At 66.7% G+C, this 56108-nt stretch carries 49 protein-coding genes; 23 read left to right on the top strand and 26 right to left on the bottom strand.

Features of this window, described 5'->3' with window-relative positions:
* The 3 genes from dsbD to JZZ72_RS15125 form a co-directional block, all read right to left on the bottom strand.
* On the bottom strand, positions 1 to 1381 hold a 1381-nt coding region (gene dsbD, locus JZZ72_RS15115), incomplete at its 3' end, for a protein-disulfide reductase DsbD (RefSeq protein WP_210014657.1).
* 165 nt (positions 1382 to 1546) lie between these two features.
* Positions 1547 to 3508 carry a methyl-accepting chemotaxis protein gene (locus JZZ72_RS15120; protein ID WP_054916139.1) on the bottom strand — a complete coding sequence of 654 codons (1962 nt, stop codon included), beginning with the start codon at positions 3506 to 3508 and terminating at the stop codon, positions 1547 to 1549.
* A gap of 163 nt (positions 3509 to 3671) precedes the next feature.
* Positions 3672 to 5288 (bottom strand): response regulator, encoded by a 1617-nt coding sequence (locus JZZ72_RS15125; RefSeq protein WP_043860458.1) that lies wholly within the window; start codon positions 5286 to 5288, stop codon positions 3672 to 3674.
* Between the two features lie 278 nt (positions 5289 to 5566).
* On the opposite strand from JZZ72_RS15125, the gene JZZ72_RS15130 reads away from it, so the two are divergent.
* The 4 genes from JZZ72_RS15130 to speA all read left to right on the top strand — a co-directional run bounded on the left by JZZ72_RS15130 (position 5567) and on the right by speA (position 9805).
* Complete coding sequence (locus JZZ72_RS15130) at positions 5567 to 6640, top strand: DUF2333 family protein (RefSeq protein ID WP_043860457.1); 1074 nt, start codon at positions 5567 to 5569, stop codon at positions 6638 to 6640.
* The gene (locus tag JZZ72_RS15135; protein WP_054916138.1) at positions 6640 to 7176 is read left to right on the top strand and encodes an NUDIX hydrolase; all 537 of its coding nucleotides are present in this window, start codon (positions 6640 to 6642) and stop codon (positions 7174 to 7176) included. The genes JZZ72_RS15130 and JZZ72_RS15135 overlap by 1 nt, the downstream gene beginning before the upstream one ends.
* 194 nt (positions 7177 to 7370) lie before the next feature.
* Positions 7371 to 7742 (top strand): translation initiation factor Sui1, encoded by a 372-nt coding sequence (locus JZZ72_RS15140; protein WP_043860455.1) that lies wholly within the window; start codon positions 7371 to 7373, stop codon positions 7740 to 7742.
* A 149-nt stretch (positions 7743 to 7891) separates the two neighbouring features.
* Positions 7892 to 9805, top strand: a complete 1914-nt coding sequence (gene speA, locus JZZ72_RS15145) for an arginine decarboxylase (RefSeq protein WP_043860454.1) — start codon at positions 7892 to 7894, stop codon at positions 9803 to 9805.
* Between the two features lie 82 nt (positions 9806 to 9887).
* Here speA and JZZ72_RS15150 read toward each other — a convergent pair whose 3' ends face one another.
* A complete protein-coding gene (locus JZZ72_RS15150; protein WP_210014658.1) occupies positions 9888 to 11228 on the bottom strand; it encodes an MATE family efflux transporter in 1341 nt (446 codons plus the stop codon).
* 147 nt (positions 11229 to 11375) lie between these two features.
* On the opposite strand from JZZ72_RS15150, the gene JZZ72_RS15155 reads away from it, so the two are divergent.
* A complete protein-coding gene (locus JZZ72_RS15155) occupies positions 11376 to 16238 on the top strand; it encodes an alpha-2-macroglobulin family protein (RefSeq protein WP_210014659.1) in 4863 nt (1620 codons plus the stop codon).
* An 80-nt stretch (positions 16239 to 16318) separates the two neighbouring features.
* Here the strand turns inward: JZZ72_RS15155 and JZZ72_RS15160 are convergent, their stop codons facing one another.
* Positions 16319 to 16612 carry a hypothetical protein gene (locus JZZ72_RS15160; protein ID WP_043860925.1) on the bottom strand — a complete coding sequence of 98 codons (294 nt, stop codon included), beginning with the start codon at positions 16610 to 16612 and terminating at the stop codon, positions 16319 to 16321.
* A 104-nt stretch (positions 16613 to 16716) separates the two neighbouring features.
* Here JZZ72_RS15160 and pbpC point away from each other — a divergent pair, with 104 nt between their 5' ends.
* From pbpC to JZZ72_RS15175, 3 genes are all read left to right on the top strand, one after another.
* Positions 16717 to 19059 carry a peptidoglycan glycosyltransferase PbpC gene (gene pbpC / locus JZZ72_RS15165; RefSeq protein WP_210014660.1) on the top strand — a complete coding sequence of 781 codons (2343 nt, stop codon included), beginning with the start codon at positions 16717 to 16719 and terminating at the stop codon, positions 19057 to 19059.
* 247 nt (positions 19060 to 19306) lie between these two features.
* Positions 19307 to 20878: a collagen-like triple helix repeat-containing protein gene (locus JZZ72_RS15170; RefSeq protein ID WP_210014661.1), complete on the top strand. Its 1572-nt coding sequence runs from the start codon at positions 19307 to 19309 to the stop codon at positions 20876 to 20878.
* 118 nt (positions 20879 to 20996) lie between these two features.
* The gene (locus JZZ72_RS15175; RefSeq protein ID WP_408004345.1) at positions 20997 to 22661 is read left to right on the top strand and encodes a ShlB/FhaC/HecB family hemolysin secretion/activation protein; all 1665 of its coding nucleotides are present in this window, start codon (positions 20997 to 20999) and stop codon (positions 22659 to 22661) included.
* Positions 22662 to 22753: 92 nt separating this feature from the next.
* Here the strand turns inward: JZZ72_RS15175 and JZZ72_RS15180 are convergent, their stop codons facing one another.
* Positions 22754 to 23161 (bottom strand): response regulator, encoded by a 408-nt coding sequence (locus tag JZZ72_RS15180; protein WP_043860929.1) that lies wholly within the window; start codon positions 23159 to 23161, stop codon positions 22754 to 22756.
* Positions 23162 to 23176: 15 nt separating this feature from the next.
* The gene (locus JZZ72_RS15185) at positions 23177 to 23362 is read right to left on the bottom strand and encodes a Flp family type IVb pilin (RefSeq protein WP_043860930.1); all 186 of its coding nucleotides are present in this window, start codon (positions 23360 to 23362) and stop codon (positions 23177 to 23179) included.
* A gap of 324 nt (positions 23363 to 23686) precedes the next feature.
* Here JZZ72_RS15185 and cpaB point away from each other — a divergent pair, with 324 nt between their 5' ends.
* Genes cpaB through JZZ72_RS15225 form a run of 8 tightly spaced genes read left to right on the top strand, consistent with a single transcriptional unit; the run spans position 23687 to position 31129 of the window.
* The gene (gene cpaB, locus JZZ72_RS15190; RefSeq protein WP_100632882.1) at positions 23687 to 24628 is read left to right on the top strand and encodes a Flp pilus assembly protein CpaB; all 942 of its coding nucleotides are present in this window, start codon (positions 23687 to 23689) and stop codon (positions 24626 to 24628) included.
* A 21-nt stretch (positions 24629 to 24649) separates the two neighbouring features.
* The gene (locus JZZ72_RS15195; RefSeq protein WP_054916708.1) at positions 24650 to 25945 is read left to right on the top strand and encodes a type II and III secretion system protein family protein; all 1296 of its coding nucleotides are present in this window, start codon (positions 24650 to 24652) and stop codon (positions 25943 to 25945) included.
* Positions 25942 to 27132: a pilus assembly protein gene (locus tag JZZ72_RS15200; RefSeq protein ID WP_043860933.1), complete on the top strand. Its 1191-nt coding sequence runs from the start codon at positions 25942 to 25944 to the stop codon at positions 27130 to 27132. The genes JZZ72_RS15195 and JZZ72_RS15200 overlap by 4 nt, the downstream gene beginning before the upstream one ends.
* Positions 27133 to 28407, top strand: coding sequence for a CpaF family protein (locus tag JZZ72_RS15205; protein ID WP_210014663.1), 1275 nt, complete (start codon positions 27133 to 27135; stop codon positions 28405 to 28407).
* 35 nt (positions 28408 to 28442) lie between these two features.
* On the top strand, positions 28443 to 29291 hold the full coding sequence (locus tag JZZ72_RS15210; protein ID WP_210014673.1) for a type II secretion system F family protein: 849 nt from the start codon (positions 28443 to 28445) through the stop codon (positions 29289 to 29291).
* A 1-nt stretch (position 29292) separates the two neighbouring features.
* Positions 29293 to 30177, top strand: a complete 885-nt coding sequence (locus JZZ72_RS15215) for a type II secretion system F family protein (RefSeq protein ID WP_054916706.1) — start codon at positions 29293 to 29295, stop codon at positions 30175 to 30177.
* 14 nt (positions 30178 to 30191) lie between these two features.
* Positions 30192 to 30875: a tetratricopeptide repeat protein gene (locus JZZ72_RS15220; RefSeq protein ID WP_043860936.1), complete on the top strand. Its 684-nt coding sequence runs from the start codon at positions 30192 to 30194 to the stop codon at positions 30873 to 30875.
* A complete protein-coding gene (locus tag JZZ72_RS15225) occupies positions 30872 to 31129 on the top strand; it encodes a DUF3613 domain-containing protein (RefSeq protein ID WP_088514179.1) in 258 nt (85 codons plus the stop codon). The genes JZZ72_RS15220 and JZZ72_RS15225 overlap by 4 nt, the downstream gene beginning before the upstream one ends.
* A gap of 40 nt (positions 31130 to 31169) precedes the next feature.
* Here the strand turns inward: JZZ72_RS15225 and JZZ72_RS28015 are convergent, their stop codons facing one another.
* The 4 genes from JZZ72_RS28015 to JZZ72_RS15240 form a co-directional block, all read right to left on the bottom strand.
* Positions 31170 to 31298, bottom strand: coding sequence for a hypothetical protein (locus tag JZZ72_RS28015; protein WP_256582768.1), 129 nt, complete (start codon positions 31296 to 31298; stop codon positions 31170 to 31172).
* Between the two features lie 38 nt (positions 31299 to 31336).
* The gene (locus JZZ72_RS15230) at positions 31337 to 32503 is read right to left on the bottom strand and encodes a hypothetical protein (protein ID WP_210014664.1); all 1167 of its coding nucleotides are present in this window, start codon (positions 32501 to 32503) and stop codon (positions 31337 to 31339) included.
* A 126-nt stretch (positions 32504 to 32629) separates the two neighbouring features.
* On the bottom strand, positions 32630 to 33409 hold the full coding sequence (locus JZZ72_RS15235) for a response regulator transcription factor (RefSeq protein WP_043860938.1): 780 nt from the start codon (positions 33407 to 33409) through the stop codon (positions 32630 to 32632).
* A 134-nt stretch (positions 33410 to 33543) separates the two neighbouring features.
* Entirely contained in the window at positions 33544 to 34014 is a 471-nt protein-coding gene (locus tag JZZ72_RS15240) for an A24 family peptidase (protein ID WP_043860939.1), read from the bottom strand.
* Positions 34015 to 34089: 75 nt separating this feature from the next.
* Between JZZ72_RS15240 and JZZ72_RS15245 the strand changes: the two genes are divergently transcribed.
* Together JZZ72_RS15245 and JZZ72_RS15250 are read left to right on the top strand one after the other, a co-directional pair.
* Positions 34090 to 34533: a TadE/TadG family type IV pilus assembly protein gene (locus JZZ72_RS15245; RefSeq protein WP_043860940.1), complete on the top strand. Its 444-nt coding sequence runs from the start codon at positions 34090 to 34092 to the stop codon at positions 34531 to 34533.
* Positions 34530 to 37205: a PAS domain-containing sensor histidine kinase gene (locus tag JZZ72_RS15250; RefSeq protein ID WP_210014665.1), complete on the top strand. Its 2676-nt coding sequence runs from the start codon at positions 34530 to 34532 to the stop codon at positions 37203 to 37205. The genes JZZ72_RS15245 and JZZ72_RS15250 overlap by 4 nt, the downstream gene beginning before the upstream one ends.
* Here JZZ72_RS15250 and JZZ72_RS15255 read toward each other — a convergent pair.
* The 9 genes from JZZ72_RS15255 to JZZ72_RS15295 form a co-directional block, all read right to left on the bottom strand.
* Positions 37190 to 39139, bottom strand: coding sequence for a pilus assembly protein TadG-related protein (locus JZZ72_RS15255; protein WP_328825164.1), 1950 nt, complete (start codon positions 39137 to 39139; stop codon positions 37190 to 37192). The two genes, JZZ72_RS15250 and JZZ72_RS15255, sit on opposite strands and share 16 nt — an antisense overlap.
* 105 nt (positions 39140 to 39244) lie before the next feature.
* Entirely contained in the window at positions 39245 to 39814 is a 570-nt protein-coding gene (locus tag JZZ72_RS15260; protein ID WP_054916641.1) for a DUF4136 domain-containing protein, read from the bottom strand.
* A 19-nt stretch (positions 39815 to 39833) separates the two neighbouring features.
* Positions 39834 to 40463, bottom strand: coding sequence for a DUF4136 domain-containing protein (locus JZZ72_RS15265; protein WP_078481562.1), 630 nt, complete (start codon positions 40461 to 40463; stop codon positions 39834 to 39836).
* 30 nt (positions 40464 to 40493) lie between these two features.
* A complete protein-coding gene (locus JZZ72_RS15270) occupies positions 40494 to 41243 on the bottom strand; it encodes a methyltransferase domain-containing protein (protein ID WP_210014666.1) in 750 nt (249 codons plus the stop codon).
* Positions 41240 to 41545, bottom strand: coding sequence for a MazG-like family protein (locus tag JZZ72_RS15275; protein ID WP_043860945.1), 306 nt, complete (start codon positions 41543 to 41545; stop codon positions 41240 to 41242). The genes JZZ72_RS15270 and JZZ72_RS15275 overlap by 4 nt, the downstream gene beginning before the upstream one ends.
* 122 nt (positions 41546 to 41667) lie before the next feature.
* The gene (locus JZZ72_RS15280) at positions 41668 to 42258 is read right to left on the bottom strand and encodes a LysE family translocator (RefSeq protein ID WP_088514182.1); all 591 of its coding nucleotides are present in this window, start codon (positions 42256 to 42258) and stop codon (positions 41668 to 41670) included.
* A 49-nt stretch (positions 42259 to 42307) separates the two neighbouring features.
* On the bottom strand, positions 42308 to 43141 hold the full coding sequence (locus JZZ72_RS15285) for an AraC family transcriptional regulator (protein WP_210014667.1): 834 nt from the start codon (positions 43139 to 43141) through the stop codon (positions 42308 to 42310).
* 40 nt (positions 43142 to 43181) lie between these two features.
* Positions 43182 to 44054, bottom strand: a complete 873-nt coding sequence (locus JZZ72_RS15290; RefSeq protein WP_210014668.1) for a MaoC family dehydratase — start codon at positions 44052 to 44054, stop codon at positions 43182 to 43184.
* A 2-nt stretch (positions 44055 to 44056) separates the two neighbouring features.
* The gene (locus JZZ72_RS15295) at positions 44057 to 45409 is read right to left on the bottom strand and encodes a 3-oxoacyl-ACP reductase (protein ID WP_116052665.1); all 1353 of its coding nucleotides are present in this window, start codon (positions 45407 to 45409) and stop codon (positions 44057 to 44059) included.
* 124 nt (positions 45410 to 45533) lie between these two features.
* On the opposite strand from JZZ72_RS15295, the gene JZZ72_RS15300 reads away from it, so the two are divergent.
* On the top strand, positions 45534 to 46811 hold the full coding sequence (locus JZZ72_RS15300) for an acetyl-CoA C-acetyltransferase (protein ID WP_210014669.1): 1278 nt from the start codon (positions 45534 to 45536) through the stop codon (positions 46809 to 46811).
* Here the strand turns inward: JZZ72_RS15300 and JZZ72_RS15305 are convergent.
* Positions 46798 to 47814: a bile acid:sodium symporter family protein gene (locus JZZ72_RS15305; protein WP_043860951.1), complete on the bottom strand. Its 1017-nt coding sequence runs from the start codon at positions 47812 to 47814 to the stop codon at positions 46798 to 46800. The two genes, JZZ72_RS15300 and JZZ72_RS15305, sit on opposite strands and share 14 nt — an antisense overlap.
* A gap of 85 nt (positions 47815 to 47899) precedes the next feature.
* On the opposite strand from JZZ72_RS15305, the gene JZZ72_RS15310 reads away from it, so the two are divergent.
* Together JZZ72_RS15310 and JZZ72_RS15315 are read left to right on the top strand one after the other, a co-directional pair.
* Positions 47900 to 48691: an AraC family transcriptional regulator gene (locus tag JZZ72_RS15310; protein ID WP_210014670.1), complete on the top strand. Its 792-nt coding sequence runs from the start codon at positions 47900 to 47902 to the stop codon at positions 48689 to 48691.
* Positions 48692 to 48883: 192 nt separating this feature from the next.
* Positions 48884 to 49777: a PA4780 family RIO1-like protein kinase gene (locus tag JZZ72_RS15315; RefSeq protein ID WP_043860953.1), complete on the top strand. Its 894-nt coding sequence runs from the start codon at positions 48884 to 48886 to the stop codon at positions 49775 to 49777.
* A gap of 4 nt (positions 49778 to 49781) precedes the next feature.
* Here JZZ72_RS15315 and cueR read toward each other — a convergent pair whose 3' ends face one another.
* The 3 genes from cueR to JZZ72_RS15330 are packed head-to-tail and all read right to left on the bottom strand — an operon-like array spanning position 49782 to position 53023.
* Positions 49782 to 50183, bottom strand: coding sequence for a Cu(I)-responsive transcriptional regulator (cueR, locus tag JZZ72_RS15320; protein WP_043860954.1), 402 nt, complete (start codon positions 50181 to 50183; stop codon positions 49782 to 49784).
* Positions 50180 to 52582: a heavy metal translocating P-type ATPase gene (locus JZZ72_RS15325; RefSeq protein WP_210014671.1), complete on the bottom strand. Its 2403-nt coding sequence runs from the start codon at positions 52580 to 52582 to the stop codon at positions 50180 to 50182. Before JZZ72_RS15325 ends, cueR begins: the two co-directional genes overlap by 4 nt.
* A gap of 54 nt (positions 52583 to 52636) precedes the next feature.
* Positions 52637 to 53023, bottom strand: coding sequence for a hypothetical protein (locus tag JZZ72_RS15330; RefSeq protein ID WP_054916634.1), 387 nt, complete (start codon positions 53021 to 53023; stop codon positions 52637 to 52639).
* 136 nt (positions 53024 to 53159) lie between these two features.
* On the opposite strand from JZZ72_RS15330, the gene JZZ72_RS15335 reads away from it, so the two are divergent.
* Positions 53160 to 53360, top strand: a complete 201-nt coding sequence (locus JZZ72_RS15335) for a heavy-metal-associated domain-containing protein (protein ID WP_043860957.1) — start codon at positions 53160 to 53162, stop codon at positions 53358 to 53360.
* A gap of 252 nt (positions 53361 to 53612) precedes the next feature.
* On the top strand, positions 53613 to 54794 hold the full coding sequence (locus tag JZZ72_RS15340; protein ID WP_104572950.1) for a multidrug effflux MFS transporter: 1182 nt from the start codon (positions 53613 to 53615) through the stop codon (positions 54792 to 54794).
* Here JZZ72_RS15340 and JZZ72_RS15345 read toward each other — a convergent pair.
* Positions 54778 to 54942 (bottom strand): sensor domain-containing protein, encoded by a 165-nt coding sequence (locus JZZ72_RS15345; protein WP_116052671.1) that lies wholly within the window; start codon positions 54940 to 54942, stop codon positions 54778 to 54780. The genes JZZ72_RS15340 and JZZ72_RS15345 overlap by 17 nt on opposite strands.
* Before the next feature lie 114 nt (positions 54943 to 55056).
* On the bottom strand, positions 55057 to 56070 hold the full coding sequence (locus JZZ72_RS15350) for a zinc-binding alcohol dehydrogenase family protein (RefSeq protein ID WP_043860959.1): 1014 nt from the start codon (positions 56068 to 56070) through the stop codon (positions 55057 to 55059).
* Positions 56071 to 56108: the final 38 nt, after the last annotated feature.

Below are 56108 nucleotides of genomic sequence, written 5' to 3' on the forward strand. Positions count from 1 at the left end.
AGGGGGTGCTGGCGGGGGCGGGGAGTGGCCGCAGCGGGTCGGCCTGGCCACTGAAGGCGCCGTACCAGCAGGCCAGCGCGTAGGCCAGCAGCAACAGGCCGAGCAGCTGCGCCAGGCGCTGGCCGGTGGTCTTCACGCCGAATTCCAGGGCGCCGAGGAACAGCGCCACGCCGGCTGCCAGCAGACCGATCAGCAGCAGGGTGAGCGGGCCGGGCAGCACGCGGCTGAGCAGGCCGATGGCCAGGCCCAGCAGCAGCACGCCGATGGCGTTCTTCACCGTGACCAGCCACGGCCCGCTTTTGGGCAGCCAGGCCGCACCGCCGGTGGCCACCAGCAGCAGCGGCGCGCCCATGCCCAGGCCCAGCGCGAAGAGTTTCAGCGCCCCGCCGATCGCATCGCCGCTGGCGCTTATATAAAGCAGCGCACCGGCCAGTGGCGCCGACACGCAGGGCGAGACCAGCAGGCTGGAAACCACCCCGAGTACGGCGGCGCCCAGCAGCGAGCCGCCCTTGGTCTGCCCGGCCACGCGGTCCAGGCGGCTGCTGATGAACTGCGGCAGCTTCAGTTCGAACAGGCCGAACATGGCCAGGGCGAATACCACGAAGAATGCCGCGAAGGGCACCAGCACCCAGGCCGATTGCAGGCGTGCCTGCAAATTGAGCTGGGCACCGAACAGGCCCATCAGCGCGCCGAGCAGGGCGAAGCAGGCGGCCATCGGCAGCACGTAGGCCAGCGACAGGGCCAGGCCGCGACCGCCGCCGACCTGGCCACGCAGCACCACCCCGGAAAGGATCGGCAGCATCGGCAGCACGCAGGGGGTGAAGGTCAGGCCGACGCCGGCAAGAAAGAACAGCAGCATTTCCTTCCAGCTCCAGGCATTGCTGCTGGCCGGGGCGGCGGCGGTGGATGCGGCGCCGACGCCGTCGATGCTCAGGCGCTCGGTTTCTGGCGGGTAGCACAGGCCCTTGTCGGCGCAGCCCTGATAGCTCACCACCAGGGTGAAGGGGCGCTGGTCGGCAGTGCGTGGCAGGTCGATGTCGAGGATGCCGTGGTACACCTCGACGTCGCCGAAGTACTCGTCGTGCTTGGCCTCGCCGGCAGGTAGCTGCGCGGTGCCCAGGGCGATGTCGGCAGGTTCGGTACGGAACTGGAAGCGGTGACGATAGAGGTAGTAACCCTCGGTGGTGACGAAGCGCAGCTTGATGGCCTGGGCGTCGCCCTGGATCAGGTTGAGCTTGAAGGCTTCGCGCACGGGCAGGAAGTCGGCGCTGTTGTTCAGGCCCGGTGCGCCGAGTGTGGCGCTGGGGCGGTTGTCGAGCAGCCCGGCGCCCATGGCGGGCAGGGCCAGGACCAGAAGCAGGAGGCAAAGCAGGCGACGCATGAGCGGTCTCGCTGGGGGGAACGTGGGGGCAATGATAACGGAGTTTGAGCAGGAGCAATCGAGTTGAACCCATCGCGGGTCAAGCCCGCTCCCACAGACAATGCATCTGGCTCAATCAGGATGCATACCTGTGGGAGCGGGCTTGACCCGCGAGAGTCCCCTGGATCAGACCCGGAACGCCTGTACGGCGGTGTTCAGCTCCCCGCCCAGGCGCAGCAGATGCTCACCCTGCTCGCGCCCCTCGCCAATGCGCTCCAGGTTGTCCGCGCCCAGTTCGTGGATCCGTTCGCTATGGTCGCGAATCTCGCTCACCGCACCGCTCTGCTGCGCGGTCACGTCGGCGATGCGTACGGCGGTCTGCGCAATGGTCTGGATCGCCGCGACAATCTCGTCCAGCGCTCCATCGGCCGACTGCGCCTGCTGGGCAGTGGCCTCGGCGTGCTCCAGTTGCGCGCGCATGCCTTCCACCGATTCGCGTGCCGCCTGCTGCAGGCGCGCGATCAGGGTCTGGATTTCGCCGGTGGCTCCGGTGGTGCGCTGGGCCAGCGAACGCACCTCCTCGGCCACCACGGCAAAGCCGCGGCCCATCTCGCCGGCCCTTGCCGCCTCGATGGCCGCATTCAGGGCCAGCAAGTTGGTCTGTTCGGCAATCGAGCGGATCACCGTGAGCACGCCGCCAATGGTCGCCGACTCCTGGGCCAGGCCCTCGATCATCTGTGCATTGCCCTGCACCTCGTCCACCAGCAGGCGCAGCCCGCTCAGGCTCTGGCCGATCACCGCCTGGCCCTGTTCCACCGCCAGCCCCGCGTGGCGGCTGGCGTCGGCGGCCTGGCTGGCATCGCCGGCCACCTGGGTGATGGTGGCCTCCAGTTCGCCCAGCGCATCGCGGATCTGCGCGGTGTCGCCGGCCTGGCGCTCGGCGCCGTCGTGCAGCGCGCTGCTCATGCCGGCCAGGGCGTGGCTGCTGCCGGCCACCTGCTCGGCGTTGCTGCGGATGGTGCCCACCAGGTCCACCAGGTAGGCACGCAGGCGGTTGAGCGAGTCCTGGATGTCGTGCATTTCGCGGTTGCTGCGCCCCAGCGCAATGGCCTGGCTGAAGTCGCCGCCGGCCCACTGCGAGAGCGCCGGCGCCAGGTTGCCCAGCACCCGCGCCAGGCGCCGCTGCAAGGTGTCGATGAGCAGGGCGATCAGCAGGATCAACCCGATCATCAGGCCCTGGATCACCCGCACTTCGCCCTGGATCTGCCCATGCTGCGCGCGCACCCCCGGTTCCAGGTCGGCGATGGCCTGCTGCACGGCGGCCATGCGCGCCTGGGTGGTGGTGGCCAGTTCGGTACGGCGCTCGATCTGCGCGCGGGTGCGCTGCAGTTCTGCCGGGTAGCGCGCCAGCAAACTGCCCAGCTCGCGCTTGAGGGCCACGCCGACGTCTTCGGCGCTGGTGGTGGCCTCGCTCTGCAGGCCCATCATCGCGGCGAAGTCGTCGGCGCCGGATTCCACCGCCGCGGTCACGCCCAGCAATGGCAGGGCGTCGAGGGCTTTGGCCTGGGTGATGATCAGTTGCAGTTCGCGCTCCACCTCGTCGGCCAGCTCGCTGCGCCCGCTGCTCACCAGCTTGTCACGCGCCAGCGACAGGCGGCCCAGGTGCAGGCTGGCTTCCAGCAGTGCCGATTGGTAATGCGCCGCCTCGGGGTGGCCGCTGTCGTGGGCGTAGCGGGCGAGCTGTTCGAGGTTGGCGCCCAGTTCGCGTTCGGCCTGCAGCAACAGGGCCTGGGGGTCGCCGGCGAGCTTGCCGGCGGCCAGCAGCTCATTGGCGGTGAATGCCTGCAGGGTGTCGAGGCTGGGGCGCAGTTGCGCGGCCAGCTCATCGGGCAGCTGGGCCAGTTCCTGTTGCAGGTCCTGGGTGCTCTGCAGGGCGGTGGCGTGGCGCAGGGCATCGCCACTGTTCAGGTAATCCTGGGTGTTGCGGGCCACCTGGTTCTGGAACTGCTGGGACAGCGCCAGGTAACGCTCCATCAACAGGTAGGGCTGTTCCAGGGCACGTTGCGACCACCACAGGGTCGCCCCCAGGGCCAGGCACACGGTTACCAGCAGCAGGGTGTTCAGATTGGTCAGCAACTTCAGGCGCATGAGCGGGCTCTACCAACGGCGGGATGGCAAGTGCCTGAAGTTATTGCGTTTTTATGACGTGGTTATGACGATGGCAGGGGTGTTGCGAAATAAAGTGGCTATATGGTGGCCCTGTCGCCGGCAACGCCGGCTCTTACAGGGGCCGGGTTGCTGGCGAAAAGGCTCAGGCCTCGACCCGCTGTACGCAGTTGCGCCCCGCACCCTTGGCCAGGTACAGCGCCTCGTCAGCTGCGGTGGCCATGCTCAGCGCATCCAGCCCGTCGCTCAGTTGCACCACCCCGGCACTGAAGGTGCACGACAGGTCACGCGGCTGCGCCGGGTAGTGGATCTCGGCAAAGCGCCGGCGAATCTCGTCCAGCACCTTGTGCGCCGCGTGCAGGTCGGTGTTGGGCATCACGATGGCGAACTCTTCGCCGCCATAACGGCCGATGAAGTCGGTCTTGCGCAGGCGCTGCTTGAGAAACAGCGCCAGGCTCTTGATCACCCGGTCGCCCATGGGGTGGCCGTGGCTGTCGTTGACCTTCTTGAAGTGGTCGATGTCGAGCATGGCAAAGCTCAGCGGGCGGTCTTCGCGCCGCGCCCGGAAGCTGCAGTCTTCGAGCAGTTGCAGGATGTGCGTGTGGTTGTACAGCCCGGTGAGGCTGTCGCGCACCATGCGCGCCTTGAGGTTGCGCGCCCTGGCCGCACGGTTGCGCACGGTGGTGATCAGGTGGCGCGAACGGATCGGCTTGGTGAGGAAGTCGTCGCCACCCTCGCTCATGGCATCGAGCTGCTTGTCCAGGTCGTCCTCGGCCGACAGGTAGATGATCGGCACGCTCACATAGCGGTCGTTGTGGCGGATCACCTTGGCCAGCTCGGTGCCGGTGCAGGCGGGCATGTACATGTCGAGGATGATCAGGTCGGGCTGAAAGTCGGCCAGCTCGGCCATGGTCTGGATCGGATCGGTGAGGGTGCGGGTGACGATGCCGGCATTGTTGAGCAGGCGCTCGGTGTGCAGTGCCTGGGCACGCGAGTCGTCGATCACCAGCACCTTGAACGGTTCGTACTGGGTCACGCTGGTGAGCAGCTCGACCTTTTCCAGCAGGCTGGAGGCCTCCAGGGTACCGGTGAGAAATTCCTGGCCGCCGGCGCGTACCGCGGCAAGCCGGGTGGGGGTGTCGGTTTCGTGCAGGCTGAAGAACAGCAGCGGTACGCGCTGCTCCAGGCCCTGCTGGGCCTGGGCAGCCAGCTGCAGGCCCTGGCCCTGGCCGCCGAAGTCGACATCCATGACGATCGCCGCCGGCAGGCGCTCGGCCATCGAGGCCTGGAACGCCTCGGGGCTGTACAGCGGCTCGACCCCCAGGCCGAAGAACTCCAGCTGCTTGGCCAGGCGCTCGGCGCGCTCGTGGTCCTGCAGCATCACGTAGATGGGCTTGCGCAGCGGCGGCAGCGGGGTGCGCTCGAGCTGGTCGCCCTGGCGCAACCCGGTACGCGACAGGCGCTGCATCAGGCGGTTGAGTTCGTTGATCAGGCTGCTGCTCAGGCGCGCGCTGTTGGCCTCCACCGCCGCCAGGGTCTGGCCGATGGCATCGGCCAGCAGGCTGTGCTCGGGCTGCTCGAAGCGTTCGGCGTAGCGCTGCAGGCGCAGGTTGGCCTCGCCCAGCTCGCTCAGGTCGCAACTGGTCCACTCGCTGCGCTGCAGGCGCTGCCAGATCTCGAGAATTTGCCGGGCCTGGTGAATGACCCGCTGGGCAAAGTGTTGCTTGAGGCGCGCACGATTCGGGTCTTCTGGCTCGGTCATGTCCTGACTACTTGTAAGGGGTGAGGCAATTCGAGTGATGGCTCTATGCTAGCACCACTTTTCCGGCAATCGAGTGTGCTGCATCAATTAACTGGGGTGGCGCTAAATTCCGTTCCTGACCCGTTAGTCACTTATGCGAAGCGGCGCGCTTGATTTATAGTGCAGGCTTGGCTGGCGCCCCGGCCGCGCACGCTGGCACACAATGCTGGCCGGCGTGGGCACGAAGCGGGGGCCGCGCGGTCGAACCCTGGACACGACCTGACAGAAAGGACAACGCCATGCTGGACTGGAAAAACCGTACAGGCAAAGCCGAGGCACGCGAGCGGGTGGACGCCCGTGGCTCGGGCACCCGCAGCTACTTCGGCGGGCTGTTGTTCAGCCGGGCGCTGGGCACCCTGATCGGTCTGTACCTGCTGGTGACCATCGCCCTGGGCTGGTACTGGAGCCAGGAGCCCGACCTGTTCCCGGTGCAGCAGAACGCCCAGGCCGCCGCCGAGCGCAACGGCCAGCAGATGGTCGTCGGCTACACCACTGTCGAAACCCTCAAGACCGTGGTTGCCACCCTGCTCGACAAGCCAGGCGGCTACATCTCCAACGACCGCTTCCCGCCGGGCCTGTGGATGGACAACATGCCCAGCTGGGAATATGGCGTGCTGGTGCAGGTACGTGACCTCAGCCGTGCCCTGCGCAAGGACTTCGCCCGTTCGCAGTCGCAGTCGGCCGAAGACGCCGACCTTGCCAAGGCCGAGCCGCGCTTCAACTTCGACAACAAGAGCTGGATCCTGCCGTCGAGCGAGTCGGAGTACCAGGAAGGCATCAATTCGCTGAACCGCTACCAGAAGCGCCTGGCTTCGCCAGACCAGCAGGGCGCGCTGTTCTACACCCGTGCCGACAACCTCAACAACTGGCTGGGCGACGTGGCCACGCGCCTGGGCTCGCTGTCCCAGCGCCTGTCGGCCAGCGTGGGCCGAGTCAAGCTCAACACCACCCTCAAGACCGAATCGGTGGTGCCGGGCCAGGTGCCGCAGCTGGACGAGGAAGTGGTCGAGACGCCGTGGCTGCAGATCGACAACGTGTTCTATGAAGCCCGTGGCCAGGCCTGGGCGCTGTCGCACCTGCTGCGCGCCATCGAGGTCGACTTCGCCGACGTGCTGGCCAAGAAGAACGCCACCGTCAGCGTGCGCCAGATCATCCGTGAGCTGGAAGCCTCGCAGGAGCCGCTGTGGAGCCCGATGGTACTCAACGGCAGCGGCTTCGGCATGTGGGCCAACCACTCGCTGGTGATGGCCAACTACATTTCCCGCGCCAACGCCGCAGTGATCGACCTGCGCCAGCTGCTGTCCCAGGGCTGATGCTGTTCAGCCAGAGCGAGGCGGCGCACCGCGCCGCCTCGGATGCCGAGCGCATCGCCTGGGTCGACGAGCAGGACAACCTGCTCGGCGCCAGGCCGCGGGCCGAGCTGCGCGAGCAGGGGCTGATCGGGCGGGGCACCTACATCCTGCTGTTCAACAGTGCCGGCGAGCTGTGCGTGCACCAGCGTACCCTGAGCAAGGCGATCTACCCCGGCTACTGGGATGTGGCCGCCGGCGGCATGGTCGACGAGCACGAAAGCTACGAGCGCTGCGCCGCGCGCGAGCTGGCCGAGGAGCTGGGGGTGAGCGGCGTGTCGCTGAGCTTCCACGAGCGCTTCTTCTTCGACCAGCCTGGCAACCGGCTCTGGTGCGCGGTGTTCTCGGCGGTCTGGGACGGGCCTTTGCGCCTGCAGCCCGAGGAAGTCAGCCAGGCCCGCTTCATGCCCTTGCAGGCAGCCCTGGACGACAGCCTGAGCACTCCCTACTGCCCCGACTCGCTGGCGGCGCTGAACCGTTTCGTGGCGCGGCGCGGCTGACGTCGCGAAAGCCAAGCAAAATGGCGCAGTTTTGCACTTAGCATTCGGCGCAATTGTGGTTACACTGCGCGGCCTTTTCACCCTGCCACGGCTTGCCGCGGCAGGTGCGCTGCCCCTGCCAGAGTGGGGCTTCGCGGTCGGTACCTCGCCCCGGGGCATCGACCAGTTTTTGTCCTCAACGCAGAGGATCAAAAGTGGCCAAGAAAGCCGCATCATTCGCCGCCCTCGGTGGCCTGGTGTTCTCCACCGATGCAGGCCGGCATTGCCCGGACTGCAGCAAACCCGTCGATGCCTGCATCTGCAAGCAGACACTCATCCCCGAAGGCGACGGCATTGCCCGTGTGCGTCGTGAAAGCAAAGGCCGTGGCGGCAAGACGGTGACCACCATCAGTGGCGTACCGCTCCCCCTGGATCAACTCAAGGAACTGGCCACCACGCTCAAGCGGCGTTGTGGTACGGGCGGCGCGTTGAAAGACGGCGTCATCGAGATCCAGGGCGACCACGTCGAGTTGTTGCTGGCCGAGCTGATCAAGCAAGGCTTCAAGGCGAAAAAGTCCGGCGGCTGATGGCCGCTGCGAGGTTTTTCCTGCAGCACTTCTAAACTCGTTCCCTGGGCAGGGGTCTATGCCTGAACAGGGAGAATCGTCATCTTCATTTTCTACACTGGCCAGCACGCCCTGGCCGGTGTTCACGACTTTCTTTATAGGGGACTTCGATGTCCGTACGACGCACACGCAAAGACGATGGCAGCCAATGGACCGTGGCCGACAGCCGCAGTGTTTACGGCATTCGCCATTGGGGCGCGGGTTACTTCGCGATCAACGAGGCCGGGCGCGTCGAAGTACGCCCCAACGGGCCGGACAGTGCGCCGATCGACCTGTACGAGCAGGTCGACGAGCTGCGCCAGAGCGGCCTGTCGCTGCCGCTGCTGGTACGTTTCCCCGACATCCTGCAACACCGCGTGCGCCAGCTGACCGGCGCATTCGACGCCAACATCGCGCGCCTGGAGTACCAGAGCCAGTACACCGCGCTGTACCCGATCAAGGTCAACCAGCAGGAAGCGGTGGTGGAGAACATCATCGCCACGCAGAACGTGTCCATCGGCCTTGAGGCCGGCTCCAAGCCCGAGCTGCTGGCGGTGCTGGCGCTGGCGCCCAAGGGCGGCACCATCGTCTGCAACGGCTACAAGGACCGCGAGTTCATCCGCCTGGCGCTGATGGGGCAGAAACTGGGTCACAACGTGTTCATCGTGATCGAGAAAGAATCCGAAGTGGCACTGGTGATCGAGGAAGCCGCCGACCTCAAGGTCAAGCCGCAGGTCGGCCTGCGCGTGCGCCTGTCGTCGCTGGCTTCGAGCAAGTGGGCCGATACCGGCGGCGAGAAGTCCAAGTTCGGCCTGTCGGCTGCGCAGCTGATTTCGGTAGTGCAGCGCTTTCGCGATGCCGGCCTGGACCAGGGCATTCGCCTGCTGCACTTTCACATGGGCTCGCAGATCGCCAACCTGGCGGACTACCAGCACGGCTTCAAGGAAGCCATCCGCTACTACGGCGAGCTGCGTGCGCTGGGCCTGCCAGTGGACCACATCGACGTGGGTGGCGGCCTGGGCGTGGACTACGACGGCACCCACTCGCGCAATGCCAGCTCGATCAACTACGACATGGACGACTACGCCGGCGTGGTGGTGGGCATGCTCAAGGAGTTCTGCGACGCGCAGGGCCTGCCGCACCCGCACATCTTCTCCGAGAGCGGCCGCGCGCTGACCGCGCACCACGCGATGCTGGTGGTGCAGGTAACCGACGTCGAGAAGCACAACGACGAAGTACCCGAGATCGAGGACAAGCAGAGCCTGCCCGAAACCGTGCAGTGGCTGGCCGACCTGCTGGGCCCGACCGACATCGAGATGGTCACCGAGACCTACTGGCGTGCCACCCACTACATGAGCGACGTGGCCGCGCAATACGCCGACGGCAAGATCACCCTCGCGCAGAAGGCCCTGGCCGAGCAGTGCTACTTTGCCGTGTGCCGCCGGTTGCACAACTCGCTCAAGGCACGCCAGCGCTCGCACCGCCAGGTGCTGGACGAACTCAACGACAAGCTGGCCGACAAGTACATCTGCAACTTCTCGGTGTTCCAGAGCCTGCCCGACACCTGGGCCATCGGCCAGGTGTTGCCGATCCTGCCGCTGCATCGCCTGGGCGAAGAGCCGCTGCGCCGTGCGGTGCTGCAGGACCTGACCTGCGACTCGGACGGCAAGATCAACCAGTACGTCGACGAGCAGAGCATCGAGACCAGCCTGCCGGTACACGCCATCAACGAGGGCGAGGACTACCTGTTGGGGATCTTCCTGGTGGGCGCGTACCAGGAAATCCTCGGGGACATGCACAACCTGTTCGGTGACACCGACTCGGTGAACATCTACCAGAACCCCAACGGCAGCGTGTACCACGCCGGCATCGAGACCCACGACACCATCGAGGACATGCTGCGCTACGTGCACCTGTCGCCCGAAGAGCTGATGACCCACTACCGCGACAAATGCGCCAGCGCGAAGATCACGGCGCGTGAGCGTACCCAGTTCCTGGATGCCTTGCGCCTTGGGCTGACCCGCTCGTCCTACCTGTCCTCCTGACCGCTTTCGCCGGCAAGGCCGGCTCCTACAGGTTCATGCAATACCCTGTAGGAGCCGGCCTTGCCGGCGAAGAGGCCGTCATTCACGCCACAAACCACCCATCCCTACGCTGCAACCGCCACCCCATCACCCCCAGCGTCACCGCCCGCAGCCCCATGAACAGCAGAAAGCCCAGCCACAGCCCGTGGTTGCCCAGCCCGCTGGCCGCATAGGCGAACGGCAGTGCTATCGCCACGCTCAGCAGCATGCCGTTGCGCATCTCCCGTGCCCTTGTCGCGCCGATGAACAACCCGTCGAGCAGGTAGCTCCACACCGCCACCAGTGGCAGCAGCGCCAGGTATGGCAGGTACTCGAACGCCGTCTCGCGCACGCTGGGGATATCCGTCTGCAACTGGATGAACCAGTGCCCGCCCAGCAGGAAAACCCCGGCAAACCCCAGGCTGACGATCAACGACCAGCCACACGCCACCGTCATCGAACGGCGCAATGCGCCGCGGTCCCCGGCGCCGATCGCATGCCCGCACAGTGCCTCCACCGCATGCGCCAGGCCGTCCAGTGCATACGCGGTCAGCAGCAGGCCGTTGAGCAGCAGCGCATTGGCCGCCACCGTCGCCTCGCCCAGGCGCGCACCCTGCACGGTGATCAGGAAGAACACCCCCTGCAACGCCAGGCTGCGAATGAAGATGTCGCGGTTCACGCTCAGCAGCGGGCGCCAGCTCTGCCAGCGCCTGAGCAGCGCCCAGGCCACCTGCCCGGGGTAGGCGCGCAGGGCCGGGCGCGTGAGCGCCAGGCCGAGCAGCGTGGCCGACCATTCGGCGATCACCGACGCCCGCGCCGAGCCCAGCACACCCCAGTCCAGCCCCAGCACGAACCACAGGTTGAGCACGATGTTGAGCAGGTTGGTGGTCAGCAGGATCGCCAGCGGGGCACGGGCGTTCTGCGTACCCAGAAACCACCCCACCAGGGCAAAGCTGGCCAGCGCTGCCGGCAGGCCGAGCAAGCGCGTGTGGAAGAACGCCAGGGTGTTTTCCTGCAGTGCGGCACTCGGTTGCATCAGGCCCAGTGCCAGGTGGCTGAAGGGAATCGCCAGTGCCCCCAGCAGCACGGCGAACAGCAACGCCAGCAGCAGCCCCTGCACCAGCACCTGGCGCAGCGCGGCGCCGTCGGCGCGTCCGGCCGCCTGGGCGGCAAAGCCGGTGGAGCCCATGCGCAGGAAGCCCATCAGAAACGCCAGGAAGGTATACAGGCTGGCGCCCACCGCCACGGCGCCGAGCTGGTGCGCGTGGGGCAGGTGGCCGATCACGGCGCTGTCCACCAGCGCCACCATGGGCACGGAAATGTTGGAAAGAATCATCGGCGCGGCCAGCGCCCAGACCCTGTGGTGGGTCGGGCGGTCGCGCCAGTCGCTGAGTAGTCGGGACATGCAGGCTCCTTGAGAACCGGCATTGTAGCCGCCCCCGGCACTAAAACTGGTGAACGCTGTCTCACGCCGGGCGCCTCGATCAGCGATGCCCGCGAGCTTGCTATATAGTGCTCGTCTCAGACCCTGCTACCGGAAGAGTTACCCTCCATGCTCAACAAAGGATTGTGGCTGGCGTGCGCCATGGCGCTGCTCAGTGCTTGCGACTCGTCTACTGATAAACCGGCCCCGGCGGCGACCCCGGCGCCCACCCAGGCGAGCCTGGGCGAGCGCTACGCCGGTCGCGAGCTGACGGTGGTAGACGTTTCCGAAGTGCAGGTCGACGGTGCCAGCGCCTTGTCGGTGACCTTCTCGGTGCCGCTGGACAAGGACCAGAACCTTGCCGAGCGCGTGCACCTGGTGGACACCACCCGGGGCAAGCTCGACGGCGCGTGGGAGCTCAGCGAAAACCAGATGGAGCTGCGCCTGCGCCACCTGGAGCCGCAGCGCAAGCTGGTGCTGACCGTGGATGCCGGCCTGCTCGGGGTGAACGGCAAGAAGCTCCCCAGCGAGTACGTCAGCCGCCTCGAAACCCGCGACATGCAGCCCACCGTGGGCTTCGCCAGCCGCGGCTCGCTGCTGCCCACGCGCCTGGCCGAAGGCCTGCCGGTGATCGCGCTGAACATCGACAAGGTGGACGTCGAGTTCTTCCGCATCAAGCCCGAGTCGATGTCCAGCTTCCTGGCCAGCTGGGGCCGCAACACCTCGCTCGAGTACTACAACTCCGAAGAGCTGTTGAGCAAGGCCGACCTGGTGTATGCCGGCCGCTTCGACCTGAACCCGGTGCGCAACACCCGCGAAACCCTGTTGCTACCGATTGCCGGGATCAAGCCGTTGCAGGAACCGGGGGTGTACCTGGCGGTGATGCGCGCCTCGGGCCGCTACAACTATTCGCAGCCGGCCACCCTGTTCACCCTGAGTGACATCGGGCTGTCGGCGCATCGCTACACCAACCGCCTGGACGTGTTCACCCAGGCGCTGGACGGCGGCAAGGCCCTGGACGGGGTCAACCTCGAACTGCTCGACCGCGAAGGCAAGCTGCTGGCCCAGGCCAAGACCGACGGCGATGGCCATGCGCAATTGCCGATGCCGCCCAAGGCCGATGTACTGCTGGCCAAGCAGGGCGTGCACACCACCTTGCTGCGCCTGAACAGCGCCGCGCTCGACCTCTCCGAATTCGCGCTGACCGGGCCGCAGGCCAACCCGCTGCAGTTTTTCGTGTTCGGCCCGCGCGACCTCTATCGCCCGGGTGAAACCGTGCTGCTCAACGGCCTGCTGCGCGACCAGGATGGCAAGCCGGTGAAAGCCCAGCCGGTCAGTGTCGAGGTGCGTCGTCCGGATGAACAGGTCAGCCGCAAGTTCGTGTGGGAGGCCGATGCCAATGGCTTCTACCAGTACCAGTTGCAACTGGCCAGCGAAGCCCCGACCGGGCGCTGGCAGCTGGTGTTCGACCTGGGCGGCGGCAAGAAGCAGGTGTTCGAGTTCCTTGTCGAAGACTTCATGCCCGAGCGCCTGGCCCTGGAACTCAAGGGCAGCGCGACCCCGCTGAGCCCGGGTGAAACCGCTGAAATCCATGTCAATGGCCGCTACCTCTACGGCGCCCCGGCTTCGGGCAACCGCCTCAGCGGCCAGGCCTACGTGCGCCCGCTGCGCGAAGCGGTGCCGGCCTTGCCGGGCTACCAGTTCGGCTCGATCACCGAGGAAGACCTGAGCCACGACCTGGAACTGGACGAAACCACCCTGGACGCGTCGGGCGATGCCACGTTGCAGATCGAAAGCCGCTGGTCCGAGGCGCATTCGCCGCTGCAACTGAGCGTGCAGGCCAGCCTGCAGGAGTCCGGTGGCCGGCCGATCACCCGGCGCCTGGAGCAGCCGATCTGGCCGGCCGAGCGCATGCCCGGCCTGCGTGGGCTGTTCGACGGCGAAGAGGTCGACGGCAACACCCCGGTCGAGTTCGAACTGCTGATGGCCGACCGTGACGGCCACAAGCTGGCCGCCGACAACCTCAAGGTGCGCCTGATTCAGGAGCGCCGCGACTACTACTGGAACTATTCCTCCAGTGACGGCTGGGATTACAACTACAACGAGAAATTCCTGCTGCAGTCCGAGCAGCCGGTCAACATCAAGGCCGGCAGCACTGCCAAGCTGAGCTTCCCGGTGGAATGGGGCCCGTACCGTGTCGAGGTCGAAGACCCGAGCACCGGCGTGACCAGCAGCGTGCGCTTCTGGGCTGGCTGGCGTGCCCAGGACAACACCGACGGCGGCGCCGTGCGCCCAGACCAGGTCAAGCTGGCGCTGGACAAGCCGGCCTACGCCGATGGCGCCACCGCGCAGATCACCGTGACCCCGCCGGCTGCCGGCAAGGGCTACCTGATCGTCGAGGGCAATGACGGCCCGCTGTGGTGGGAAGAAATCGACGTGCCTGCCGAAGGCAAGACCTACGCGGTCAAGCTCGACCCCAAATGGGCCCGCCACGACCTGTACGTCAGCGCCCTGGTGATCCGCCCCGGCGAGCGCAAGGCCAATGCCACGCCCAAACGTGCCGTGGGCGTGCTGCACCTGCCGCTGGATCGCGCCGAGCGCAAGCTGGCGCTGACCCTCAAGGCCCCGGAAAAGATGCGTCCCAAGCAGCCGCTCACCGTCAAGGTGCAGGCGCGCAATGCCGATGGCAGCATCCCCAAGCAGGTGCAGGTGCTGCTGGCCGCGGTGGACGTGGGCATTCTCAACATCACCAGCTACGCCACCCCCGACCCGTTCACCGGCATGTTCGGCCGCAAGGCCTACGGCGCCGACCAGCTGGATATCTACGGCCAGCTGATCGAAGCCGGGCAGGGCCGCCTGGCCAGCCTGGCATTCGGCGGTGACGCGGCCATGGCCAAGGGCGGCAAGCGTCCCAGCACCAGCGTGACCATCGTGGCCCTGCAGAGCGCCCCGGTGACCCTGGACGCCAAGGGCGAAGGTCAGGCGACGGTGGACATCCCCGACTTCAACGGCGAGCTTCGGGTGATGGCCCAGGCCTGGACCGACGAGCGCTTCGGCATGGCCGAGGCCAAGACCGTGGTCGCCGCGCCGCTGATCGCCGAACTGTCGGCCCCGCGTTTTCTGGCCGGCGGCGACCGTACCGAGCTGGCGCTGGACCTGTCCAACCTGTCGGGCAAGGCGCAGAAGTTCACGGTCAAGGTGACCACCGAGGGCCAGTTGAACCTGCTGACCCCGTCCGAGCAGCCACTGAGCCTGCGTGACGGCCAGCGCGTGACCTCGTTGCTGGGCGTGCAGGCCGTGGGTGGCCTGGGCCAGGGCAAGGTCAAGGTGCAGGTCAGCGGCCTGGTGCTGCCGGGCGAACCGAACACCGCCTTCACCCGCGAGTGGACCCTGGGCATTCGCCCGGCCTACCCGGCGCAGCTCAGGCACTACCGCGCCGCGCTCAAGGACCAGCCATGGACCTTGCCCGCCGAGGACCTGGCCGCGTTCGAACCCCAGGGCCTGGAGGCGATGCTGTCGCTGTCGAGCCGCCCGCCGCTGAACATCGCCGAGCAGATCCGTGCCCTCGAGGCCTACCCCTATGGCTGCCTGGAGCAGACCACCAGCGGGCTGTACCCGTCGCTGTACGCCGATGCCGAGACGCTCAAGCGCCTGGGCATCAAGGGTGAAGAGCCCAAGGTGCGCCAGCGCAAGATCGAGATGGGCATCGAGCACCTGCTCGGCATGCAGCGCTACAACGGCAGCTTCGGCCTGTGGAGCGCGGACGACAGCGAGGAGTACTGGCTGACTGCCTATGTCACCGACTTCCTGCAGCGTGCCCGCGAGCAAGGCTATGCGGTGCCGCCCGAGGCGCTGAAAAAGGCCAACGAACGCCTGCTGCGCTACCTGCAGGAACGCAACCTGATCGAGCCGTACTACACCAGCAACGCCGAGCACAGCCGCTTCGCGGTACAGGCGTATGCGGCGCTGGTGCTGGCGCGTACCCAGCAGGCCCCGTTGGGTGCCCTGCGCAGCCTGTTCGAGCGCCGCGCCGATGCACGTTCGGGCCTGCCGCTGGTACAGCTATCGATCGCACTGGACAAGATGGGCGACAAGCCGCGCTCGGCGCAGGCCCTGCAGGCGGGCCTGGCGGTCAAGCGCCAGGACGTGTGGCTGAGCGACTATGGCAGCCCGGTACGTGACGAGGCGCTGATCCTCGCCCTGCTCGAAGAGAACAAGCTGGCCACCGACCAGCTCGACCAGCGCCTGTTCGAGCTGTCGGACAAGATGGCCAGCAGCTCGTACCTGTCCACCCAGGAACGCAATGCGCTGTTCATGGCCGGGCGTGGCATGCTCAAGCAGCCTGAAGGCCGCTGGAGTGCACGCCTGGACAGCGCGGGCGAGCTGCGCGACCTGGGCCCAACCCAGGCCGGGCTCAAGCTGGAGGGGCCGTTGCTGGCCTCGCCGCTGACCGTGACCAACACCAGCGACAAGACCGTGTACCAGCAGTTGACCGTGTCGGGTTACCCGCGCTTCGCACCCCGTGCGGTGGGCACCAACATGAGCATCTACCGCGAGTACCTGGGCATGAATGGCCGGGCACTGAACATCAAGTCGCTCAAGAGTGGCGACCTGGTGCTGGTGCACATTGGTATCCGCGCCAACGAGCGGGTGCCGGACGCGCTGATCGTCGACCTGCTGCCGGCGGGCCTGGAGCTGGAAAACCAGAACCTGGCGCAAAGTGCGGCCAGCCTGGACAACGCCAGCAGTGCAGTGAAGGAATGGCGTGAAGCAATGCAGAACGCCAACGTGGTGCACCAGGAGTTTCGCGATGACCGCTACGTGGCGGCGATGAACGTCGACCCGTACGGCGTGACGCACCTGCTGTATCTGGCCCGTGCGGTCACGCCGGGCACCTACCGCGTGCCGCCGGTGCAGGTGGAGTCGATGTACCGGCCCAACTGGCAGGCGGTGGGCGAGAGCCCGGGTGACATGGTGATTCTGGGACGCTAATCAGGCCCCATCGCGGGTCAAGCCCGCTCCCACAAGGGTCGCAGTAATCCCTGTGGGAGCGGGCTTGACCCGCGATGCTGTCACCGCACCACCCAGCTCAACACCCACAACCCCAGCATCAGCCAGATGATCCCCATGATGATCGAGGCGCGCATGAACGCGCGCACCGCCGAGTACAGCAACAGCAGGCCGATCACCAGCATCAGGATGCTGACCAGCGAGGTGTCCATGCCCAGTGTGCGTGCCAGGCCGTCGATGAAGTTGCCGCCGGCATTGGCCAGCAGATTGAACAACCCGCTCAGGGCATCCACCACGAAGCGGATCACCGCGCCGAGCGCTTGCCCCAGCCATTCGAAAAAACCTTCTACATGCATAATCGCTTCCTGATCGACGCTACGGCGCAGTCGCCGTGCCCAGAGCTTTGGCCATCATCCTGCCGGCTCGGTTCCTCACCCACGCAAAAAGGTGTCCGCGCCTGATGTTCAGCTTAGCCCGACCCCGCTCGCGCATCGCCCGGCTGCTGTGCGCCGCCTTTGTCTGCGTGCTGTTGCTGTGGCTGGCTGATCGCCTGTGGCCATTGCCGATGCCGGCCGACGATCTGGCGCGGGTGGTGCTGGCCGAAGACGGCACGCCGCTGTGGCGCTTTGCCGATGCCGAGGGCGTGTGGCGCTACCCGGTCACCCTCGATCAGGTGTCGCCTTACTACCTCGAAGCCTTGCTCACCTACGAGGACCGCTGGTTCTACCGGCACCCCGGGGTCAACCCGCTGGCCCTGGGCCGTGCCGCCTGGCAGAACCTCACGGGCGGGCGCGTGCTGTCGGGCGGCAGCACGCTGTCGATGCAGGTGGCGCGCCTGCTCGACCCGCACTCGCGCACGCTGCCGGGCAAGTTGCGCCAGGTGTGGCGCACCGCGCAGCTGGAATGGCACCTTTCCAAACGCCAGATTCTGGAGCTGTACCTCAACCGCGCACCGTTCGGCGGCACCCTGCAGGGTGTGGCGGCAGCCAGCTGGGCGTACCTGGGCAAGTCGCCCTTGCAACTGACCCCGGCCGAGGCCGCGCTGCTCGCAGTGTTGCCCCAGGCGCCCAGCCGTCTGCGCCCCGACCGCCACCCGGAGCGCGCGCGCCTGGCCCGGGACAAGGTGCTGCAACGCCTGGGCGAGTACCAGGTGTGGCCGCAGCAGCGCATCGCCGAAGCGCAGGAAGAACCGCTGCTGCTGGCACCACGCCAGGAGCCGGCGTTGGCTCCGCTGCTGGCTCGCCGGCTGAACCGTGCCGACAGCCCGCCGCTGATCCACACCACCCTCGACGCTGCGCTGCAACGGCGCCTGGAAGACCTGCTGCTGGGCTGGCGCGCACGCCTGCCCGAGCGCACTTCGGCGGCGATCCTGGTGGTGGAGTCGCAGACCATGGCAGTGCGCGCCTACCTGGGGTCGGTGGACCTTGGCGATGAGCGCCGTTTCGGCCACGTCGACATGATCACTGCCCTGCGTTCGCCGGGCTCGACCCTCAAGCCGTTCCTGTACGGCATGGCCATGGATGACGGCCTGATCCATTCGGAGTCGTTGCTGCAGGATGTGCCACGCCGCTATGGCGACTATCGCCCCGGCAATTTCTCGATGGGTTTCAGTGGCCCGGTGGCGGCCAGCTCGGCATTGGCGTTGTCGCTCAACCTGCCGGCGGTGCAGTTGCTCGAAGCCTACGGGCCCAAGCGCTTTGCCGCGCAGATGCGCATGGGCGGCATGCCGCTGAGCCTGCCGATGGCGGCCGAGCCGAACCTGTCGCTGATCCTGGGCGGCGCCGGCAGCCGCCTCGAAGATCTGGTCAGTGGCTACAGTGCGTTCGCCCGCGACGGCATGAGCGCGCCGCTGCGCCTGCAACAGGATGCGCCGCTGGTCGAGCGCCGGCTGCTGTCGCCGGGTTCGGCGTGGATCATCCGGCGCATCCTCAGTGGCCAGGCGCGTCCCGACCGCGACCCGCACGCCGAACTGGTGCAGCGCCCGCAGCTGGCCTGGAAGACCGGCACCAGCTACGGCTTTCGTGATGCCTGGTCGATCGGCGTGGGGCCGCGCTACCTGATCGGCATCTGGATCGGCCGCCCCGACGGCACCCCGGTGCCGGGGCAGTTCGGCCTGGCCTCGGCCGCGCCGCTGATGCTGCAGGTGCATGACGTGCTGAGCAACCGCGACAGCCAGCGCGGCATTGCCGCCCCGGTGCCGGCAGTGCCGGGCAACGTCGGGGTGGCCGCGATCTGCTGGCCGCTGGGCCAGCCGATGGCACGCACCGACCCCAACTGCCGGCGCCAGCGCTTTGCCTGGACCCTGGACAACACCACGCCGCCGACCCTGCTCGCGCAGGACCAGCCCCTGGGTGTGGGGCTGCTGGAGAAGGTGTGGGTGAATGCCCGGGGCCTGCGGGTGGATGCAGCCTGTGCGGGGGCCGCGCCGCGCGACATCGCGCTGTGGCCGGCACCACTGGACCCGTGGTTGCCGCGCCAGGAGCGGCGCGAGGCGCGTTTGCCGGCCATCGACCCGAGCTGCCCGCCGCAGGTACCGGCCAGTGCCGCGCCGTTGTCGGTGGTGGGGATACGCCCGGGCGACCAGTTGCGTCGTCCCGCCACCAGCCGCGATGCCCTGCACCTGAGCGTTTCGGCGCTGGGTGGCGAAGGCCAGCGCTGGTGGTTCCTCAACGGCGCACCCCTGGGCGAGACCACAGCCCAGGCGGCGCTGGCCGTGAACCTGGAGGAGGTGGGGCGCTACGAGCTCAGCGTGCTGGATGCCAGCGGGCAGACCGCGCGGGTCGAGTTCCAGGTCAACGACTGACCGTGCACCCGTAAGATGGATATAACGCGAAAGGGGAAGGGCTGCCAAAGCACCTTCCCCTTGCTTTCAAGTGCCTGAAGCAAAAGGGCTTTTGCTGGTGCTGCGACTGTATATATCGGGTTAATACCAAGCTCAGAATTGTTCCCCTTGCGCCTGCGCGCTCAGATAGCTGCAACGGACGTGGAGTGGCCGGAAACCCGGTGCTTCACACCTATAAAAGCAGCGGCAGCAGTAGCAGGGAGTCGCCATGAAAACTCAAGCGTGGATCAAAGCAAGTACGGCAGTGATGTTGATCTTGACCGTGAGCCTGGCCGGTTGCAGCAGCGGCGGTGGCGGTCACAAGAGTCACGTAAGCAGTTCCACACCCGATTCGGGTACCGATGGCGGCAGTGGTGGTGGCGGTACCGGCGGCGGTACTGACGGTGGTGGCGGCACAGGTGGTGGCGGTACGGACGGCGGTGGTGGTGGTACTGGCGGTGGCGGTACGGACGGCGGAGGTGGCACTGGCGGTGGCGGTACGGATGGCGGCGGTGGCAACAACGGCGGTGGCGGTAACAATGGCGGCGGTGGCAACAATGGTGGCGGCAACAACGGTGGTGGCACGACCTCGACCACGGTCGTCGGCCAGGTGGTGGCCCAGGTTGGCAGCGGCGTGTCGGGCGTGGGCACGGGCGTGTCCGGCGTGGGCAACGCCGTCAGCGGTGTACCGGTAGTGGGCAGCACCGGTGCCGGCGACCTGGTGACTGCCACCGGCAACGCCGTCACCAGCATCGGCGATGGCCTGGGCAAGGGCCTGGGTACGCTTGGCACTGGCAGCAATGCCCTGGGCGAGACGGTCAAGGGCGTGGGCAACGGGGTGTCGGATATCGGCGGCGGGGTCAAGTCGGTGGCCAGCAGCCAGTTGATCGAACAGATACCCGTGGTCAACGGTGTGGTGGACAAGGTCGGCGACGTGGTGGTGATGCTTGGCGATACCCTCAGCACCCAGAGCACCACCGGCAAGCTGGGCAACCTGAACCAGCAATTGAGCAACCAGGTGGTCAAGGTGGTGTCGCTGGTGGAAGGCGCCACCGGCAAGGTGGGTGATGCCACCGGGGTGGGTGCACCGGTCAGCGGCCTGTTGAACAAGGTTGGCAGCGCAGTCGACGGGGTGGGCGACAAGGTCGCCAGTGCCGGCAACGGCAACCCGCTGACCACCGCCGTCGGCGGGCTGGTAAGCCATGTCGGCACGGCGGTCGGCACCAGCGGTGGCCTGGTCAACACCGGCACCGGCAACGGTGGCAGCGCCCCCGGTGCGGGGCTGCTGGAAACCGCCGGTGGCGCCGTGGCGGGCCTGGGCAGCGGGCTCGGCGCCGGAAGCAGCAACGGCCTGCTCGACGCCGCAGGCAGCACGGTCAACAAGGTGGGCCAGACCGTGGCCTCGCTGGGGCCGGTACTGGGCGGCAATGGCGTGGCCAGCGTGCCGGCCGGGGTGCCCACCGCTGCGTTGGGCAACAGCGTGGGCGCCGGCCTCACCCCGGTGGTGAGCGGTGTGACCAGCGTTACCCAGCAGGTAGGCGCTGCAACCGGCATCGGTGCGCCGGTCAACGGCCTGGTCACCCAGGTGGGCAGCGCAGTCAGCGGGGTGGGCAATCAGATTGCCGCAGCCGGCAACAACCCGGTCACCACCCAGTTGGGGGCGACGGTCAATGCCGTGGGCGGCACCGTGGGCCAGGTCGGTACCCTGGTCAACGGCAACGGGCAAGGGGGCGGCGGCGTGGGCGGTCTGCTCAATGGCCTGACCACGGGCCTGAAAGGCGGCCTCGGGGGTAACAAGTAACTAAATGGCCATCATCGATTAGACGATTTTACGGGCAACACCTACGCTTGAGGCTGACGAGGGAACCGTCTTTGGTTCCCTCGTATTTTTCAGGATCATGGAGTGTCCTATGCGATCGATGTTCGTCGCGTTATTGGGTCTGTCCTGGGTGGCTTCGCTGCATGCCGAGCCCATGCCGAGCTTCCTCAACAGCAACGAGACCGAGCGCAAGCTGCCAGCGCCCAACCTGCCCGCCGATGCCTTTCGCCCCGTCACTCCCCAACTGAACCTGCCCGCACCGGATGCCGGCCAGCAGCCACAGCCGCTGCTGATGGGCACGCGGGTGCGCGTGCAGCGGGTGCGCATCGAAGGCGGCACCATCTACCCGCTCAGCGAACTGCGCGACAACTACCAGGGCCTGCTCGACCGCGAGGTGACCCTGGGCGAGCTGATCGAGGCCACCCGCCGCCTCACCCAGCGCTACCAGCAGGATGGCTACCTGTTGTCGTATGCCTACCTGCCGCCGCAGGACTTCGCCGAAGGCCGTCTGCGCGTGGTGCTGGTGGAAGGCTACATACGTGATTACGAACTGCAGGGCGATGTGGGGCCGGTGTCGGCCTACCTCGACAAGCTGGTGGGCAAGCTCAAGGCCGAGCGCCCGCTCACCCGCAAGACCTTCGAACGCTACACCGCGCTGATGAGCCGGGTGCCGGGCCTGACCTTGCAGGCCCAGGTGCCGCCGCCGGGCACCACCGACGGCGCCACGCGGCTGATCGCGCAGGCCTCGCGCAAGCCGTTCACCAGTACCTTGAGCCTTACCGACGGCAGCCGCGACGACACCCAGGCGCTGCTCGGCCTGAACAGCAACGCCCAGACCGCGGTGGCCGAGCAGTTGAGCTTCAGCGCGCTGTTCCCGCCGGGGCAGGATGACGAACGCTACTACCGTCTCGACTACTCGCAGTACGTGGACGCCGAAGGCACCCAGCTCAATCTTTCGGCCTCGACCTACCGCAGCAACCCGGCGGCGCGGGTGCGCCTGGAGAACGGCATAGACCTCAAGCAGCACCGCGAGAACGACCGTTACTCCATCGGCCTGAGCCAGGCGCTGGTCGCCTCGAGCAACGAATGGCTGAACGTGGCAGCGCGCTTCTATGCGGTGAACGACAGCACCGACTACCGGGTGGTCGGCCTGCCATTGAAGGTCAGTACCCGCACCGATGTGCGCGCCTTTGCCTTCGAGGCAGACTGGAGCAAGTCGGACGCGCAGCAGCTGCGCATACTCAGTGCCGGTGTGTACCAGGGCCTCGATCACTTCGGTGCCAAGACCGACAGCGACTACGACCTGGACTTTTTGCGCCTGCGCCTGTCGGGGGTGCAGAGCGACCGGTTCTTGCAGAACTGGCAGGGGGTGGCATCGGCGGCGCTGTACTGGACCGACGACAGCCTGCCCGACAGCGAGCGCGCGGTGTTCGGCGGGCAGAACTTCGGCCGCGGCTACCCCAGCGATCAGGCTTCCGGCGACAAGGGCTGGGGTGCGGCATACGAGGTCAACTACAGTTTCAAGCGCGATGGCAGCTGGCTCAAGGTACTGCAGCCGTACGTGGTGGTGGACGCCGCGCGTACATGGTTCAACGAGTTGGCGGTGCGTGATTCACGATTGTCGTCGGCGGCGCTGGGGCTGCGCTTTGGCGATGCGCGCTACTACAACATCTCGCTGGAGGCGGCCAAGCCGATGTCGGATATCGCGCTGGACAGCTTCAATCGGCGGCCACGGTACACGTTGAGTTTCAGTTACCAGCTGTGACGACCGATCGCGGGTCAAGCCCGCTCCCACAAGGTACGCGCACTACCGGTGGGAGCGGGCTTGACCCGCGAGGGCCGCGTGGCGGCCAGGCGTTACTGAACCAGTTGCAGGCGGGGCTTGGGGAACAGGTTGTCCAGGGTTTCCAGCAGGCGCAGGTGGTAGATCGGCTTGCGGAACAGGTCGAGTACCTGCAGGCGCAGCAGATCGCTGACCGCATCCATGTCGGCATGCCCCGAGGTGACGATCACCGGCAGGTGCTGACGCGCCGTGTGCTCGCGCAGGCGCCTGATCAGCGAGATGCCGCTCTCTTCCGGCATGTTCAGGTCGGTGATCACCAGGGCAATGTCGGGATGTCGCGTCAACTGCTGCAGGGCGAGCTTGACCGAGGTTGCCGTGTGACAACAGAAGCCCTCGCCCTCCAGCAGCTCGGCCAGCTCCAGCAGTGCGTCTTCTTCGTCATCCACCAGCAGCAGCTGTTGACGTGAGTGGGAAGCCGGCATGTTCAGTTCCTGTCATCAGGCTGAGGGCAGGGCGGCGACGATGTCGTCGAAGACCTTTTTCACCCCGCCCCCCACATCGGTCGAGACCCCGATGATCACCACGGCCACCATGGCGGCCACGATGGCATATTCGATACCGGACGCGCCGTCCTTGCGATGGAAGAACAGCTTGCAGTGCTTGAGGATGCGGGAAAGGACCATGGTACTTCTCCTTGCGCCACAGGCGCGGGTAATGGGGCCCGGAAACGGTGATTCCCCTTTGCCATCACAGCATCGTCAAGCGGTTCGAAACCGGCAAATGTAAGAAGGCATTAATACCAAAGTAAGGGTGTCAACGCTGGCGCCAATAAGCTGTTGTTTTCAGGGGGTGTCGGGTTTCGGACCGAAAAAAAACTGACGGGTAATGGCGTTTTGTCCTAGCTGCGCTACCGTCAAATAGCGAAATAGTTACTTGCAACTTCATGTTTGCGGGCCAGTTCGCACACCGCGCGGCCGAAGGGATGTTCAGGCAGAGGGAGCGCCGACATGAGCAGTCGCATCACCATGATCCTTGCCGTGCTGTTCCTGATCGGTGCCGTGCTGGCAGGTTACTGGGGGCTGGTGCTCAGCCGTGCATCCGAGGCACCGGAGCCCCCGCAAGCGGCGGCGCCAGGGCCGGCCGGCCCGGCTCAGCCGGTGGACCAGGCCACGGAGGCTGGCACCGACGCATTGCGCAAGCCCGTGCTGGTGCTGCGCCGCGACGTACCCGCCTACACCGTGCTGACAGCCGAGGATCTGAGTGTCGAGCGCCTGCTGGTGGCCCCGGCCGGCAGCTTCCAGCGCCCCGAGCAGGTGCTGGGCCGCACCAGCTGGCGGGCCCTGCCTGCAGGTACCTGGCTGGAGGAGAGCAGTTTCGAGGCCGGTGGGCCGCTGGCGCGCATGATCCACCCCGGCGAGCGCGCCCTGGCGGTGGCGGTGGACGAAGTGGTCGGCGCCGCCGGACAACTGCGCCCCGGCGACTACGTGGATGTGCTGCTGTACCTGCGCGAAGACAACCTCAACCCGCAGGCCTCGGCCCAGGTGGCCGTGCCAGCCTTGCGCCTGCTCAGCGTGGGCGAGCAACTGGGGCTGGCCAACGATGGCCGCCCGCCGGAGGCCGACACCGATGCCAAGGCGGCCCAGGAACAGCGTCGCGCCATGGCGCGCACCGTGGTGCTGGCGGTACCTGAAGCCCTGGCCAGCCGCCTGTTGCTGGCCGCCCAGGCAGGCAGCCTGCGCCTGGCGGTACGCAGCGCCGAAGAGAAACGCCTGGCCAGCTACTGGGCCGACCCGCAGGCCGCTGCACCGCAACTGGACAACGCCAACCGCGACCTCTTTCGCTTCAGTCAACTGGCCATGACCCCGGCCGCAACCCCGGTTGCAGGCCAGGCGCCCAGGCACCAGATGCAGATCATTCGAGGCCCCCAGGCTTCAACGCCCACCCCCTGATCGAAGCAAGGATGCCCGTTGATGAGCAGTCGTTCCGAGCTGATGTTCAAGCGTTCCATCCTGACCCTGTTGTTGCTGGGGGGGCCGGCTGCCCATGCCCTGGCGGCGCCGTCGGGCTGTGCCGGGCTGAGCCCGGTGCCGGCCAGCATCGAGCTGGACCAGGGCCTGCAGCAGGAGATCCGCCTGCCGGTGCCGATCACCCGGGCGGCGGTGGGCGACCCCAACATCGCCGATGTGCAGGCCAGTGGCGAGCGCGGCGTGGTGGTCAGCGCCGTGGGCCCCGGCGCCACCAGCCTGATGCTGTGGACCGCATGCGCCAGCGTGCCGCGCCAGAGCATGCTGTTCATCAAGGGCCGGGCCACTGCCGAGATGGCCGACAGCGCCTTGCCGCCCAGCCTCGACCCCTTGCTGCCGAGCCAGGTGCAGGCCGATATCCGCTTTGTCGAGGTCAGCCGCACCAAGCTCAAGGAGGCCGGTACGCGGCTGTTCTTCAAGGGCTCCAACAACTCGCTGTTCGGCTCGCCGGGCAGCGTGCCCAACACCACGGTGTCGCCGGGCTACGTGCCGGGTGCGGTGACCAGCCCCGACGGTGGCGGCGTTGGCGGGCTGGTCAAGGTGCGCCCGAGCATCCCGCTGAACAACGATGTGTTCAATATCGTGTGGGGCGGCGGCAGCAGCCGCTTCCTGGCGGCCATCGATGCGCTGGAGAGCAGCGGCTTCGCCTACACCCTGGCGCGCCCCAGCCTGGTGGTACTCAGCGGCCTGACCGCGAGCTTTCTGGCCGGCGGCGAAATCCCCATTCCGGTGCCCAGCACCGGCAGCGACACGGTGACCATCGAGTACAAGGAGTTCGGCATTCGCCTGGCGTTGTCACCCACGGTGGTCAGCCGCGACCGCATCACCCTCAAGGTGGCGCCGGAGGTCAGCGAGCTGGACTACAACAACGCAGTGCGCATCGCCGGCGTCACCGTGCCGGGCCTGACGGTGCGGCGCACCGACACCAGCGTGTCGCTGGCCGATGGCGAGAGCTTCATCATCAGCGGCCTGATCAGCAGCAGTGCGCGCTCGGCGGTGGACAAGTTTCCGGGCCTGGGCGACGTGCCGATCCTGGGCGCGTTCTTTCGCCAGTCGTCGATCAGCCGTGAGGAGACCGAACTGCTGATGATCGTGACCCCGCGCCTGGTGCAGCCGCTGGCGGCCAATGCCAAGTTGCCCGAGTTGCCCGGCGAGCGCCTGCGCACCTACGACCCGAGCTGGGGGCGTCTGTTCTTTCTCGAGAACGGCAATTTCGAACAGCGCAGTGGATTGAGCCAATGAGCCAGAGCCTGAGCCAGACCTTCCTTGCGATCACCCGTGACGACGGTGACCTGCAGTGGCTGAAAACCGCCCTGGCGCCGCTGGGCCAGGTGGTGGGGGCCGGCAGCGGCAGCCTCGACGAACTGCTCGCACTGGTGGATGTGACCTTCGCCAACCTGGTGTTCGTGGGCCTGGACCGCGAGCAGGTGGTGAGCCAGTGCGCGCTGATCGAAGGGGTGCTGGAGGCCAAGCCGATGCTGGCGATCGTTGCCCTGGGCGATGGCATGGACAACCAGCTGGTGCTCAATGCGATGCGCGCCGGTGCGCGGGACTTCGTCGCCTACGGCTCGCGCTCAAGCGAAGTGGCCGGGTTGGTGCGCCGCCTGAGCAAGCGCCTGCCACCGGTGACCAGCAACCCGCACCTGGGCGGCCTGACGGTGCTGTACGGCACCCAGTGCGCCAGCGACGGCGCCCTGCTCACCAGTCACCTGGCGCGGGTGGTGCAGGGCAGTGGTCAGCAGACCCTGTTGCTGGACCTGGGCCTGCCCCGTGGCGACAGCCTGGCGCTGCTGGGGCTGGAGGCCTCGTTTCACTTCGGTGATGCGCTGCGCCACCTGCGCCGCCTGGATGCCACCCTGATCGACAGCGCGTTCGCCCGCGAACCCTCGGGCCTGCGCCTGCTGGCCTATACCGACAGCGACGAGGCACTGGAGCGCACCAGCGCGGCCGAGCTGTACATGCTGCTCAGCGCGCTGCGCCAGCACTTCCAGCACATCGTGGTGAACCTGGCCGGGCAGCCCGACAGCGAGCCCTTGCGCACCTTCGTCAGCCATTGCGACAAGCTGATCTGGTACACCGACCAGAACGTGCTGGACTGCCGGCGCAACCTGGAGGTGCTGACCCTGTGGCGCGAGAAGGGCATGAAACTGGAACACGCGAGCCTGCTGGTGGACCGCTACCTGCGCAGCGTGGCGCCCGACTCCGACGCGCTGGGCAAGCGCTATGGCCTGCCGGTGCTGGTGGTGCTGCCCTACAGCCCCGAGGTGCGCCTGAACGCCAAGAACCAGGGGCTGTCGCTGTTCGAGGTGGCCCCGCGCGAGGCCTTGACCCAGGCGCTCAAGGCCTTGGGCGAGCGGCTGGCACGACGTTCGGAAAGCCTGCAACCGAAGGCGGGCAACTGGATGAAGCGCCTGTGGGGGCACAAGTAGATGAGCGGCGACGAGCTGTTCGGCGGCCCGCGGCAAAACCCGGGCAGCGACCCGCAGGGGCTCAAGCGGGCCTTGCACCGGCACATCATCGATGCCATCGAGGACACCGGCCTCAACCTGCTGGAGGGCGCGCGCCCGGCGCTGGCGCAGTTCGTGGTGGAGCAGGTGGGCGACTACATCGCGCGTCAGCACCTGGCCGTGTCGCGCTACGAGATGGAGCGCCTGGCCGAGGAGATCGTCGACGAGCTCACCGGCTTCGGCCCGCTTGAGGTACTGCTGCGCGATGCGGGCGTCACCGAGATCCTGGTCAACGGCCCGCACCGGGTGTTCATCGAGCGCGCGGGCGTGCTGCAGCAGACCGACCTGCGCTTTATCGACGCGCATCACGTGGAGCGTGTGATGCAGCGCATCCTCGCGCCGTTGGGGCGGCGCCTGGACGAGTCGTCGCCGATGGTCGATGCGCGCATGCCCGACGGCAGCCGGGTGAATGCGATCATCCCGCCGGTGGCGCTGGACGGGCCGTGCCTGTCGATCCGCAAGTTTCGCAAGGACATGCTCAAGAGCGCCGACCTGCTGGCCACCCGCGCCATCGACCAGGCGATCCTCGACTTTCTGCAACGAGCCGTGGGCAAGCGCTGCAACATCCTGGTCAGCGGCGGCACCGGCACCGGCAAGACCACCTTGCTGAACATCCTCAGCCAGTTGATCAGCCCCCGTGAACGCCTGGTGACCATCGAGGACGTGGCCGAGCTGCAGCTGGATCACCCGCACGTGGTACGCCTGGAAACCCGCCCGCCCAATGCCGAGGGGCATGGCGAGATCAAGGCCAGCGAGCTTATTCGCAACGCCCTGCGCATGCGTCCGGACCGCATCATCCTGGGCGAGATCCGCGGGGTCGAGGTGCTCGATGTACTGACCGCGATGAACACCGGCCACGACGGTTCGATGAGCACGGTGCACGCCAACAACGCGCAGGACGCGCTGCTGCGCCTGGAGACCCTGGTGGGCCTGACCGGTCGCCAGGTGGCCGAGAAGACCTTGCGCCAGATGATCTGCGCCGCGCTCGACGTGGTGATCCAGCTGGCCCGCCTACCCGATGGCCGTCGCTGCGTGAGTGAGGTGCTGGAGGTGGTGGGGGTGCGCGACGACGTGTATGTCACCAACACGCTGTTTCGCCTCGACCGGCGCGGCGGCGACGCCTTCCTGCGCGAGGCGGTCAACCCGGCCAGCGACAAGCTGCGCCGTGACCTCAACGATGCGGAGCCCGGGCCGTGAGCGGCGCGGTGTGGTTGTGGCTGGGGGGCGTGGTCATGCTCGGCATCTCGATGCGCCTGTTCTATACCAGCCTGCACCGCTCGGGCAACGAGCGCATTCTGCAGCGCCTGGGCCAGCACCAGCAGGCCGCCGACAACAGCGGGCCACGTGGCCCCGACTGGCTCGAGCTGATGCTGTTGCGTGCAGGTTTCGACCGCCGCAATGATCGGCTGATGGCGTGGGTGGCAGGCTGGCTGCTGCTGGCCGTGTGCGCCGGGCTGTACGGCGGCTGGCCTGGCCTGCTGCTGGTGCTGCTGGTGGGGCCGTTGCTGTTGCGCCTGTTCCTGGCCTGGCGCTACCAGCACCGGGTACGCCGCCTTATCGAACAGTTGCCGGTGCTGCTCGACCATTGCGTGCGCAGCCTGAAGGCCGGGCGCACGCTGAGCGATGCGGTGCTGGGGGCCATCGATGCTTCGCGCGAGCCGTTGCTGGGGGCCATGCAGCGGGTCAAGCGCAACGTGCAGTTGGGGGTGAGCCTGGACGATGCGATGTCGGATCTGGCCGAACTGTATGCGCGCGAAGAGCTGCGCCTGTTCGCCCTGGGCCTGCGCATCAACCACCGCTATGGCGGCAATGCCAGCGAGTTGCTGGAGAACCTGATCAAGGTGATTCGCGAGCGCGAGCAGGGCGCGCGGCAACTGCGCGCGATGACCGGTGAAACCCGCATCACCGCCGTGGTGCTGGCGGTGCTGCCGGTCAGCGTGGCCGGCTACTTCATGTTCAGCAACCCCAATTACCTGCTGACCATGTGGCATGACAGTGTCGGCCAGCGCCTGCTGTTCAGTGCCTTCGTGCTGCAGGCGCTGGGGTGTCTGGCGCTGTGGCGCATGTTGCGGAGTATCTGAGATGGCCTTGTTGCTCAGTGCGGTGTTGTTGTTTGGCGCGTTCGCCCTGCTGCTGGGTCAGTGGCTGCGTCAGCGGCGCAGCCAGCGCCTGGTGGAGCAACGCCTGCAGGGGCGTGCGCCGGACGAGCCGGCACTGCGCGGCTGGTTGCAGCGCATGGGCGACAGCCGGCTGGGGCAGCGTTCGCTGAACCTGGACGGCGAGACCCGCCAGTTGCTCGACCGGGTGGGTTGGCGGCGTTCGCGCCAGCGCTCGCTGTTCGCGGCCTGCCAGGTGGGCTTGCCGCTATGCCTGATGGGGGCGGCGGTGCTGGTGCAGGAGGTGTTCTTTCGCGAGAGCCGTTCGCCCTGGTTGTTCCCGCTGATGGGGCTGGGGTTGGGCTACCTGCTGCCCAAGCGGTTGCTGGCGCTGCTGGCGGCACGCCGTCAGCGCCAGGTGGCGCAGGAGGTGTCGACCTTCATACCGCTGCTGCGCATCATGTTCGAGTCGGGCCTGGCGGTGGAGCAGAGCCTGCGCCTGCTGAGCCTGGAGGGGCAGCGCCTGCTGCCGGTGCTGAGCGAGGAGTTGCGGCTGTTGCTGGCACGGGTCGATTCGGGGCTGGCGCTGGCCCCGGAGCTGGAGAAGACCGCGCAGTTGCTGGGGGTGGAGGCGTTCAGCGACACCTGCATCATCCTGCGCCAGTTGCTGACCCAGGGGGGCGGGGCGATGAAGTCGCTGCTGGCACTCAAGCAACTGCTCGATGACCGGCGCCTGACCACCTTGCAGGAACGGATTTCGAAGATGTCGGGAAAGATGTCGGCAGTGATGATGCTGTTTCTGTTCCCGGCGTTGCTGATCGTACTCGCCGGCCCGGGCTTCACCGCCCTGGCCAGGGCATTCGGGGCTTGAGAGGAGTGGACGCAATGAAGGCATGCATCGCGGCGCTGGGGTTGTTGTTGCTCGGTGGTTGCGCCACGGATGGCTCGGCGCCGTGGCTGGCCATGCCGGGCTCGACGGCCAGTTGTGCCAAGCCCGATTCGAGCCAGGAGCTGTCGCTGAACATGGCCGACGAGATGCTTGCCGACGGGCGCCCGCATGCCAGCCTTGCGCACCTGGAGGCGCTGCCGGCCGATCTGGCCCAGGTGCGGGTGCGCAAGGCCAAGGTGCTGCGCCTGCTTGGACGCAGCGAGGCCGAGCCGCTGTACCGCAGCCTGCTCGGCGGGTGCCTGGCGGCCGAGGGTGAGCATGGGCTGGGGCAGATGGCGGCGGCCCGTGGCGACAACGCGCAGGCGCTGCAGCATCTGCAACGGGCCATGCAACTGGCCCCCACCGACGAGAAGATCCGCAACGACCTGGGGGTGGTGTACCTGAACCAGGGCAAGCTGGAGCAGGCGCGATTCGAGTTTCTGACCGCAATCGAACTCAAGGACAGCGACCGTCTGGCGGCGGTCAACCTGGTGACCTTGCTGCTGTACCAGGACAAGTGGCAGCAGGCGGCCGACCTGGTGAGCCGGCTGGGCCTGAGTGCGGCGCAATTCAACGAAGCGCAGGCGCGCGCCCAACAACTCAAACCTGGCAGTGTGGCTGCCGTGCAGAGGTCGTCATGAACAGTCGGATACTGGTGATGCTGGTAGTGCTGCCGGGCCTTGCCCAAGCGATCGAGCCCGGGCCTTCGTCCAGGGCACAGTCGGCCACCGAGGCGTGGTTGCAGGTGCAGGCCAGCGGCGCGCAGGCCTCCAAGACCCCGCAGAGCGCCACGCCCAAGGAGCGCGACCAGAGCATGCAACGCTGGCTGGATACCTACAAATACGTGATTCCGGATTTCTTCCGGTGGGAGAAGACCAGCAATAGCGACAAGTGAGTCATGCCCAAGAAAAAGCCCAGCGTCGGCTGGGCTTCATTCACGATTTGGGCTTGGCGGAGAAGTTTCTGAGCACCATGCTCTTGAGGGCTTCCCGGGTTTGCTCGGAGGAGCGCTTGCTGGGGCTCTCTTCCTTGTATCTGGTTTTTAGTACTTTTAGGGAGGTCATCTACGGCTCCTGAAAGTAATGAAAATATACGCTGAGTGTCATGTTTCAGGTTCTATTTGCGCTAGGGATACTAGCATTTTCCCGAAATGATAGCAAATCGGCTCCAGAAGTTGAGCAAAGTTCATCGCGCTGTCTTCATCGCGGAAAATCCCCTTTTTGTTGCGGTATATATTCATTACGGCAATGGTTTCATAGACAGGGAGTTGTTCCGCATCCGCCTCGCGTCGAACCTGAATGGGAATGGAGAGTATCGACTGGGCTTCTTCTATATCGTTGTAATACTCCAGTACATCAAGTTTGAAGCGATTGCAGAACTCGCGGTTCTTGTATGCAAGATTGTCCAGAAACAGAGATATTTCGCTTTGGGTATGGTGCAGGTATTGCGCCATACCGAAACTGGCGCACATGGGGGCGCCGGGGATGATGGGTTGCGTTGTGAAACCGGCATAACCCTGTTCGACATAAGGGAAGCAAATCGGCTCTTTTATGAAGTCGTCCCGCTCGCCGAACTCGACTTTGGTAGACACCGTGAAAGTCGTATCTTCAAGCACCAGGATGCCACTGCACTTTGCAAGTTTGCCAAGTGTTGAGTTGTTGTACAGAAATAGCTTGCTGGAATCGATGATGCGGGCAATGTTGTCCATGCTGCCGTCGGCAAGCGTTACCGTATCGAGAAAACCCGATGGCACCAGGGTCATGATGTTGGCTCGATAGACCGACGACTTGCCTTCATTGCCATCCCAGTCCTTGGCCAGCGACAACACACCGTGCAGGCACTCGCGCATCAGCTTGTGGACCACGTCGGGTTTGGGCGCCTCGCTGTTGAGCTCCGCTTTGATTTCCAGACGCCGGGCGCCGAGGATACGCATGTAGGCAGAGTAGTTTCCGAGAAACGACTTTGACGGAGTGCTTTTTATGTAACTGTGCAGTTGGCTGCGCGCCGAGTTGTTTTCCCGGTTGACGGCTATTTCCCGTAGCAACAGGAACAGGCCGAGGTAGAGCAACAGCCTGAATGCCGTGGACGCTTCATTCAGCGGCGCCCCCTCGCAGGTGGGTAACAGCCCAAGGCACAGGTTGTTGAACTGTCCTGTTATTGCCGAGCTGTAAAGGGAGATGTAAGCACCCACCAGAACGGTAGCGAAAATGGCGATAGAGCCGAAGAACGCACCGCTGGGGGCAAACAGCCCTTTGAGAAATGAAGTCATGCTTGAGCAGGCCACACATCGACGAGAAGTGGCCCGGATTCTTGCATAGCCCAAGGGGGCTGGCATATCCAATTTGTTTCAGGTTTCACCGCTGCCTTCGAAGGCTCGAAGGCAGCGGCGACCTGTTCAATGCGCCGTTATGCGCTGACGCAGCGCCGAGGGGTTGGGCGCCAGCGCCAGGGCCAGCTGGGTGCGGTTGTGCATGTGGGTCAGGCGCAGCACCTGCGACACATACAGCTTCACCGTGTTCTCGGTGATGCCCAGCTCGCAGGCGATCTGATAGTTGGTCTGGCCCTTGCCCACCAGCCGCGCGACGTCCAGCTGGCGCGGTGACAGCTGGTCGAAGATCGCCGGCATGCTCTCGGCTGCCGTTGCATCCTCGCCACCCAGGCCCGTGCCCACCACCTGCTCGCGGGCCTTGCCCAGGTCCTGGTAGAGGTCGTCGATGGATTCGGCCAGGTACTGCAGCTTCTGGTTGAGGTGGCCCAGGTGCTGGAAGTTCTTCTGACGCTCCAGCAACGCGGTCTCCTGGCGCTTGAGCCCCTCGAGCAATTCGGGGAGGTCCACCGGCTTCTGGTAGTAGTCGGCGAACCCCTCGCGCAGCGCCTTGATCACATCCTGCTTCTCGGCCCGCCCGGTGAGCATGATCGCCTCGAAGATCCGTTGCTTGCCGGCAATGGCCTTGAGCGCCTTGACCAGCTCGATGCCGTCACGCTCGGGCATGTGCAGGTCGCACAGCACCAGGCCGATTGCCGGGTCTTCGGTAAACCGCTCGATGGCCTGCTGGCTGCTGTGGCACGGTACGCACCGGTACCCGCTGCCCTCGATGAATTCACACAGCTCTTCGACGATCAACGGCTGGTCGTCGACGATCAACACCTTGAATGGACTCACTGGCTTGTTCACACGCAACTCCCTGCTGACGTGCCCTTCCTGGTACGGCCATGAAGCTTGTGGTATCGAGGGGCAGTGACTAGAAAAATAGACGCAGTTGGCGGCTATGTACAACGTATGTACAGCAGGTTAGACGGGTTGTTCGATCAATGGATCCATACCGCAGCCAATAAAAAACCGGCCAGCACGAAGGGGGCGAAGGGCTGTTTTTTTGACGCTTCTTCGATCACCTGCCTGAAGCGTTGCTTAACCTTCTGACTCAGAAGGGACCACAGCCAGCGGCGGCTGAGCAACCAGATCACCACCGCCACCCCGGCACCGATGAAGGTGCCCAGCAGGTACATCCGATCAGTGGCAAGCGCCAACGCACCCAGCAGTTTCACATCGGCGGCGCCCAGGCGCCCGAGCATGTAGCCGGGCAGGGTCAGCAGCATCACGATCAGCAGCGCCCAGCCGCCCTCGCTGGCATCGGCGCCGATCCAGGTGTGCCCGGTGATGAAGAGATAGGCCAGGGCGCAGGCTGCGGCGCCAAGGGTCAAGGTGTTGTTGATCTGCCTTTCTCGGGCATCCTGTTCGGCACACAATGCGAGCCACAGCAGCAGGACGATGCTTTGCATAGGCGAAATGCCATCCCTTGGTCGTGATTGATTCTATGCTTGATTGCGGGTGTCATTGTCAGGGTAGACGCGATCATGAAAGCAGGCCTTGCAAGACGGCAAAAAGGTGCGGCGGCGATCGAATTCGCCGCCGTGTTCGTGGTGTTCTTCGCGGTGTTCTACGGGGTGGTCAGCTACGCTCTGCCACTGCTGATGCTGCAGTCGTTCCACCAGGCCAGCAGCGAGGCGGTGCGTCGCTGCATGGCGCTGGACCCGACCAGCGCCACCTACCGCACCGATGTGCCGGCACTGGCCCGCGAGGTACTGGCCCAGCAGCTGGCGTGGATGCCGGGAACGCTGAAGTTCCAGCCCGGCACCGACGCGGTCGTGACCCTGAGCAACACCAACCTGCTGACCGTGCGCATCAACTACGCCAAGGCCCGGCTCACGACGGTGCTGCCGGTGCTCGACCTGCCGGTGGTGGGCGAGGTGCCACGCCTGCCGGCAACCCTTGGCGCCACCGCGAGCCTTCAGCTTTGAGCGGTGGCCACGGCCTGTTCGATCGCTGGCGCGGGCGCCCGGCCGCCGCGGTGGCCGCACCGCAGGCCCCGGTACCGGCGGCGGTGGGCCTGCAGCTGTGGCTCGATGACAAGGGCCGCGTGCTGCGCCTGGGCGGCCCGCTGCGCAGCGCCCTGGCGCTGCCCGCGCAGGCTGCTGCGCGGGTGCAGGATTACGTGCAGGCGCACAGCCTGCTGGTGCTCGAAGGCGAGCCCGCCGACTGGCAGGCACAACCGCTGGACCTGGACTTCAGAACCGCCAATGGCAGCACCCTGCACACCCGCGGCTGGTTGCTGGCCCAGGGCGAGGACTGGCTGTTGCAGTTGTTCGATGTGGGCGATCTGCTGCAGCAGCGCCAGCAGGGCCAGGATGCCCGGCGCCAGCAGCAACTGGCCCGCCAGGTGGGCGCAGCACTGCGCGATTGCAGCCTGGAGCGCCTGCCCCAGGTGGCCGCCGAGCAGTTGCAGCGCCTGGCCTGGCACTGGCGCATGGGCTGGGCGGCGCTGCTGCTGCGCACCCCCGGCGGCTGGCAGACCTTCGCGCGGGACGCATCGAGCGTGCCCTGGGCCGACGATGCACGCCTGAGCGCGGTACTCGACCGCCTGCCGTCGGGGCGCGTGCTGTGCAGTGCCGAGTTTCCGGCCTTGCAGGTGCTCTGCCCGACTCACCCGCTGTATGTGGTGGGCCATGCGCAGCAGCATCAGGCCCAGGCCTGGCTGCTGTGCGCGGACGAGGGTGGGCAGGCCCGGCCCGAGGCGGCCCCCCTGCTGCTCGATGCCATGGCCGAGCCGCTGCTGGCGCGCCTGGCGGGCGACCGGCTGCAGGCCAGCCAGCAGCGCCTGGACAATGTACAGGGGTTGCTCGGTGCGGGCTGGTGGGAGTGGTCGCTGCACGAGCCCTACCTGCACCTGGCACCGGGGCTGGCGGCCAGTTTCGGCGTGAGTGCGCAACTGGCGCTGCCGGCCTGGTGGGCGCTGCTGCACCCGGCCGACCGGGAGGCGGCGCAACTGGCGTTCGAGGCGCTGCAGCGCGAGGGCTGCAGCCTGCAACTGTGCGTGCGCCTGCAGGCCGCGTCGCTGCGCTGGTACCGCATCTGTGGCGATGTGCACGGGCAGGGGCAGCAGCGACGTCTGCAGGGTTTCATGCTCGACATCAGCGATATCAAGGCCCAGGAGCAGCAGGCCAGGGCCGCGCACGCACGGCTGGACAACCTGATCGCCAGTTCGCCGGCAGTGATCTATATCCAGCGCTATGACGCCGGTGCGCTGCAGGCCGAATTCTTCAGTGCCAGCCTGCAGCCGCTGCTTGGCTGGACGCCCGCTGCCGACCTGCAACCGGCGCACTGGGTACACCCCGACGACCAGGCGCTGTGGCTGCAACGTACCCGCGACCTGGTGCGCGAGGGCCAGGTGCGCAGCCGCTACCGCCTGCGCGATGCGCAGGGCATCTACCACTGGGTGCTGGATGAAGCGCGCCTGCTGCGTGACGACCTGGGCCTGCCGGTGGAAGCCGTGGGTATCTGGCTCGACGTGACCGAGGCGACCCTGGCCGCCGAGCGGGTGCGCGAGAGCGAGGAACGTTACCGGGTGCTGGTGGAGGACTCGCCGGCGATGATCTGCCGCTACCGGCCCGACCTGACTGTGTTGTTCGGCAACCGCCCGCTGGCCGACTACCTGGAGTGCCTACCTGACCAGTTGCCCGGGAGCGACCTGGGGCAGTGGATGTCGCCGGCCCAGCGCGAGGCGTTCGTGCAGCGCCTGGCCGGCCTGACCCCGCAGCAGCCGGTGAGCAGTGCCGAAATCTGCCTGGAGCTGCCGGGGCGCGAACATGCCTGGTGGGTGTGGTCCGACCGCGGCCTGTTCGATGAACAGGGCCGTCTGCTGGAGGTACAGGCGGTGGGGCGCGACAACACCGCGCTGCGGCGCAGCCAGCAGCAGCTGTTGCAGAGCGCGAAGATGGCCACCCTGGGCGAAATGGCCACCGGCCTGGCCCACGAGATCAATCAGCCGTTGAACGTGATGCGCATGGCGGTGGTCAACGCGCTCAAGCGCCTGGAGAACGGCGACGTGCAGGTGGAATACCTGCAGGACAAGCTCAGGCGCATCGATGCGCAGGTGCTGCGGGCCTCGAAGGTGGTGGACCACATGCGCGTGTTCGGGCGGCGTTCGGAGGTCGAACAGCAACTGTTCGAGCCCTGGCAGGCGGTTGAGGGTGCCGTGTCGTTGCTGGCCGACGGCCTGGCCGGCAAGGGCGTGGCGCTGAACCTGGGCCCGGCGCTGAGCGGCTGCCATGTGCGCGGCCATGCCGATCAGCTGGAGCAGGTGCTGATCAACCTGGTGGTGAATGCCCGCGACGCCTTGCTGGGACGGCGTGAGGCCGACCCGCAGTTGCGCCCCTGGATCGCGGTGGAGGCCGAGCCGGTGGCGGGTGGGGTGCGCCTGCAGGTGCGCGACAATGCCGGCGGCATCGACCCGCGGCTGCTGGAGCGGATTTTCGAGCCGTTCTTCACCACCAAGCCCAGCGGCGTGGGGACCGGGCTGGGCCTGTCGGTGAGTGGCGGAATCATCGAGGGCATGGGCGGGTTGCTCAGCGCACACAATGGCGCCGAGGGTGCGTGTTTCGTGATCGAGCTGCCGGTTCAGAGCATCAGCTGAGCGCGGTTGCCGTCACAGGTGAGGTTGGCACCGACCTCGACGTTCACCAGGTCCAGCCCCAGTGCCTTGAGCAGTGTGTTGACCAGCGGGTCGACCAACTTGCCGAGCAGGTTCCTGATCACTGGCTGCAGCAGCGCCTTGACGTCATCGAGCAGGTTGCCGGCCACCACCAGCACGTTGCCGAGCAGGTTGCCGTTGAGCGGGCGGTACACCTGCAGCTCGATGCCATTGATGGTGTTGTTCAGGCTCTGCACGATATCGCTGGCCGAGGTGGCCATGTAGGCCGGTGGCAGGTCGATGTCCGGTGGCGCGCTGGCGTTGCGAAACAGCAGGTCGGTGGCAGGCCCGGTGGAGTTGCTGCCCAGCAGCGGCGCATTGACCTTGAGCCCTACGCCACCGCCAGCGAAGGCGGTGCGCGCGCCGCAGGTGGACGGCAGTATCAGGAAGCGCGTGCAGTATTTGCTGCCGATGTCGATCAGCGGCAGCGGCGAAATGGCGGTGTTGCCCGTGCTGAAAAAGGCCTGGGGATCGCTGAACATGCCCACCGAAACGTTGAGCGCCGAACTGCGGGTGCTGGCGGTCAGGGTCTTGTCCGGCTTGCAGCTGTAGCGGGTGACCTGGCTGCTGGCGCTGGCGACTTCCAGGCCGATGTCCAGGTGTACCACCCCAGGCAGCAAACGGACGTCGCTGACCTTGCACGGGATCGCCAGCAGGCAGAACACCGACTCCAGCGTGGCCACCAGATTGAGGCTGAGCAGGTTGCTGACCACGTTGGTCAGCGGTTCGGCCAGGTCGAGCACGGCGTTGAGCAGGCCGGTGATGCTGTTGAGCAGCGGCAGCTCCAGGCTGACCAGCGCACGGACCTGAGCGGTGTGCACCTTGATGGTGTCGTGTTGCGGGTTGCCCACGGCGGAGATCTGTTCGGGTTCTATGACCTTGAGGCGCAGGTTGGCCTTGACCAGCGGCGGGATGTTGAGCGGCACCTCGGCGGTGGCCGCAGTGTTCTTGTTGGCCAGCATCACCGAGGCCTTGAGCAGTTGCAGCAGTTGCATCTGGGCATCCAGGCCGGACTGGACCGCGCCGTTCTGGATGTCGAGGATATCGCCCAGCTTGACCAGCGGGTTGTTGCCGGCACCGAGTACCAGCTTGCCGAGGTCGGTCACCACCTGGGCCGCCGCGCCGCCGCGCCGGGCGAGGTCGACGGCGACATCGAGCAGGTCGGTCAGGTGCAGCTGTTTGCCCAGCAGTTCATCGTAATTGCCCACCTGCACCCCGGCCTTGATGGCCAGGGCATCGAGAAAGCTCAGCAGGTCGACGTTGACGTCGGCGATGCCCTGCCAGCCCAGTACGTCGAGGTTGACGTTGCCGCCAAGGGCCTTGAACAGGGCGTTGAGCACATCGGACTTGCGTGTGTCGATGGTCAGCAGGGTGCTCTTGAGACGCAGCATCGCCTGCGGTGGCTTGGGCAGCGAGGCCACCGCACTGGCGTGCAGGGTGGTGGTGGCCGGCACGGCGACGCCGCTCAGCAGGGCCTGTACACCGGCGGCAATGCTGGTGGCCACGGTGCTGCTGGCACTGACCCGGATCGCTTCGCTCTTGCTCGGGTTGACGGTATAGGTGCGCCGGCTGCCGGCACCGGTCTGCAAGGTGCCGCAGGTGGTGGCCAGGGTATGCTTGGCGCCGGGCGCGAAGCCGTTGCGTGCGGCGCTGGCCTGGGCCACGGTCGCCGCCTGCGGGCCGCTGCCGGTGCACACCGCACTTTGCCCAGCCGCTTCGAGGGCGGCCATGTCGACCACCCGCTGCAGCGAACGCTGTTCCAGATAGAGCCGCCCGCTATCGATCACCAACAGGGCGAACACCAGCGCCAGGGCCAGTGTCAGGGCGGCCATCAGGCCGATCGCGCCACGCTGCCGGGTTGGGAATCGGGTAGCCACGAGCACTCCTTTGCCGGCACCAGGCCGTGCGCGAACGCATGCGTCAAAGAAGTGTAGTCAAGATAATGGCCAGTCGCCTTGAGGTGGCGACCGGCCATCGCCGGCTCAGTGGGGCGGGTAGTTGGCCAGTACCTTGGCCACGGTATTCTGGATCGCGGTGTTGCGCTCGGCGGGGCCGGGCGGGTAGTTGTTCATGATCTGCTCGGCGCTGCCGCGCCATACCAGCTTGCCGTCGCGGCTGTCGAACAGGTCGACCTGGATGGTGGCAACCTTGTAGTCGACGCTGCGGGTCTCGTTGTAGGCCGGGCCGCCCCAGTAGCCACCCCAGTAACCGCCCCAGGCACCGCCGTAGTTGGTGGTGATCTGCTGCTGGCGGTTTTCGACGATCAGGTAGGTCTGCACCTTGAGGTCACCCCTGGCGTTGCCCTGGGCCGGGCGCAGGCCACGCTGGTCGAGCTGTTCGCTGACGGCCTGGCGGATGCGCTGCTCGGTGAGGTCGCTCTTGATTCGCGGGTCGTCCGGGCGATATTGCAGGGCCGGCTCCTGCCAGCTCCAGCTGCGGTAGGCCGCAAAGTCGCGGCTGGCATCGAAGTCCTGGGTGACGTTGTTGCTCTGGCAGGCGCCGAGCAGCGCCAGCAGGGCCAACAGGGGGAGTAGAGCGAGACGGCGCAGCATGATGATTCTCCGGTTGCCTTCAGCTTGGGGGGTAGCCATCCAGGGCCTTGTGCACGGCATCGCGCAGGGCGCGGGCGCGCTCGCTCGGTGAGCCCTGGCTGGTGGTTTCTGCGCTGGCGCTCCAGACCGGCTGGCCGCTGCCGGCATCGAACAGGTCCAGGCGCACCACCATCACGTCGACCTGGTAGGTGCGTATGATCGGCACGCTGCCATACACACCATAGCCGTTGCGATAGCCGCCGTAGCGGTTGTAGCCGATGCCCCCGTAGCCGTAGTCGTCATAGGGGTAGTAATCGTCGCGCACCTGGCGCAGGCGCCGTTCCATGCGCAGGTCGGCACTGACCAGCAGGTCGCTGCGGGTGTTGCGCGCAGGACGCAGGCCGCGCTGGTCGAGGGCGGCGCTGACTGCGTCGGCAAGCTCGGCCGGGTCGCTGGAGGCGCTGCCGGCCGGGAGCTGGCCGTTGCGCCATGACCAGCTGCGGTAACGGCCATAGTCACGGGCCGGTGCCGGGTAGGCGCTGGCGTCGAAGGTGGTGGCCGCCTGGGGCGGGGCCGGCGGCAGCGGTCGGGAGCTGGCCACATACGGGTTGCTGCCCTGGCAGGCGGCCAGGGCCAGGCACAACAGGCCCAGGGTCAAACGGTACGGCATGGCAGTCTCCCGGCAGACACGGCTCGGTACTCAGCGTGGGTGGCACATCCAGTGCAGGTAGCGGCCCAGGCCGGCGAAGGCCGGGTGGCGGCGGTGCGCCAGTTCCATTTCGAGCAGGTCGAGCAGTTCTGCCTTGGCCTGGAACTCGACGGGCATGTAGTCGTGGAACACCCGTACACCGCTCTCGCTGTGTATATCCCACAGACCTTCAAGGTGCGCCCGGAGTTCGCGCGGATCAAGTGGTTTTTGCGGGGTCAGGCTCTGCTTTTCACCGGCCAGGCTGGCCCCGCGCAGTTTGCGGAAATGGCCCTTGAGCAGGTTGCGATACACCAGTGCGTCGCGGTTGTAGAAGGCCAGCGACAGCAGGCCGTCGGCGCGGGTGAGCTGGTGCAGCACCGGCAGGATGGTCTCGGGTTCGGCCAGCCATTCGAGCACGGCGTGGCACAGCACCAGGTCGTAGGGTTCGGTGAGCTGGCCGAGCAGTTCCTGCCAGGGCGCCTGGATGAAAGTGGCCGGCTGGCCGGTGGCGGCGAAGCGTTCGCGGGCGCCCTCGAGCATCGGCGCGGCGGGTTCGGCCAGGGTCACCTGGTGGCCACGCTCGGCCAGCCACAGGGCCATGTGGCCCAGGCCCGCGCCGATGTCGAGCACGCGCAGGGGGCGGTCGGGCAGGGCTTCGGCGAGGTCGGCCTGGAGCACCGCGAGGCGGATGGCGCCCTTGGCGCCGCCGTAGATCTTTTCGGCGAAGCGGGTCGCCAGGGCGTCGAAGTGGCGGTCTTTCATCGGGCGAAGCGCCGTTCGCTGTCGGCCAGCTTGCTGCGCACCACCTGGTCCATGTCCAGGCCCAGTTCGCTGCACAGCAGCAACAGGTAGAGCACCACGTCGCCGACTTCCTGGCCGGCGTGTTCGAGCTGCTCGGGGGACAGCTGGCGCGACTGGTCCTCGCTGAGCCACTGGAAGATCTCCACCAGCTCGGCCATTTCCACGCTGGCGGCCATGGCCAGGTTCTTGGGGCTGTGGAAGCCGCGCCAGTCGTTGTTGTCGCGGATGGTGTGCAGGCGGGTGGTGAGTTCTTGCAGGTTCATGGGTGGGGGCTCTCCTCGTGCGGCGTAGCTTAGCGCGGGTCGGCGGGTTTTTCAGGGGATTGTGCTGGCCTGTTCGCCGGCAACGCCGGCTCCTGCAAGCCCTGTGTCAGGTGCATGGGGCCTTACTGCCAGAGGCTGGCCCAGGCCGACACCAGCAACAGCAGCGCCAGCCCCTGATTGACCCGGCGCAGCACCACCGGCGAACCGCTCAGGCGCCGCGCCCCGCTGCCGAGCAAGGCCCAGCCACCCAGGCACGGCAGCGCGATCACGAAGAACACCAGGCTCAGGTGCGTCACCTGCAGCAGGCGGTCGCTGGCTGCGGCATCGATGAACACGCTGGCCACCGCCAGCGCCATCATCCACGTCTTGGGGTTGATCACCTGCAACGCCGCCGCGCCCCACAGGCCCAGCCTGGCCGACGTCGCGCCCGATTGCTGCACCTGCACTGGGCTGCGAAAGATCTTCCAGGCCAGCCAGGTCAGCCAGGCCACGCCCAGCCCGTTGAGCAGCGGCTGTACCGCCGGGGCCCGGAACAGCACCTCGCCCATACCGCTGCCCACCAGCCAGACGATCAGCGCGGCCCCTGCACCGGCCCCCAGGATGATTGGCAATGCAGCGCGCAGGCCATGGCTGGCGCTGTTGCTCAGTACCAGGAAATTGGTCGGCCCGGGGGTGATGGACGCAACGAAGGCAAACAGCATGAAGGCCAGCATGGGCAGGCTCCTTGGTAGAGGGGCTTGCATGCTCGCGTGTTGGCGCGCGTCAGTCTGGAAGCTTTGTGCAGCGCCTGCGGTACTGTGCCGGGGTCATGCCATAGGCGCGCAGGAACCAGCGCCCCAGGTGGCTCTGGTCGGCAAAGCCCAGCGCTGGCGCCACCTGTGCCGGGCTCGACCCTGCCGCCAGCAGCCGGCGTGCATGGGCCAGGCGCAGTTGCACCAGGTAGGCGTGGGGCGCCAGGCCGAACGCGGCCTTGAAGGCGCGGCTCAGGCGAAAGCGGTCGATGTTGCACGCCGCCGCCAGTTGCTCGAGGCCGATGTCGTGGTGCAGGTGTGCATGCAGGTAGTCGCGCGCCCTTTGTGCCACCAGCGGCAGGCGCGGGTCGGGGTCGAGCCGGCGGCGCCATTGCAGATACCCGCTCAGGTGCTCCAGCAACTGGTCCAGTGCCGCCTGGCGCACCATGCGCAGCTCCGGTTCGTGCAGCGACTGGAAGGCGCAAGCGGTGGCCGCTGCCAGGCGCGGGTCGCTGGCCAGGGTGTGGGCAAAACCGGGTTGGCTGGCGGGCGGGGCATGCTCGGTAAAGCCGCGCAGCTCGCGCTCCAGCCATTGCGGGTCGAGGTAGAGCATGCGGTAGGTGAAGCCCTCGGGGCTGGGCGCATCGCCGTCGTGCAACTCGCCGGGTTCGAGCAGAAACACCTTGCCCGGTGTGCTCTGGTGGCGGGCGCGGCGACAGGTGAACTGCTGGACGCCCTGTTCGGTCACGCCCACCAGGTAGCTGTCGTGCCAGTGCGGATCATAGGCATGCCCGCGAAAATGCGCGCGCAGGGTCTCGATGCCGGTATCGGGCTCCTGGCGCAGGTCTATCCAGTTGCTGTTCATCGTGTGCTACCGGCAAAGAAAACCGTTATCGCCCGGTCCGTCAGGCAGGTCTAGAAGATTCGTGCAGCGTGTGCCAACTGCCGGTCATGTGCACCAGGTCGCCGTGGCCTACCAGGCGGAACTGGCCGTCGGGTGCGACTGCGCTGCCCTCCAGCACCACTTCGCTGGGCAGGCGCACGGGCTTGTGAAAGGCCACATCCACCTCGTAGCCGCTGAGCGGCAGGTGCCCGCGCAGCGCGGCCAGCGCCATGGCCTTGCTCCACATGCCATGGGCGATGGCCTGGGGAAACCCGAACAGGCGAGCGCTGAGCGCACTCAGGTGGATGGGGTTGTAGTCGCCGCAGACCTTGGCGTAGCGCCGGCCGATGTCGCTGTCGGCATACCAGCGGGTCAGCTCGCCCAGAGGCAGCGGTTCAGGGGTGTCGACGGCGGGTTGCTCGCCTTCGAGCTTGACGCCGCGACACAGCATGCGGCTGCGCTCGTGCCAGAGCAGCCCCAGGCTGTCTTCGGCTTCGGTCATCAGGTCGAAGGTCGCGCCCTTGGCGTGGGGCTGCAGGTTGTCGACGAACACGCTGAAGCGCAGCGTGCCGATGCCACCCAGCGGGCGCACCACGCGGATGCGGTTGTTCAGGTGCACCAGGCCCAGCAGCGGGAACGGGAAGTCGTCGGCGGTCAGCAGTTGCAGTTGCAGGGCGAACGCCATCACGTGGGGGAAGGTCGGCGGCAGGTGGCTGTCGTCGCCGAAGTGGCAGAGCTTGCGGTAGGCCTGCAGGCGCTGTGGATTCACGCCGATGGCGCAGTGCAGGCCGCTGGCGGGCAGGCTGTCGCCGGTGATGCTGCGCTTGCGCGCAGCCTTCAGGTACAGCCCGCTCAGCCCTTGCGTGCGGTGCAGATCGTGCCAGTGTCGGTCCATGCTCATGCCCCCATCACGGCCTGGCCGCATACGCGCAGCACCTGGCCGTTGACCGCGCCACTGCCGGGCTGTCCCAGCCAGGCCACGGCTTCGGCAACGTCCTGCGGCAGGCCGCCCTGGCCCAGGGAGCTCATGCGTCGCCCGGCTTCGCGCAGGGCGAAGGGGATGGCCGCCGTCATGCGTGTTTCGATGAAGCCGGGGGCCACCGCATTGATGCTGGCACCCCGCTTGGCCAGCAGCGGCGCCCAGGCCTGGGCCAGGCCGATCAGGCCGGCCTTGCTGGCGGCATAGTTGGCCTGCCCGCGGTTGCCGGCGATACCGCTGATCGAGGCCAGCAGCACGATGCGTGCGTTGTCGTGCAGCGCGCCGCCGTCGAGCAGCGCCTGGGTCAGCACCTGGGGGGCCTTGAGGTTGACCGCGAGCACGGCGTCCCAGTATTCGGGGGTCATGTTGGCCAGGGTCTTGTCGCGGGTGATGCCGGCGTTGTGCACGACGATGTCGATGCCCTCGGGGAGCGCTTCGAGCAGGTGCGCCGATGCATCGCTGGCGCAGATGTCCAGCGCCACGCTGCGCCCACCCAGGCGCGCGGCCAGGGCGTCGAGGTCGGCCTTGGCCTGGGGCACGTCGAGCAGCACCACCTCGGCGCCGTCACGGGCCAGGGTTTCGGCGATGGCGGCGCCGATGCCGCGGGCCGCACCGGTGACCAGCGCCTTGCGCCCGGCCAGCGGGCGCGACCAGTCCTGTACCTGGGTGGCGCAGGCGGTCAGGCGCAGCACCTGGCCGCTGATGAAGGCGCTCTTGGGCGAGAGGAAGAAGCGCAGCGCGCCTTCGAGCTGGTCCTGCGCGGCCTGGTCCACATACAGCAGTTGCAGGGTGGCGCCGTTGCGCAGTTCCTTGGCCAGCGAACGGCTGAAACCTTCCAGGGCCCGCTGCGCCACGCTGGCCAGCGGGTCGTCCAGCGATTCGGGCGCGCGCCCCAGGATCACGATGTGCGCACTGGCAGCCAGGCTGCGCAGCAGCGGCTGGAAGAACTCGCGCAGTTGCTTGAGCTGGTCGCTGTCGCTCAGGTGGCTGGCGTCGAACACCACGGCCTTGAGCTTGGGCCCCAGGCCCGCGACCCAGGCCGGCAGTTCGAGGCTTTCATCGGCATAGCTGTAGACCTCGTCGGTCAGGCGCCTGGCAAAGGCGGCCACGTTCGTCACCAGCGGCCCGCCGCCGAGCAGCAGGGCGCCTTCGACCGGGCGCAGCCTGCCGGCTTCCCAGCGCTCCAGGCGGGCGGGGGTGGGCAGGCCGACGGCACCGGCCACGCGCCGACCGAATGAAGAGTTGGCGAAGTCGATATAGCGGTCGCTCATGTGAACGTCTCCCGGAAATTAAGCACCAAAGTGTGGACCATGTTTCGCCTTCGGTCGTTCGACTGGCGAAAAAACACCTACGCTATAGCGGGTCTATCCCGTCTCGGAATAAGGAAGTCTGTGCATGCGCGCTTTACGTCGGGTCGCGATCATCGGCGGCAATCGAATCCCGTTCGCCCGCTCCAACGGGCCCTACGCCACGGCCAGCAACCAGGCGATGCTGACTGCGGCAATCGAAGGGCTGGTGGAGCGTTTCGGCCTGCATGGCCTGCAACTGGGCGAAGTGGCGGCGGGCGCGGTGCTCAAGCACTCGCGCGACATGAACCTGACCCGCGAATGCGTGCTGGGCTCGCGGCTGTCGCCGCAGACCCCGGCCTATGACCTGCAGCAGGCCTGCGCCACGGGGCTGGAAACCGCGCTGATGGTGGCCAACAAGATCGCCCTGGGGCAGATCGACAGCGGCATTGCCGGCGGTGTGGACACCACCTCCGATGCGCCGATTGCGGTCAACGAGAGGCTGCGCAAGTTGCTGCTGCAGGCCAATCGGGCCAAGACCACGGGCGACAAGCTCAAGGTGTTCCTGCAACTGAGGCCCTGGCACCTCAAGCCCGAGCTGCCGCGCAATGGCGAGCCGCGTACTGGGCTGTCGATGGGCGAGCACTGCGAGCTGATGGCGCAGACCTGGCAGATAGGCCGTGCCGAGCAGGACGAGCTGGCCTTGCGTAGCCACCAGAACCTGGCCCGGGCGTTTGCCGAAGGCTGGCAGGATGACCTGCTCACGCCCTTTCTGGGCCTGACCCGCGATCACAACCTGCGCCCGGACCTGACCCTGGAGAAACTTGCCAGCCTCAAGCCGGTGTTCGAGCGCAGCGCCAAGGGCACGCTGACGGCGGGCAACTCCACGCCACTGACCGATGGCGCTTCGGTGGTACTGCTGGCCAGCGAAGAGTGGGCCCGCGAGCGCGGCCTGCCGATCAAGGCGTATTTTCTCGATGGTCAGAATGCTGCGGTGGATTTCGTCAAAGGCCAGGAGGGGCTGCTGATGGCGCCGGCCTATGCGGTACCTCGACTGCTGGAGCGCAACGGCCTGACCCTGCAGGACTTCGACTTCTACGAGATCCACGAAGCCTTCGCCGCCCAGGTGCTGTGCACGCTGAAGGCCTGGGAAGACGCCGACTACTGCCAGAGCCGGCTGGGCTTGAGCGAGCCGTTGGGCGCCATCGACCGCGACAGGCTCAACGTCAAGGGCAGTTCGCTGGCTGCAGGGCACCCGTTCGCCGCCACCGGCGGGCGCATTCTGGCCAACCTGGCCAAGCTGCTGGACGAGGCCGGCCAGGGCCGCGGTCTGATTTCGATCTGCGCCGCGGGCGGGCAGGGCGTGACCGCGATCATCGAGCGCTGACCAGCGGCGCCTCCTTGGCCAGGGGCGCCGGGCGGTTGGCGTAGTGTTCGGCCATGATCGAGCACACGATCAACTGCAGCGGGTGATAGATCATGATCGGCAGCAGAATCAGCCCCAGCCCGGGATGGGCGCCGAAGATCAATGCGGCCATCGGTGCGCCGGCGGCCAGGGATTTCTTGCTGGCGCAGAACACTGCGGCGATCTCGTCGGCCGGGCTGAACCTGAGCAGCCGCGCGCTGCGGGTGGTCAGCCACAGGATCAGCGCCAGCAGCAACGCGCTGCCCAGAACGGCGGTGAGCAGTACCGAGCCACCCTGCTGCTGCCACAGCCCCGAGATCATCGAGTTGCAGAACGCCGCGTACACCAGTAGCAGGATCACCACCTTGTCCATCACGTTGGTGTAGCGCTTGTGGCGGGCAAAGAAGCGGCCCAGCCACGGGCGCAGCAACTGTCCCAGCACCAGCGGCAGCAGGAGCATGGCGCACAGGTCGAGCAGGGTGGCGCCCAGGTCGATGCCATCGCTGCCGTTGCCCACCACCAGGCTCACCAGCCACGGGGTCAGGAAGATGCCCAGCACGCTGGACAGGCTGGCGTTGAGGATCGCGGCGGGCACGTTGCCGCCGGCGCTGCCGGTCAGCGCCACCGACGAGGAGATGGTCGAGGGCAGGGCGCACAGGTACAGGAAGCCGAGCATCAGCAGCGCCGGCACATGGCTGCCCAGCACGCTGTTGCCCAGCCACCACAGCAGCGGGAACACCACGAAGGTGAAGCCCTGCACCATCAGGTGCAGGCGCCAGTTCTTCAGGCCATGGCGGATCTGTTCGCTGGACAGGTTGATGCCGTGCAGGAAGAACACCACGAACACGCCGATGTTGATCACGTATTCGGCGTGCATCGAGCCGCCGCTGGCACCGAAGTGCGGGAACAGCCAGGCGAGGAAGGTGGCGAGAAACATGCCGCACAGAAACCAGTCGGTTACCACGCGCTTGAGGTGAGCTTGCATAGGCGGGCCTGCGAATCATCTTGTAATAACGAAGCGGCAGGCTAACCTGTGGCCATTCTTCCGTCTCGCGACACAAGGCCAAGCGATGCCGAGTAACGGACAAAATCTGCTGCCACGCCCAATCCCGCTGCTCGATGCCCTGCCGCGGCCACTGTATGCGCGTGCCGAAAGCCTGGGGGCCGGCTCGTGGACGCCGCGTCATCGACACGACTGGATACAGTTTTCCTATGCGATCAGCGGGGTGCTGGGGGTGTACACCGCCGAGGGCAGTTTTTTTGCACCGCCGCAGTGGGGCGTGTGGATACCGGCCGGGGTGGAGCATGAGGTGATTACCTCGACCCGCGCCGAAATGCGCAGCCTGTATGTGCGTCAGGCCGATGCAGCGTGGGCCGGGCCGCGCTGCCGGGTGCTGGAGGTGACGCCGCTGGCCCGTGAGCTGATCAAGCAGTTCTGCCTGTTCCCGGTGGATTACGCCGAAGGCGAGAGCCCCGAGGCCCATCTGGTGCAGGTGCTGCTGGAGCAGTTGCAGGGGCTGCCGGAGGTGGGTTTTTCGTTGCCGCTGCCGCAGCACCCGCGCCTGCTCGAGGTGTGCAATGCATTGTTGGCGCACCCGGAGCAGGACGCCGGCCTGGCCTACTGGGCCGAGCGCCTGGGGCGTTCGCAGAAGACCCTGATGCGGTTGTTTCAGCGCGAGACGGGGCTGAGCTTTCGCGCCTGGCGCCAGCGCATGCGCCTGCTGTCGTCGCTGCAGGCGCTGGAGCAGGGGCAGAGCGTGACCCAGGCGGCGCTGGGTTGCGGCTATGAGTCGACGTCGGCGTTCATCGTGGCGTTCAAGGGCTTGTTCGGGGCAACGCCGGGGGAACTGTTCAGGCAGTGAGTGTCTGCCATGTCCGGGAAGCCAGGGGGCACTCGGTGCAGGCGGGATTAAATTATTTGGACATTATCGGGTCCACTTCCTTTGAGGGCCTTGTTGTATCGTGAGCGCGCATCTGGCTCATGGCTGTGAGACGATGGCCGGCAACCCGTGATACCCGTGTGTTTGGCAAAACAGGACCCAGAACAAAAGCCGATGAAGACTCCAAAACGCATAGAACCACTGATAGAAGACGGGCTGGTCGATGAAGTCATCCGACCCCTGATGAGTGGCAAGGAAGCCGCGGTGTACGTGGTGCGGTGCGGTACCGAGCTGCGCTGCGCCAAGGTCTACAAAGAGGCCAACAAGCGCAGCTTCCGTCAGGCCGCCGAATACCAGGAGGGCCGCAAGGTGCGCAACAGCCGCCAGGCGCGGGCCATGGCCAAGGGCTCCAAGTATGGGCGCAAAGAGGCCGAGGAGGCCTGGCAGAATGCCGAGGTGGCAGCCCTGTTTCGCCTGGCCAGTGCCGGCGTGCGGGTACCCAAGCCGTTCGATTTTCTCGATGGCGTGCTGTTGATGGAGCTGGTGTCCGATGCCCATGGCGATGCGGCGCCACGCCTGAACGACGTGCACCTGGAGGCCGATCAGGCCCGCGAGTACCACGACTTCGTGATCCGCCAGATCGTGCTGATGCTGTGCACCGGCCTGGTGCATGGCGACCTGTCGGAATTCAACGTGCTGCTCGGCCCTGACGGCCCGGTGATCATCGACCTGCCCCAGGCGGTGGATGCGGCCGGCAACAACCATGCGTTCAGCATGCTCGAGCGCGATGTGGGGAACATGGCCGGGTACTTCGGCCAGTTTGCCCCGGAGCTCAAGGCCACCCGCTACGCCAAGGAAATGTGGGCGTTGTACGAGGCCGGCGAGCTGACTCCGGAAAGCCCGCTGAGCGGGCAGTTCGCGGAGGACGAGCACAGCGCCGATGTCGACGGGGTGATGCGCGAGATCGAAGCGGCGCGCCTGGACGAGGCGCGCCGGCAGGCTGCACGCGCCGAGGCGGAGAACGGCCCGGCCAAGGCCGAGGAACCGCCACCGCCGTGGATGCAGTAACGCGCTAGTGACAGCAGCTGCCGGCTGCCAGGTCCTTGAGGATCGGGCAGTCGGGGCGATCGTCCCCCTGGCAGTGGGCGACCAGCTCGCTCAGCGTATCGCGCAGGCTCACCAGCTCGTCGATGCGCCGGTTCAGGTCAGCGATATGCTCGTTGGCCAGGGCCTTCACATCGGCACTGGCGCGCTGGCGGTCCTGCCACAAGGTCAGCAGTTTGGCCACTTCCTCCAATGAAAACCCCAGGTCTCGCGAGCGCTTGATGAATGCCAGCGCGTGCAGGTCGTCCTGCTGGTAGAGGCGGTAGCCACTGTCGCTGCGCGAGGCCGGCTTGAGCAGGCCGATGGACTCGTAGTAGCGGATCATCTTGGCGCTCAGGCCGGTACGTTTGGCGGCTTGTCCGATGTTCATGGGGCATCGTCCTGTGGCGGCGTTTGCGGTTTCCAGGTTTTGAGCAGCAAGGCGTTGCTGACCACGCTGACGCTCGACAGGGCCATGGCCGCACCGGCCAGCACCGGGTTGAGCAGGCCGAAGGCCGCCAGCGGAATACCGATCAGGTTATAGATGAAGGCCCAGAACAGGTTCTGGCGGATCTTGGCGTAGGTCTTGCGGCTGATCTCCAGGGCGGCTGGTACTAGGCGCGGGTCGCCGCGCATCAGGGTGATGCCGGCGGCCTGCATGGCCACATCGGTGCCGCCACCCATGGCGATGCCGATGTCGGCGGCGGCCAGGGCCGGTGCGTCGTTGATGCCGTCACCGACCATCGCTACCACACCCGATTTCTTCAGTTCGAGAACAGTGGCGGCCTTGTCGGCCGGCAGCACCTCGGCGTATACGTCATTGATGCCAAGGGCCTGGGCCACCACCTTGGCGCTACCGCGGTTGTCGCCGGTCAGCAGGTGGCTGCTGATGCCCTGTTGGCTCAGCTGGCGTACGGCGGCGTCTGCGCCAGGTTTGAGGCTGTCGCCGAAGGCGAACAGGCCCAGCACCCGTGGTTGCGCACCGCGCTCGATCAGCCACGACAAGGTGCGCCCCTCGGCCTCCCAGGCCTGGGCGCTGGTGGCGAGTTCACCCGGTTGCAGGCCGCTTTCTTCCAGCAGGCGACGGTTGCCCAGGGCCAGGTCGCGGCCATTGAGGTGGCCGGCGATGCCGCGGCCGGTCAGCGATTGGCTGTCGTCGATGTCGGGTACGGTCAGGCCCTGCTCCTGGCAGGCATCCAGTACCGCCTTGGCCAGCGGGTGTTCGCTGCCGCGTTGCAGGGCGCCGGCCAGTTGCAGCAGTTCGCCTGCCTCGATGCCCTGGGCCTTGCTGTGAACGATGCGCGGGCTGCCGGAAGTGAGGGTGCCGGTCTTGTCGAACACCACGCGGTTGACTGCATGGGCACGCTCCAGCGCTTCGGCGTCCTTGATCAGGATGCCGTGGCGCGCGGCCACGCCGGTACCGGCCATGATCGCGGTGGGTGTGGCCAGGCCCAGGGCACAGGGGCAGGCGATGACCAGCACGGCCACGGCATTGATCAGCGCGGTTTCGATTGGCGCGCCGGCCAGCCACCAGCCGACCAGGGTTGCCAGGGCCAGCACCAGCACGGCTGGCACGAACACCTGGCTGACCCGGTCCACCAGTTTCTGGATGGGGGCCTTGGCGGCCTGGGCGTCTTCGACCAGGCGGATGATGCGCGCCAGCACGGTTTCAGTACCCAGAGCCAGCACACTTACCAGCAGGCGGCCTTCGCCGTTGATGGCGCCGCCGGTCACGCGGTCGCCCGGTTGCTTGGGCACGGGCAGGCTTTCGCCGCTGATCAGGGCTTCGTCGGCATGGCTCTGGCCCTCGATCACCTCACCGTCCACCGGGAAGCGTTCGCCAGGCAGCACGCGCACCAGGTCATGCAGGCGCAGGGCGCTGATGGGTACGTCGCGCTCCTGGCCGTCGATCACCTGCAGGGCGCGCTCAGGGCGCAGGGCTTCGAGGGCGCGGATGGCACTGGCGGTCTGGCGCTTGGCGCGGCTTTCCAGGTACTTGCCCAGCAGCACCAGGGCGATGACCACCGCCGAGGCTTCGAAATACAGGTGCGGCATGCTGCCTGCGGTGGCCCGCGCCCATTCGTACAGGCTCAGGCCGTAACCGGCGCTGGTGCCCAGGGCTACCAGCAGGTCCATGTTGCCGGCCCCGGCGCGTACCGCCTTCCAGGCCGCGACATAGAAGCGTGCGCCCAGGATGAACTGCACGGGGGTGGCCAGTACGAACTGTGCCCAGGCCGGCAGCATCCAGTGGATGCCGAAGGGCTGCAGCAGCATCGGCAGCACCAGCGGCAGGGCCAGCAGTATGGCCAGGCCGACCGACCAGCGCTCCTTGCGCAGGCGTCGCTCGGCGTCGGCCTGGTCGGCCTTGCCCGCTTGCGGCAGGCTGGCCGTGTAACCTGCCTGGGTCACCGCGTCGATCAGTAGCGCGCTGTCGACCTGCCCCAGCAGCTCGATGTGCGCGCGCTCGTTGGCCAGGTTGACGCTGACCCGCTGTACGCCGGGCGCCTTGTTCAAGGCCCGCTCCACGCGCCCGGCACAGCTGGCGCAGGTCATGCCGCCAATCTGCAGTTCGAGGCTCTGGGCGGGCACGCTGTAACCGGCCTGGCTGACAGCGTCGACCAGTGCCGGCAGGGCGCCGGCAGGGGCTTGCACCCGGGCGTGTTCGGTGGCGAGGTTGACGCTGACGTGTTCGGCGCCGGCGACTTTGCGCAGGGCGCGCTCGACACGACCGGCGCAGCTGGCGCAGGTCATGCCTTGAATCGGCAGATCGAAGGTGGTTGATGCGGACATGGGGCTCTCCTCCTTGGACAGGCGCCAAGCATCAACCTTACCCCATTGGCAAGGTCAATAGCCCAGAGCGGCCTTCTTCAGGCTGAGGCCATTGTTGTCCATGACGATGCGGTACTTGTTGACCTGGCCCGCCAGTACGTTGATTCGCGTGCTGCGCTGGTTCTCGATGCCGTTGTTGCAACCCGGTGCCTGCCCGGGAAGCAGGCGCAGGCGCACGTTCACCGGGCCGCCCGGCAGGTTGAACGAGGTGGAGTGTTCCTGGAACAGTCGCGCCGACAGCTGGTCGTTGAGGTAGATGCCGATCTCGCAGGACGTGGCGACCTCCAGACGCTCGCGGGAAATGATCAACACGCTGTAGTCCGACGGCCCTTCGGCGCTGGCCAGGGGCACGATGCTGCACAACCCGAGCAAACCGATAAGGCCCAATGCTGCCCTGCCCATGAATGAATCTCCTGCTGATCGTTCGACAAGGGCGCAGCTTGGCCGAGCTTGGCGCGGATTTCCAGTTCGGCATGCACTTGACCTTGCCCCGATGGCAAGCTTGAGACTGCGCTCAAATCCCAAGGAGGTAGTTCCCATGCAAGTATTCACTGTTCAAGGCATGACCTGTGGCCACTGTGTGAAGGCCGTGACCCGTGCGGTACAGAGCCAGGATGCACAGGCCATCGTAGAGGTGGACCTGGCCAGCAAGCAGGTGCGCGTCGACAGTTCGCTGCAGGCGCCGCAGATCGTGCAGGCGATTGTCGATGAGGGTTACAAGGCCGAGCTTGTGGCCTGAACAAGCCGGTAGCCGCTTCGCCTGTAGGAGCCAGCCTTGCTGGCGAACCGGCGCGAAGCGGCTACCGACCCTGCATGGGCGGTGTGTCTGCTGCACTGTGCATTCCGGTGTGCGAGCGCTGCGCGCTCGATCCCCGGCAAGGCCGGCTCCAACAAGGGGCGCACGTGCCAGCGAATTCGGCAAAAGATTCGCGGCTTATCCATGGCAGCCCGGTTAGACTAAGGCACTTGCTTAGCCTGCTATGGATTCCCGATGAACCTGCGCACCATCCTGATCCTCGGCGCACTCAGTGCGTTCGGGCCGTTGGCGATCGATTTCTACTTGCCCGGCTTCCCGGCAATGGCCCTGGCCTTTGCGACCGACGAAAAACACATCCAGACCACCCTGGCGGCCTATTTCCTGGGCCTGTCGCTGGGGCAGCTGGCCTATGGCCCGGTGGCCGACCGCTTCGGTCGACGCATTCCGCTGCTGGTCGGGGTGACCCTGTTTACCCTGGCGTCGCTGGCCTGTGCCTTTGCACCGAGCCTGGACGCCCTGATCGCCGCGCGTTTTGTACAGGCCCTGGGTGGTTGCGCAGGGATGGTGCTGTCACGGGCCATCGTCAGCGACAAGTGTGATGCAGTGGCTTCGGCCAAGGTGTTCTCGCAACTGATGCTGGTGATGGGCCTGGCGCCGATCCTTGCCCCGATGCTGGGCGGGGTGCTGGTCAACCTGTATGGCTGGCAGTCGATCTTCCTCGCGCTCACCCTGTTCAGCGCCGGCTGTACGCTGGCCGTTGCCCTGGGCCTGCCGGAGAGCCTGCCTTCCAACCAACCACGCCAGCCGCTGTCGGGGGCGTTGCGCCAATACGGGCGCCTGCTCAAGGACCGCGTGTTCATGGGGCATGCACTGACCGGCGGCATCGCGATTGCCGGCATGTTCGCCTATATCGCCGGGTCGCCCTTCGTGTTCATCAAGCTTTATGGGGTACCGGCCGAACATTACGGCTGGCTGTTCGGCAGCAATGCGGCGGGCTTCATCCTGGTGGCGCAGGTGAATGCGCGATTGCTGGCCAAGCGTGGGCCTGCCTTTTTGCTGGCCCGCACGGTGTGGGTATACCTGGCGGCCGGGCTGGTGCTGCTGGGAATCAGCGCGCTGCATACGCAGGCGCTGTGGCCGTTGCTGGTGCCGCTGTTCGTGTGCATTGCCAGCCTTGGCTGCATCATCCCCAACGCCTCGGCCTGCGCCATGAGCGGGCAGGGTGCCCGCGCCGGCAGTGCATCGGCGTTGCTGGGGTGCGTGCAGTTCAGCGTGGCGGCGGGTGCGGCTGCCCTGGTGGGAGTGCTGCATGACGGCAGCGCGCTGCCGATGGCGCTGGTCATCAGCCTGTGCGGTACGGCGGCAGTGGGCGTGGCTATGTTGACCCGACGCCTGCAGCTCAGCCGACCTGCTTGAGCGGGTGCGGGGCCCGCAAGCGTTGTTGCAGGGTGTCGACAAAGGCGCGAGCCTCGGCCTCACTGCGAAAGCTGACCACATGCTGGTCGAGCTGAACCTGCCACGGGCACCCGGGTTTGCGGGCTGATGCACTGACGATAATCTTCATCGCTGCCTACCTGTGTGGTTGGGTAAATGCAGCAGCATTGTAGCGCCGCGACCGGGCCCCGGCATGACCGGCGTCAGTGTACTGACTGACGGTCATGCCGGGGCCCGGAGGGGCTCAGAACCCTTCCAGCACGATCTTGCCCTTGGCTGCACCGCTTTCGAGCAGCGCATGGGCCCGGCGCAGGTTGGCTGCATTGATCGGGCCGAAATGCTCGCCCAGGGTGGTCTTGAGGGTGCCTGCGTCGATCAGCTCGGCCACGCGGTTGAGCAGCGTGTGCTGCGCCTGCATGTCGGCGGTTTCGAACAGCGAGCGGGTGTACATGAATTCCCAGTGCAGCGACAGGCTCTTGCGCTTGAGCTTGGTCACGTCCAACTGCTTGGGGTCGTCGATCAGCGCCAGCTTGCCCTGCGGGGCGAGTGCCTCGACCAGCTGGTCCAGGTGCTGGTCGGTCTGCGTCAGGCTGGCAACGTGGGTAACGCTATCGATACCCTGCGCCTTCAGGGCCTGGGCCAGGGGCTGACGGTGATCGACTACCACATCGGCGCCCAGCTCCCTTACCCAGGCCTGGGTTTCGGGGCGTGAAGCGCTGGCGATGACCTTGAGCCCGGTCAGTTGGCTGGCCAGTTGAGTCAGGATCGAGCCGACGCCGCCGGCGCCACCGACGATCAGCAGGCTCTGGCCCAGGTCGGCCTTGCCTTCGGCGATCTGCAGGCGTTCGAACAGCAGCTCCCAGGCGGTAATGGCGGTCAGCGGCAATGCGGCGGCTTCGGCGAAACCCAGGGTTCGGGGCATGTGCCCGACGATGCGCTCGTCGACCACGTGCAGCTCGCTGTTGCCCCCGGCGCGGGCGATGGAGCCTGCGTAGTAGACCTTGTCGCCAGGCTGGAACAGGCTGACCTCGCTGCCCACCGCCTTGACCACACCGGCAACGTCCCACCCCAGCACCTTGGCCACGCCGGCCTCGGGTTGCACGTTCTGGCGCACCTTGGTGTCGACCGGGTTGACCGAGATGGCGTGCACCTGCACCAGCAGGTCGCGCGGGCCAGGCTGCGGGGCGGGCAGCTCGATGTCCTGCAGCGCGGCGGGGTCGGCAATCGGCAACGATTGATAGTAGGCAATGGCTTTCATGAAGAGGTCCTTGAGGGGGGGGGAGTGCCGCCATCATC

Source organism: Pseudomonas palmensis, assembly GCF_017848315.1.
GTDB classification, from domain to species: Bacteria; Pseudomonadota; Gammaproteobacteria; order Pseudomonadales; family Pseudomonadaceae; genus Aquipseudomonas; species Aquipseudomonas palmensis.

What these genes read in the sequence shown, in the direction of transcription:
- JZZ72_RS15120 (WP_054916139.1), bottom strand. Translation starts at nt 3,508, where the DNA reads ATGCGCCTGAAGTTGCTGACCAATCTGAACACCCTGCTGCTGGTAACC.
- JZZ72_RS15125 (WP_043860458.1), bottom strand. Translation starts at nt 5,288, where the DNA reads ATGACCGAGCCAGAAGACCCGAATCGTGCGCGCCTCAAGCAACACTTT.
- JZZ72_RS15130 (WP_043860457.1), top strand. Translation starts at nt 5,567, where the DNA reads ATGCTGGACTGGAAAAACCGTACAGGCAAAGCCGAGGCACGCGAGCGG.
- JZZ72_RS15135 (WP_054916138.1), top strand. Translation starts at nt 6,640, where the DNA reads ATGCTGTTCAGCCAGAGCGAGGCGGCGCACCGCGCCGCCTCGGATGCC.
- speA (WP_043860454.1), top strand. Translation starts at nt 7,892, where the DNA reads ATGTCCGTACGACGCACACGCAAAGACGATGGCAGCCAATGGACCGTG.
- JZZ72_RS15150 (WP_210014658.1), bottom strand. Translation starts at nt 11,228, where the DNA reads ATGTCCCGACTACTCAGCGACTGGCGCGACCGCCCGACCCACCACAGG.
- JZZ72_RS15155 (WP_210014659.1), top strand. Translation starts at nt 11,376, where the DNA reads ATGCTCAACAAAGGATTGTGGCTGGCGTGCGCCATGGCGCTGCTCAGT.
- JZZ72_RS15160 (WP_043860925.1), bottom strand. Translation starts at nt 16,612, where the DNA reads ATGCATGTAGAAGGTTTTTTCGAATGGCTGGGGCAAGCGCTCGGCGCG.
- pbpC (WP_210014660.1), top strand. Translation starts at nt 16,717, where the DNA reads ATGTTCAGCTTAGCCCGACCCCGCTCGCGCATCGCCCGGCTGCTGTGC.
- JZZ72_RS15170 (WP_210014661.1), top strand. Translation starts at nt 19,307, where the DNA reads ATGAAAACTCAAGCGTGGATCAAAGCAAGTACGGCAGTGATGTTGATC.
- JZZ72_RS15175 (WP_408004345.1), top strand. Translation starts at nt 20,997, where the DNA reads ATGTTCGTCGCGTTATTGGGTCTGTCCTGGGTGGCTTCGCTGCATGCC.
- JZZ72_RS15180 (WP_043860929.1), bottom strand. Translation starts at nt 23,161, where the DNA reads ATGCCGGCTTCCCACTCACGTCAACAGCTGCTGCTGGTGGATGACGAA.
- JZZ72_RS15185 (WP_043860930.1), bottom strand. Translation starts at nt 23,362, where the DNA reads ATGGTCCTTTCCCGCATCCTCAAGCACTGCAAGCTGTTCTTCCATCGC.
- cpaB (WP_100632882.1), top strand. Translation starts at nt 23,687, where the DNA reads ATGAGCAGTCGCATCACCATGATCCTTGCCGTGCTGTTCCTGATCGGT.
- JZZ72_RS15195 (WP_054916708.1), top strand. Translation starts at nt 24,650, where the DNA reads ATGAGCAGTCGTTCCGAGCTGATGTTCAAGCGTTCCATCCTGACCCTG.
- JZZ72_RS15200 (WP_043860933.1), top strand. Translation starts at nt 25,942, where the DNA reads ATGAGCCAGAGCCTGAGCCAGACCTTCCTTGCGATCACCCGTGACGAC.
- JZZ72_RS15205 (WP_210014663.1), top strand. Translation starts at nt 27,133, where the DNA reads ATGAGCGGCGACGAGCTGTTCGGCGGCCCGCGGCAAAACCCGGGCAGC.
- JZZ72_RS15210 (WP_210014673.1), top strand. Translation starts at nt 28,443, where the DNA reads ATGCTCGGCATCTCGATGCGCCTGTTCTATACCAGCCTGCACCGCTCG.
- JZZ72_RS15215 (WP_054916706.1), top strand. Translation starts at nt 29,293, where the DNA reads ATGGCCTTGTTGCTCAGTGCGGTGTTGTTGTTTGGCGCGTTCGCCCTG.
- JZZ72_RS15220 (WP_043860936.1), top strand. Translation starts at nt 30,192, where the DNA reads ATGAAGGCATGCATCGCGGCGCTGGGGTTGTTGTTGCTCGGTGGTTGC.
- JZZ72_RS15225 (WP_088514179.1), top strand. Translation starts at nt 30,872, where the DNA reads ATGAACAGTCGGATACTGGTGATGCTGGTAGTGCTGCCGGGCCTTGCC.
- JZZ72_RS28015 (WP_256582768.1), bottom strand. Translation starts at nt 31,298, where the DNA reads ATGACCTCCCTAAAAGTACTAAAAACCAGATACAAGGAAGAGAGCCCC.
- JZZ72_RS15230 (WP_210014664.1), bottom strand. Translation starts at nt 32,503, where the DNA reads ATGACTTCATTTCTCAAAGGGCTGTTTGCCCCCAGCGGTGCGTTCTTC.
- JZZ72_RS15240 (WP_043860939.1), bottom strand. Translation starts at nt 34,014, where the DNA reads ATGCAAAGCATCGTCCTGCTGCTGTGGCTCGCATTGTGTGCCGAACAG.
- JZZ72_RS15245 (WP_043860940.1), top strand. Translation starts at nt 34,090, where the DNA reads ATGAAAGCAGGCCTTGCAAGACGGCAAAAAGGTGCGGCGGCGATCGAA.
- JZZ72_RS15260 (WP_054916641.1), bottom strand. Translation starts at nt 39,814, where the DNA reads ATGCTGCGCCGTCTCGCTCTACTCCCCCTGTTGGCCCTGCTGGCGCTG.
- JZZ72_RS15265 (WP_078481562.1), bottom strand. Translation starts at nt 40,463, where the DNA reads ATGCCGTACCGTTTGACCCTGGGCCTGTTGTGCCTGGCCCTGGCCGCC.
- JZZ72_RS15270 (WP_210014666.1), bottom strand. Translation starts at nt 41,243, where the DNA reads ATGAAAGACCGCCACTTCGACGCCCTGGCGACCCGCTTCGCCGAAAAG.
- JZZ72_RS15275 (WP_043860945.1), bottom strand. Translation starts at nt 41,545, where the DNA reads ATGAACCTGCAAGAACTCACCACCCGCCTGCACACCATCCGCGACAAC.
- JZZ72_RS15280 (WP_088514182.1), bottom strand. Translation starts at nt 42,258, where the DNA reads ATGCTGGCCTTCATGCTGTTTGCCTTCGTTGCGTCCATCACCCCCGGG.
- JZZ72_RS15285 (WP_210014667.1), bottom strand. Translation starts at nt 43,141, where the DNA reads ATGAACAGCAACTGGATAGACCTGCGCCAGGAGCCCGATACCGGCATC.
- JZZ72_RS15290 (WP_210014668.1), bottom strand. Translation starts at nt 44,054, where the DNA reads ATGGACCGACACTGGCACGATCTGCACCGCACGCAAGGGCTGAGCGGG.
- JZZ72_RS15295 (WP_116052665.1), bottom strand. Translation starts at nt 45,409, where the DNA reads ATGAGCGACCGCTATATCGACTTCGCCAACTCTTCATTCGGTCGGCGC.
- JZZ72_RS15300 (WP_210014669.1), top strand. Translation starts at nt 45,534, where the DNA reads ATGCGCGCTTTACGTCGGGTCGCGATCATCGGCGGCAATCGAATCCCG.
- JZZ72_RS15305 (WP_043860951.1), bottom strand. Translation starts at nt 47,814, where the DNA reads ATGCAAGCTCACCTCAAGCGCGTGGTAACCGACTGGTTTCTGTGCGGC.
- JZZ72_RS15310 (WP_210014670.1), top strand. Translation starts at nt 47,900, where the DNA reads ATGCCGAGTAACGGACAAAATCTGCTGCCACGCCCAATCCCGCTGCTC.
- JZZ72_RS15315 (WP_043860953.1), top strand. Translation starts at nt 48,884, where the DNA reads ATGAAGACTCCAAAACGCATAGAACCACTGATAGAAGACGGGCTGGTC.
- cueR (WP_043860954.1), bottom strand. Translation starts at nt 50,183, where the DNA reads ATGAACATCGGACAAGCCGCCAAACGTACCGGCCTGAGCGCCAAGATG.
- JZZ72_RS15325 (WP_210014671.1), bottom strand. Translation starts at nt 52,582, where the DNA reads ATGTCCGCATCAACCACCTTCGATCTGCCGATTCAAGGCATGACCTGC.
- JZZ72_RS15330 (WP_054916634.1), bottom strand. Translation starts at nt 53,023, where the DNA reads ATGGGCAGGGCAGCATTGGGCCTTATCGGTTTGCTCGGGTTGTGCAGC.
- JZZ72_RS15335 (WP_043860957.1), top strand. Translation starts at nt 53,160, where the DNA reads ATGCAAGTATTCACTGTTCAAGGCATGACCTGTGGCCACTGTGTGAAG.
- JZZ72_RS15340 (WP_104572950.1), top strand. Translation starts at nt 53,613, where the DNA reads ATGAACCTGCGCACCATCCTGATCCTCGGCGCACTCAGTGCGTTCGGG.
- JZZ72_RS15345 (WP_116052671.1), bottom strand. Translation starts at nt 54,942, where the DNA reads ATGAAGATTATCGTCAGTGCATCAGCCCGCAAACCCGGGTGCCCGTGG.
- JZZ72_RS15350 (WP_043860959.1), bottom strand. Translation starts at nt 56,070, where the DNA reads ATGAAAGCCATTGCCTACTATCAATCGTTGCCGATTGCCGACCCCGCC.